Consider the following 57,671-nt stretch of genomic DNA (forward strand, 5'->3'; position numbering starts at 1 on the left):
GTCGAGTTTATTGTGCATAGCTATCGCGATGTCAATGCCCGGCTTAAGCTTGGGCGGCCGTTTTTTCTTGATATTCTGCGCGATGGCATAGAGCTTTATGCTGAGCCGGGCTACCCGCTGGCCACCCCCGGCGCTATGACCGCAGAGCAACAGCATGAAGAGGCGGAGAAATATTTTAACCAGTGGTATACAGGTTCTTTAGCAGCTTTAAAAAATTCACAATCCTCTTTCAAGGAATCGCAAGGGGAAATGAATGCCTATATGCGCGATGCTGCCTTTCTTGCTCATCAGGCGACAGAGCGTATTTATCATTGCCTGCTGCTGACACTAACGCTTTACAGCCCCAAGCTGCATAATATCGGCAAGCTGCGGCGGGCAGCCAATGCGCTGGCGCCGGATCTGGCTTCTGTATGGCCGGAAGACAAACGCGCCTATAAGCGTTGTTTTGAGCTGTTGCGCCGCGCTTATGTTGAGGGGCGCTATTCGCCGCATTACAAGATTACCGCCTTGCAGTTACAATGGCTGTTTAGCCGTATTGAAGATCTGCAAGAGCGGGTAAAGCAAATTTGTGAAGCGCATTTGCGCGAAATGGCGCGCACTGCCGGAAAATAACAGCAGAGAAAAGCAGAAAAACGCCGGCATAACCGGCCATAATATAAAAATGACCCAGTGCCCGGGTCGGGTGCGCCGGCGGGGGATACAGCCTTAGAAAGAGCGCTGCAAGCGGCGGAACCAAGCCGCCCAATCTACCAGACGCGCCGGCCGGCAGCGGCGGGAATAGCGGGAATCAGGCGGAAATTTTTGTTGTCAGGCGGGTCTTAAAGCCGGGAAAGGCGGCAGCCGGTAAACTTGCTCCGGCATGAACCAGGCTGTATCAGAAAGAGCGCTGCAGGCGCACCGCGCCCTGAAGCGCCTCCTTATCCTTGAGCGAGAGGCGATATTCATCGCCATCAGCCTGGCGGCGGCCATATTTATTATGCCATGTTTTATAGGTCACCTCACAGACCAAAGTCAGCCCGTCGACAATATCTTTGGTAATATTGGTAGAATGGGCAAAGCTGCGGTCTTCGCCATAAGCATTCTGGAAATTGAGGCTGGTTTTATGCGAAAATTTATAAGTGCCGCCCAGCCAGTAAATGCCGTGTCCGCCCCAATCGCCAAAATTCGAATTGACCTGCCGGTAAAGGCCGTAGCGCTTAATGGCCGAGCCGTCAGCGCGATAGCCGATAATACGTGCGCCGTCATCGCCGTAACTTGTATCCAGATTATAATAATCTTCCATCGATTTATAGCCGCCCATGGCAAAGAGCGACAGGCGATTGGTGAGATTGGCGTCCAGCCGTATTTTACCTTCCCACTCTGAATAATAAGGCTCATAACCGATTACACCGGCAATAGAGCCCCAGTTTTTCTCATATTTCAGGCCGCCAACTATATTGGGCGTGTAATCATGCGTTTGCGAGCTAAGCTCTTTATAATGTTTGCTGCCGTCTGAGCGGAAGCGATAGCCGCCGTTTTTGCTGCCGTCAAGCGTATTATCAGCGCCGTCACTAATGCTGCGGCCCAGATCGCCGGGAATAGTGCCGTTGCCGTCATAAGTATTGCCCTGTTCAAAGCCGAGAATAGCTGAAAAGCCGGTTTCATGGTTAAAAGTATAGGCGATAACATTGGTGCGCTTATCGGTTGGGTTCATAATATCATCGCTGATCATATTGCCGTAATAGCCGGTCCAATAAGCAAAAATTGTTTCATCAATGCCGACACGCAGGCCGCCCAGCTCAATATAGCCAAAGCGCAAATCACCGCCGGAATTATCGTCCGGCGTATTGCCTTCCGAGCCATTATGCCAGTCTGAGCGCAATTCCATAAATGTGCGCAGCGGCCCCCATTCGGTTTGCGAAGCTGTGTGGACGCGCAAAGTAGCGCGCATCAGCCAATCATAGCTTTTGCCGCGGCGGTCACCATAGGTCATGGCGTAAACGCCGTCACCGCCTTTATTATCGGCGCGCAAATAGCCGGAAATGCGCAGGCAGCTATTCGTGCCGGGAATATAAAAATATCCTTGGCCAAAAGCATCACAAGCGCGGACAAGGCCTGTCTCTTCAGGCTCAGGCTGAGGCGCATAATCATTTGCCCGCGCCGGCAAGGCCGCGGCGGCGGCAAAAAAAACAAACAGCAGAGTTTTAATTTTCATAATGTCCTTGACTGAGACTTTGCTTACCGGCAATAAAACAGCGCTGTTAAGGTATAGTTAACTATAATAGCATGCTTTGCTCTGTATAACGAGATACGGTATAGAGAATACACAATCAATAAAACAACAGCCGCCCATTAGCTGTACTATATAACCAAACCGGGCGCTGCCAAAACGCCCGGAAAAACGGATAATTGCCCTGATAAATTGTCACATTGCTAGAAAGAGCGTTGCAGGCGAAGCTGCCCCTGAAGCGCCTCCCTGTTCTTGAGCGAGACACGTGTCTCATCACCATTGGCATATTTACGGCCGTAGCGATTATCCCAGTTAACATAGGCTATTTCAGGGGTGAGATTTAAACCGGGGAAAAGCTCATGCGAGACATTGGCCGCCGTAGCAAAAGTGCGGTCATCGCTGTAAGCGGCCTGGAGGTTGAAGCTGGTTGCCGGGGTGAATTTGTAAGTGGCGCCTGTCCACATAGCCCAGTCACCGCCCCAGTCACCATACATAGAGTTAATCTGACGGTAAATGCCGCGGTGCCTGATGGCCGTGCCGTCAGCGCGATAGCCGACAATCCGCGTGCCGTTTGTGCCGTAACTTGTGTCGAGATTATAATAATCACTCATGGATTTATAACCGCCCATCAGGAAGACGGAAAATTTATCGGTCATATTAAGATCGGCGCGCAATTTTGTCGCCCATTCGGAATAATAGGAATCATAGCCGAATACAGCGGAAACAGCGCCCCAGTTTTTCTCATATTTCAGGCCGCCGACAAGATAAGGCATATAATTATGTGTCTGCTGGCTTAATTTCCGGAAACGGCGGCTGCCGTCCGAGCGGAAGCGATAACCGCCATTATCCTGTGTGCTCAATATGGCGTCAATATTATCTTCATCAATATACATGGGGCTGCCGTCACCGCCAAAATTATTGCCCTGCTCAGCACCCAGAATAGCAGAAAAGCCGTTGCCCGCATTATAAGTATAGGAGATTGTATTGGTGCGGGTCTCGGCCGGGTTCAGCACATCATCATTTAAAACATTGCCGTAATAGCCTGTCCAATAGGCAAAAATAGTTTCATCAAGGCCAACGCGCAGGCCGCCCAGCTCAATATAGCCATAGCGCAGGGAGCCGCCGGTATTGTCATTGGCCGAACCGAATTCTGCGCCGGCCTTCCAGTCAGAACGCAATTCCATAAATGTGCGCAGCGGCCCCCATTCTGTCTCGGAAGCGGTGTGGAAGCGCAATACGCCGCGCGTCAGCCAGGCATAAGTATTACGGTGGCGCTCTTCACGGCGGCGGGCATAGACCTGATCGCCGCCCTGAATCTCAGAACGGACATAGCCGGAAATACGCAGGCAGGTCTCGGTGCCGGGAATATAAAAATAGCCTTCGCCAAAAGCATCGCAGGCGCGGACAAATTGTGTTTGATCAGGTTCCGGCTCAGGCGCGGGAGCAGCACCGGCCATTGGCGGCGCCAGCAGCAGAACAGCAGCAGAACCCAGAAACAGGTCTTTGATTTTCATGTTCATTCTCCAGCAAATGGACATTATATGTAACGGGAGAAATACCCCGGATAAAGCAAATATGGCGGCTTTCTCTCGCCAGATCTGCGCTCACAAAAGACTGATTTAAAGAACCGAACTTCCCGCAGGTCAGGTTAATAGCATTTTTTTGATACACAACCCAAAAGGCCGGAATTTACAGCACCTTTCATATTATTACTTGCCCCTGTTGCGTAAAGGACACAAATCGGCAAGGGCTCGCCTGTGTTCCTGGCTTTTTATCGCGATTTGTAACAAAAAGCCGTAAATCAGCCTGGCCTTGCAGCCAGCCTATATCAAAGTAGATTTTTCTAGTCAAGTTTATGTCCGGTATAATCGACAGCGAATCGGGAGGTAAAAATTGCCGGGCGCGGGCCGGCGCGGTTATGGGGAGACAGCCTTAAAGCCCGGGATAGATTCGGATAAGCCGGCTTGGGATAATTTCAGAAAGAGCGCTGCACGCGCAACATGCCCTGCACGGCATTATGGCCTTTGAGGGTATTTTTTTCTTCATAGGATTCGCTATATTGATAGCCGTGTGATTCATTCCACGCATTATAGCTGATTTCCGGGATAAGGTTCAGCCCCGGAACAAGCATATGATTTAAATTGGCGGCGGAGGCGAAATTTTTATTGCTGCTATAGGCCAGTTGCAGGTTAAAATCGGTTCGCTGTGTCAGGCTGTAAGTGCCGCCGCCGAAAAATATCCAATGGCCGCCCCAATCGCCGTAAAGCGAGTTTATCTGCCGGTAAATGCCCTGTTTTACCCGCCTGCTGCCGTCTTTATTATAGCTGTAATTTATATGGCCGGCATCTATGGCATAATAATCATCGGCTGATTTATAGCCGATCATTGTCCAGAGAGAAAACCTGTCTGTCGGGTAAAGATCGAGCCGCGTTTGTGTTGCCCATTCGGAATAATAGGCATCATAGGCGGCAACAGCCGAAATTGTGCTTTTGGCGCCGGCCCATTTCAGGCCGCCGACAATATTTGGCGTATAATCATGCGTTTGCTGGCTGAGAGTGTAATTATGGTGGCTGCCATCGGCCCGGTAGCGGAAGCCGGCGTTGTCTCCTTCCTGATCGCCTTGCTCCACCCCCAAAACGGCTGAAAAGCCGTTGCGCGCTTTATAAGTATAGGAAATAGCATTGGTGCGGGCATTTTGCATTGGCGTTATAACATCATCATTGACAACATTGCCGTGATAGCCGGTCCAATGGCTGAAAATACTGTCGTCCATGCCCATACGCAGCCCGCCCAGCTCAAAATAGGCAAAACGCAAATACTGGGCGCTGTTTCTCACCTCACCATATTCTGCCCCGGCGCTCCATTGCGAGCGGAATTCAACAAAACTGCGCAAAGTGCCGTAATCCGTTGCTGTCGCTGTGTGCCAGCGCAATGCTGCGCGTGTGCGTGAGGCATAAGTGTGACGGTGCAGAGTTTTCCTTGTGCGGGTATAAGTATTGTCACCGCCTTTAGTATCATTGCGGAGATAGCCGGAAATACGGAAGCAGGTTTGTGTGCCCGGCAGATAAAAATAGCCGTCACCCTCAGCCGGGCAGGTCTGCACATAATGCGGCTCATCAGGTTCTGCCGCCGGCGCTATATCGGCAGCAAAAGCCGGCAGGAGCAGCAAAGCAAAAAAAGTAAGGAAAAAACAGAGCAAGCGAACCAAATGCCGGCAGGCTTTGCGCCAGAGCATGAAACAGCAAGAGGCGGGGAGCGCTGTAGGCGCGACAGGGACAAGGGATAAAGAGGCGGGGAGGGGCGCAGCCCTGACAGGGACAAGGGATAAAGAGGCGGGGAGGGACGCCGCCCTGACAGGGACAAGGGATAAAGAAATGGGGAGGGGCGGAGCGGGTTTTGCCGGCATGAATCTTCCATAGAATTTCATCAAATTTGCATTGGGGTGGCGCGTGATAATACTGCTTTTGGCACTTTGCCGCAGTGCTTTGTCGGCAAGTGGCATAATTTGCAGCAAGGCGCCGGAGCAAAAGCAGGATAAGCGCGTTTTGTTAAGCCCTTGTCAGGAATTTAGGGCAGTTGACAAAAAGTTAAGGGTGGGGCGGCGAATAAAGCTGTTTTACGGCTGATTGTGCACAGAAAGCTGCCGGCAAATGAAAAAACGCCGTGACAGATCTTGCCTTTGCCGGCAAGAAAGGCTATTGCAAAGCAAAGACAGGTGGAATTTCTGCGCGGTGGAATGTGCCGATTCTGTGCTTCTGCTATGTTTGACAGGCGGGAGCAAAGTGAGCCGCAGCGGTTTTTGCCAATGGCTGCATTGGGGGCTGCTTTTGGGCCGGCAAAAATGAGGAGAGATGGCCGAGTGGTCGAAGGCGCTCCCCTGCTAAGGGAGTAGGGCTCAAAAGGCTCTCATGGGTTCGAATCCCATTCTCTCCGCCATTTATTTTCCTTCGTTTTATGATTATGGAGAATTATTGCGCAGCTCAGAATTTGCAGGAACAGGAGCTATGCAGCCATGGGGATTCTGCGAATAATGCTGTTTGCTATGTTTGAGGGGAGATTATGGCTGAAGGCAAAGCGGATTGGCGGGGTAATCTCCCCCTGATAGCAGAATTTCCGCTATTTTTACCAGCCATGCCTCATATAAATTATAGTATTACCCGTGGGGTGAAATTATGTTCGTCTCTTCTCTTAATGTAGGAGTGCTGTCTCCTCCCTCTTTATTTGGAGGAAGCTTTATGCCTGGACAGCTTTGGGGTAAGAGCTCAATTCAATCAGATTGCCGTCCGGGTCGCGACAATAGACTGAGCAAATAGCGCCGCGCGCTCCGGTTTTGGTAACCGGGCCTTCCTCTATTGCGATATTATTGGTTTTTAAATATTGTATAATTTCTTCAGGCGGCAGATTAACCAAAAAACATAAATCGGCACTGCCGATTTGCGGATTTTGCGCGGTGAACCAGTTTGTGGCGCTTGCCTCTATCGGCCGTAAATTGATTTTTTGCCAACCGAATTTCAGGCTTATGCGTTGCGCCGGCGTAATTTTCTTATCTGCGACCGTATTTTCATTATCTGTGCCGGTGGCGTTATTGCTATGTTGAGCGGCATAATTTTCCCGCCTGGCGCCCAGCACTTTTTCATACCATATAGCCGATTGTTCTGTATCCCGGACAGTGAGCACAATATGGTCAATCGCCTGAATATGCAAAACTTCCCTTTGTCCGGACATAGGCCGTCTCTCGATTTTGGGCTTTTTCCATGGGCGCAAAATGCCGGTAATAGTAGAAAAAGTAGAATTTTCCTGAAAATTATGACAGGAGTGCCTACATAGACAGGGAGCACAAAACGCAGCGGAGAAACCACTGCACCTGATAATCATGCTTCGGCTAATATTGCTCAATCACAGCAGCAAACCCTAAAGCAGGCCTCTCTGCTTTAGCTCTTTGCTGTCAGCACCTGACGGCCGCGATACATGCCGGTTTTCAGGTCAATATGATGCGGGCGGCGCAATTCGCCCGAATTTTTATCTTCAACATAAGTCGGAGCCTTTAGCGCATCGGCCGAGCGGCGCATGCCGCGTTTGGAAGGAGAGGTTTTTCGTTTAGGGACAGCCATGGCCGCATACTCCGCTTGTTAAACGCATTGCACCGGCAAAACCGGCGCAGAAACTGCAAAATTCTTCAAAAATGCCTGCCGGAAAGCAAATCAACCCCGCAGCGCGAAAGCCCGGCTTTATAGGGGAAGAAAGCGCATTCAACCAGTCTTCCTCCTCTTTTTGCAGAATTTTTTGCGAAAATCAACAATTTCTTATCAAAGATTCCGCATTTTCGCGGCTTTCCGCCGGCGATAATCTGTTATAGCCCTGCTTTACCGGCTTTTAACGCAGGCAGCCAATATAAGCGCCGGCAGCCAGCACGCGCCTTTCAATAATAGCGGCGCGGTCAAGCAGCGTATAATCCAGGCGAAAAGGATTACGTTTCAAGGGCGAGGGCAGGGCAATCGCCAGAAGCGCGCTTTGCCGCGGGGTCAAATTGCGGGCGGAAATGCCGAAATAATAGCGTGAGGCGGCCTCAACCCCGTAAATGCCTTTACCCCATTGGGCGATATTGAGATAAATTTCCATAATCCGTTTTTTCGGCAGCAGCATATCCACCCATAAAGCAATGGGGATTTCTGTTGCCTTGCGCAGATAAGAACGGCTTTTCCAGAAAAACAGGTTTTTTACCACTTGCATGGTGATAGTGGACGCGCCGCGCGGTTTATCATCATCTTCACTCGCTGCCTGCTGCAAAGCCTGCCAGTCAACGCCGTCATGTTCGCAAAAGCGCCCGTCTTCCGCCATCATGACCGAATAAACAAGGCTTGGCGCTATATGGCGCAGGGGAACCCATTGCCTTTTATAAGAGGTGTGGGTGACAGTGTCGCGCAGCATAAGAGTGGAAACCGGGTGGATAAAACTGAAGCGATATAAAACCGCCAAAACAGTGATACAAAGCAGGAAAAGGCCGATAATGATCAGCGCCAGCCGCGCGGCGCGGCGTAAAAAACCGTGTGGAGGGAAAATGCGTTTGGGCGCCACAATTTATCCTGTGTCTCTGCCTGGCCGGTTTTACACTGCCGGGCTGAAATTGCCTGTTTTTTCCTGCCTGTATGTATCAAACAGGCCGGCAACCAGACGAACAAAAGGCCGGCCTGCCTCGGTAATGGTGATTATATCCTGCGATTGCTCGGCAATATTGTCGGCCAGCAGTGGCTGCAAGCGCGCCAGCTCAGCCTGATAATGCCGGGCGCCGCCGTAAACAGCCAGATCAACGCGGAAACGGCACATTAAATCGCGGATAAGGGCCGCGCGTTTTTTATCTTCGGCATTAAGCGCAACCCCGCGCGCCGTGCCCAGCCGCCCTTGCGCTATTGCCTGTTTATATTGGCCAATATCGGCAATGGTCTGGGCATAAAGATTGGGGAATTCTGAAATGCTTGACGCGCCGAAGCCCAGCAAAACTGCCGCATCATCATCGGTATAACCCTGGAAATTACGGTGCAATCTGCCGTTTTTTGCCGCTTGTGCCAGCGGGTCTGCGGGCAGGGCAAAATGGTCAAGCCCAATCGGCACATAGCCCAGCCGGGTTAAAATTTTGCCGACAAGGGCTGCCTGAAAAAAACGCGCATGCGCATCAGGTAGAATAGCGCTGTCAATCAGCCTTTGATTGGCGCGTCTTTGCGGCAAATGGGCATAGCCGTAACAGGCAATGCGATCAGGCACTAATTGCGCGGTTTTTTCACATGTTTCCTGCAGGCTGGCCTCGGTCTGGTGCGGCAGGCCGTAAATAAGGTCAAAATTTATGTGCTTTATCCCGGCCCGGCGCAAGGCGCTCACAGTGCGTTCAATAGCGCTGAGCGGCTGAATACGGCCGATAGCCTGCTGTACTTTGGCGTCAATATCCTGCACGCCGAGGCTGGCGCGGTTAACGCCTTGCTCAGCCAGCAAAGCGCAAAGCTCCGCATCAACATAGCGCGGGTCAAGCTCGATAGCGTGTTCTGCCTCCGCTTCAAAGGTGAAAGCTTCTTTCAAAGCGGCCATGATAGCGCGGAAAGCGGCGGGTGAAATAATGGCAGGTGTGCCGCCGCCCCAGTGCAGATGAGCAAGTCGGGGCCGCCCGTTAAAACAGGCGGCCTGCAGTTTTATGTCCTGCACAATATAGCGGGTATAGTCCGCCACACTATCGGCGCGGCGCGTTACTTTGGTAAAACAGCCGCAATAATGGCACATGGCGCTGCAATAAGGAATATGAATATAAACGGAAACACGGTCTTGTGCGCTGAGGCGGCGCAAGGCGGCAAGACGCGGTGCATCTTCCAGCCGGTGAAAATCTGCCGCAGTCGGATAAGATGTATAGCGGGGAACGGCAGCATCGGCATAATGTAATATTTTTTCATTATTCGGCATAATAATCGCTATCCTTGGCGCTCCTGCTTTTATTTTTGCCGCCGGCGAGTATAGATTGCCGCCGGCCTTTGCTCTCTTGACATGATAGAGCCAGATTACAGCCTGCGGGCGGGCAAAGCAAGAAGGCCTCTTTTTTGGCCTGCCGCTACCGCACTCAGTTGCTTGAGGCCGGCCTGCTGCCCGGTTTGACCGCAGGCATGGCTGCCAGCGCCGGCGGCAGATTATCCGCGGCATAGGAAGGCACGGCGTAATCGGCCAGGCTTATGAGCGGCACGCCGATTTCTGCCTTGCCGCCGGAGCGGTTCAAAATACAGGCGGCGGCCACTATTTTGGCCCCGGCCTCTTGCATGGCTTCCACCGTTTCACGCACAGAAAGGCCGGTGGTCACAATATCTTCAACAATCAAAACACGCGCTCCCTGTTTAATGGGGAAGCGGCGCAGCCTGAAGCGGCCTTGCTCGCGCTCTACCCAAATAGCGGGTAAATGCAGCTGGCGGGCGGTTTCATAAGCGGGGATAAGGCCGCCAATAGCCGGGCCGACAAGATAATCAGGCAAATCCTCCTGCCGCCCGGCCAGAAATTCGCGGATTTTTTCGGCCAAAGCGCGGCATAATTTTTCTGTCAGCTCCGCATACATGAAAACATGCGCCTTTTGCAGATAAACAGCGCTATGCCGCCCGGAAGTGAGAATGAAATGGCCGTGCAAAATCGCCCCTGCCTGGTTAAAAATATCCAGAACCTCTTGTGTTTTCATGACATTAACTTTCTCTGTTTTATTCAGAATTTTATGGCTTTAAATCCGCTCCGGCTTTTGCTGCCTTTGGCAGTTTCCGCTTTTTCTTTTGCCGCCACTGCCGCACATCTTTTCTGCCCTCAAAGAGCGCTGCGCTCTTTGCCGCTGTCAATGAGCGGGCAGCTCATGCACTATTTATTGCCGGTTTGTCTACCCCATTTCGCGCAAATGCGCTTCACAGATTTGCTTCACAAATCTTTTTCACCCGCTGCTGCAAATCTTTAATACGGGTAAACAGCCATTGTAACTGCAAAGCAGTGATTTTATAATGCGGTGAATAACGCGCCTCAACATAAGCGCGGCGCAACAGCTCAAAACAGCGTTTATAGACGCGTTTATCTTGCGGCCATACCGAGATAAGCTCCGGCGCATGGAAATTGGCCATTGAGCGCAATTTGCGTAAATTATGCAGTTTGGGGCTATAGAGCATAAGCGTTAACAACAGGCAGTGATAAATGCGCTCGGTTGCCTGATGGGCCTCAAAAGCCGCTTTTCTCAGGAAAGTATCGTCTGCTTCATTGTGCGCTTTGGTGAGGCAAATTTGCGCGATTTCCAGGTTTGCCAGAGAGTCTTTATACCATTTCTTAAAATATTTTTGCGCTTCTTCATGCTGCTGTTTTTCTGTCATAGCGCCGGCGTCAGCCAGCGGGTAGCCCGGCTCGGCATAAAGGGGGATACCGTCATAGAGAATATCAATGAAGAAGGGGCGGCCGATTTTAAGCTGGGCATTCACATCATGATAGCTGTGGACAATAATTTCCACCGGGACTCTTATCCGCTTGAGCACCAGCTCTTCATGCAGCAAAACCCCTTCGACATGATACCAGTTTTCCGGCTCGGCCGCTTCCTTATTATTGACGACAATCAGCAAATCATAATCGGAATTATAGCCGCTTTTGCGATCCATTACCTGCTTGCCGCGCGCATAAGAGCCAAACAGAATAATTTTGAGAATACGGCCGCGGCGCAGAGCCTCATTGGCCTGCGGCAGTTTTGCCGGCTGGAAATTCTCAAGCAGAAGGTTGACAATATAGGCCAGCTCGCGCCGCCGGCGCGGCGGCAAATGCCGTAAACGCTCTTCCAGTGCATTTTCATCAATAAGCATAATCTCTTGTAAAACCGGCAGGAGATACAGGCAAGACTTTGTGCTGATTTATGCAAAACTATTTATTTTTGGCACCGGCAATTATGGTCTTGGGCAGAGGCGTGAGCGATCCTGTGCATTGCCGGATTGGCCAAATTTTTCAAAACCGGGATTGCCGGGAAAATTTCTGCCGAACCGGCGGATATTCCGCCCGGCCAAATAGCAGGCACCGGTAACATACGCTTCAGGGATATTTTTCTTTTTTGCGTGCGCTTTAACCATTGACCCGCCAGGCCTGGCTGACACTCTCCAGCCGCCGCAACTGGCTGAGAATTGTATTCAGATGTTTTAAATCCCATACTTCCAGATCCAGCAGCATTTCGCTGAAATCCGGTGCCGTGCGCGGCAGTGACAAATTGTGAATATTGGCATCATTACGCGCAATAATCGCTGCTGTTTCAGCCAGTGAGCCGGGGCTGTTGCCGGCAATAACGGCGATACGGGCGGGAAAGCGGGCGCTCATTTGCGCATCAATATCCCAGCGCACGTCCAGCCACCAGTCGGGCTTGTCATCATAAGCGGCCAAAGCCGGTGATTGTATGGGATAAATAATAATGCCTTTTTGCGGTTGAAATATGCCGACAATACGGTCGCCCGGCACGGCGCCTTCCGGCGCAAACTGCACGGCTATATTGCGGTTAATGCCGCGAATGGGCAGGGCATTATCCCCCGGCTGCGGCAGCGTGGCCAGGGCTGCTCCGCTTTCCGACATTATGCTGCCGGGCGCGGTTTTATCTTTTATCCCGGTTTCATCAGGCGCCGGTTTTGGCCGCTCCTGCGGCATTTTAAAAATCATGCCGGCCACATTGCGAATATTAAACCAGCCTTTTTCCTGCTCTGCTTTGGCAGTTTTGGGGGTGGCGCGCTTATCCTGATAATCGGGATAGAGGGCGCGGATAACATCATTGGGCAGCAATTCGCCGCGGCCGACAGAGGCCAGAACATCATCACTATCCTTCCGCCCCAGCCGCGGCAAAAACTGCTCCAGATTTTCTTTTGAAAAGGTTTTGCCCGCTTTTTCAAAACTGCGCTCCAGAATGCGCCGGCCAAGGCCGGAATATTGCTTGCGCACAGCGGCGCGGGTGGCGCGCCTGATAGCCATGCGCGCTTTGCCGGTCGCCACCAGCTCTTCCCATGCCGCCGGCGGCACTTGTTTGGCCGAGCAGATAATCTCTACCTCATCGCCATTGGTCAAACCGGTGGTCAGCGGCCGGCTCAGGCCGTTTATCTTGACCCCAATGCAGGAATCGCCAATATCGGAATGAATCATATAGGCAAAATCAATCGGTGTGGCACCGCGCGGCAAAGCAATAAGCCGGCCTTTGGGGGTAAAGCAGAAAACCTGATCCTGAAACAGCTCTAATTTGGTATTTTCCAGAAATTCTTCCGGTGTTCCGCCTTCCGACAAAGTCTGAATAGTTTGCCGCAGCCAGGCATAAGCGGCGGTTTCCTGCTTATTGTCTCTGGCATTTTTGCCGCCCGGCCCTGAGCCTTTTTCTTTATAAACAGCATGAGCGGCCACGCCATATTCGGCGATTTCGTCCATTGCATGCGTGCGGATTTGCAGCTCCACCCGCTGGCGGGAAGGGCCGACAACTGTGGTGTGCAGCGAGCGATAGCCGTTTTGCTTGGGCATGGAAATATAATCTTTAAACCGGCCGGGAACCATAGTCCAGCTCGTGTGGATAACACCTAAAGCGCGGTAGCAGTTTTCCAATGTGTTAACAATAATGCGAAAACCGTAAATATCGGATAATTGCTCAAAAGACAGAGCCTGATGCTCCATTTTGCTGAAAATGGACCAGGCCTTTTTTTGCCGGCTTTTAATCTGCGCTTTAATGCCGTATTCGGCAAAAATTTTGGTTATATCCTGTTCAATAACACTGAGCACATTACTATTGCGCTGCGACAAATCGGTAAGTTTGTCTTTTACCGCTTTCCAGCCTTGCGGGTTAATATAGCGGAAAGACAGCTCTTCCAATTCTTCGCGCACATCTTGCATGCCCATGCGCCCGGCCAGCGGCGCATAAATATCCATCGTTTCCTGGGCAATGCGGCGCTGTTTATCATCACGCATAACCTGCAAAGTGCGCATATTATGCAGCCTGTCGGCCAATTTCACCAGCAGCACCCGCACATCTTTGGAAATGGCGATCAGCAATTTGCGCAGATTTTCCGCCTGAATGGCTTTTTGCGATACTAAATCCAGCTTTTTCAGCTTGGTCAGGCCTTCCACCAGCGCACCGATTTCCGTGCCGAATAATTTGTCAATTTCAGCCCGCGTGGCATCTGTATCTTCTATTGTGTCATGCAGCAGGGCAACGGCAATGGTCGCTTCGTCCAGATGCATATCGGTCAGAATTGTGGCAACTTCCAAAGGGTGGGAAAAATAAGGATCGCCTGAGGCTCGCTTTTGCGAACCGTGCTTTTGCATGGCATAAATATAGGCTTTATTTAACAGATTTTCATCGGCATTGGGCTTATAACGCCGAACCCGTTCGACAAGCTCATATTGCCGTATCATGCGCGTTAATCCTTACTCGTGCTCGTTTTAGCAACGCATATCGTTTTCAAAGCCCTTTTAAAGCATCGCCTTCCACTCCCAATGGCGGCACTTTATTGGCTTTCATTGGCGGTATTACATCATGAAAGGACAAAAAACACGTTTTATTAATGCCCGAAAAACTCATATGGCAGTGCTCTAGAATATCCATGCCCAAAAGACCGTCAATATTTTGACCGGTGAAATCTGTTTCCACTAAAAGCACGGAAACTTCAATATGCGGTTCAATATTTATATGCCCGCCGACCAATAAACCCATTTCATAGCTGTCTCTTTGTGCAGAATTTGTCCCGGTTGAGGGTGTCAGTATGGATATTGTCTCTCTGGGCAGCAAACCCAAATCTTTAAAGGGCTGTAATTGACTTTTGCAAATACAAGAGCAGCTTGCTCCCGTATCCAATAAGAGACGGGCAGGAAGAGGCAAAAATTTCTTTATTTTCTTTTTATCCTCTTCTTTCAGTTTGCTCCAATCTTCATGGGCATAATATAATCCGGCATTCAAAATAATCTGACCATTTTCAATAGAGCAGGACGCGTAAGTGCTCATCGAACAAAACTCCGTCTGATATAAAAGACAGGTTCCATGCCCGGGGCAAATATTTCTTTTACCAGAAAGGAATCTGTGCCGAATTTTTCATAGCCTTTGGCCATTGCCATTGCCCGGTCAGGGTAAATACCTTGCAACTCGCTGCCTTTAATCAGCACAAAACCACCCCGAAATTTCTCCCATAATTTAGTTTGCAGCTTTTTGTAGGCCTCATATTCCTGCGCCAATACTGAGGGCAATTTTAATTCTGTTTCTGCCATTGCCTTGCTCCTTGCCTGCCATGACGGATATTTCCATAGTATAACGGCAATAATAAGAGGGCAAGAAAAAAGCGGCACCAAATGGCGCCGCCTGCAAAGCCCGTCCGGCTACTGGTGTCTGTGTCAAAAATCTTCATTTTTCTCAGGCGCAACCAGGCTTTCAATGCCTGCCAGCAAATCTTCTTCCGACATTTGGTCAAAAGCTATAGTATCGCTTTCTTCCTTGGCAGCCCCCTCAGTAAGCGGTATTTCACCGCCGGCTTCCATTATGGCAATATCGGAAGTCAGCAAAGCGCGTGCTTCTTCCGGTTCATCTACCTCGACATGTTTCTGCAGGGAATGGATAAGATTTTCCTTCAAATCAGCGGGAGAAAGTGTCTCATCAGCGATCTCGCGCAAGGCGACAACCGGGTTTTTATCATTATCGCGGTCAATAGTAATGGGCATGCCCTGCGAAATTTGCCGGGCGCGATGGCCGGCCAGAAGCACCAGTTCAAAACGGTTTTCTACTTTGTCAATACAATCTTCCACAGTGACGCGCGCCATGGCTCAAGCCTCTTTCCTCAAATATGGGCAAATAACGAATATATGCCCGATAAACTATTTTTGCCTGAAAAACAAGAAAAACAAGGATAAATCCGCAAATTTCGTCTTTTTGCCTTGGCAAATTATATAGGCTGTTTTAGATTGAGGGCGAATTTTTCGGGGTTGCAGCTGCTTTTGGGGTGGTTTTCCGGCATATAGGCGGCTGTTTTGTTTCATAAGGATATGTTTGAGATAAATGGCTGATATTTTTGATTCGCGTGAAAAAATCGTTTTGCTGATAGACGGTGCCAATCTCTACGCTGCTTCCAAGGCTTTGGGTTTTGATATAGATTACAACAAGCTGCTGGATTATTTTCAGGCCGGGGGCTATTTGCTGCGCGCCTATTATTATACGGCTCTGGTGGAAGATCAGGAATATTCTTCTATCCGGCCGCTGATTGACTGGCTGGATTATAATGGTTACCGCGTTATTACCAAAGCCGCCAAGGAATTTACCGATGCCAGCGGCCGGCGCAAAATTAAAGGCAATATGGATATTGAGCTGACCATTGATGCCATGGAGCTTTCAGATTCCGTTGATCATTTTGTTATTTTTTCAGGTGACGGTGATTTCCGCTCGCTGGTGGAGGCCCTGCAACGCAAGGGGCGCAAGGTCAGTGTGGTGTCGACATTAAAGAGCCAGCCGGTGATGATGTCGGACGATTTGCGCCGCCAGGCCGACCATTTTATTGACCTGTTCCGCCTGAAAAAGCATATTGAGCGCGCGCCCAATGCGCGCCCTCAGCCGGCGCAGGAAGGGTATTATGACGATGATGAAGGTGATGAGGATTATTGACGCAGCACGTTTTGCATGATTTTTATCGGCTGATTTTGCCTGAGGGGAGGCGGGTGACACTGTAGAGATTATAGAGAGGCGGGGGCGGCAGAATGCAGTCGCGAAGGTTGTGGGGCGTTATGCGTTTTCTGTCGGTTCTTCCTTCTTTTCCGGCTCTGCTTTATGGGAGTGAATTTGTTCTTCTGTCGCAGCTTGAGAAATAACAGGCTGCGCCGGCATTGCCCGGGAGAGCGGGTAGGGGTGTGGAGGTGCGGCGTAAATATGCGGCTGCTGACAGGCGCAGTGACAGAGCTGTGCCCTGCGGCTTGTTGTGCGGTTATATAGTGGCATGTGATGATGATAAACCGGGCGATTTGCGGCTTTATTCCCGGGAGCTGTGATGAGCAAAGGCGGCAAAGCGGGTATTGGCGGGAGCGGGTAATTGCGTAATGCTTTGTGCGCGTGCGGCAGAGAGGCCGGAAGTGACAGGCAATATAATTTGCTGCCGCCCAATAGGGAGCTTTTTCCTAACCCGCCACATAATTGCGCTTTGTGCCCGCGTCTGCATGATTTTTTGCAGCAATGGCGGCAAAGGCAGCCGGGCTGGTATAATGCCCCTGTTCAGCCGTTTTTGCCGCAAGGCGGGGTGGCGGCGGTGCGCTTGCTGCTGGTCGGCCTTGCTCCCGGCCTGCAAGGGGCCAACCGCACCGGGCGGCCTTTTACCGGAGACGGCTGCGGCCCGCTGCTTTATAACACTCTGAAAAAATACGGTTTCGCGCGGGGAAGCTATCAGGCACGGCCTGATGACGGCCTGCAACTGGTAGAAATGGCGATTGCCAATGCCGTGCGCTGTGTGCCGCCGGAAAATAAGCCGCTGGGGGCGGAAATCAGTACCTGTCGCCGCTATCTCGCCCCTTATTTGCAGGGTTTACCCCGGCTGCACGTGGTGGTTACCTTGGGTAAGGTGGCGCATGAATCAACCTTGCGGGCGCTGGGCGTGCCGCTGAAAGCGGCGCCCTTTATTCATGGCCGCATGGTGGAAATCCGCCGTGCCGGCGTGACGCAAGCCGATAGTAATGGTGGCGTGGTGCAAGTCGATAGCGGAGAAATGAGGCAAATTGACAAGGATAAAGCACAGTTTGACAGGCCCATGATACAGGCCGGCCATAATGGGAGCGCTGCGCCGGTTAAGCGCGGCAGCGGCAGCATGGTGGAAGGCAGCGATAGCGGCAGTTCGATAGGAAGTGGCGGCGGCATGGTAAGGGAGAGCGGCAGGGGTGAATCAACGGCAATCAGCGACAGCAGATTGGCACCAATCGGCAGCTTGCGGCTTATTTCCAGCTACCATTGCTCACGTTACAATACCAGCACCGGCCGGCTGACAGAAGCCATGTTTCATGAGATTTTCGCCACCGCCCGCCAATATCTGGATTCGATGAAAGCGTAATTCCTGAGCGCTGTGCTACATGCTCTGTTCGGTCGTGAGCCGAGTTAGGCTGAGTATTTGACGGCGCGGTTGAAAAGCGGGCCAGGAAATTATGAAAGGCCGATAAAATAGCGTTGCGGGGAAGCGGGGCTATGATTATTTGAGAAATATGGGGGGATTGATAAGGTCTTGGCCTATGCAAACACACTATAGCGTGCCGGAATTTAACAAAACCGCCTTTAATTGCCCGCATTGCGGCGCCTTTGCAGAACAGAAATGGTCGGAGCTTCGATGCGATATTTTTGCGCACCAGAATGACTGGGAATTAGGCAGAACTTTAGAGCTTCTTAAGAATAAAGGATATAGCGAACTGGACGCGGCACATATGCGTTATGAACAGGCGGGCGGAATATTTGCCGCTATTTGTGCGCATTGCAAGAAATATTCCTATTGGCTTGAGAGAAAAATGCTGTGGCCGGCGGCGAGCACAATAGAAATGCCCAATCCCGATATGCCGGAGGAATGTCAGAAGCTTTACATGGAAGCACGCATTATTGCCGGTCAGTCGCCGCGCGCCGCCGCTGCTTTATTGCGCTTATGTGTAGAAAAATTTATACTCGCCCTAGGCGGAACAGAGAAAAAACTTGCTGATGGCATTCAGGCTCTTATTGATAACGGTAAAATTTCTCAAGCTGAGCAGGAATATTTGCATATATGCCGCTTAATCGGCAATGATGCTGTTCACCCGCGGGAAATTTCTTTAAGCGATAGCCCGGAAATTGTTTTGCCGCTTTTCAGATTTTTGAATATTTTAGTGCAGAGAACTATTTCGGCGGAGAAAGAACGCAGCAATTTTATCGCAGGATTGCCATCTAACATACAGCAGAAAATAACGGCTCATAAAGAAGCCGGCGCAGCAGATTGGGATAAATGAGGATAAAGTCAGAACAAAAATTCTCTTATTTTTCCGGTGATTTTGGGCGGTTCGCCCTTACACTGAGGGGTGCGGGTTTGTGCCAAATCGCCGGCAGATTCTCCGCGCCTGCTTTGGCAAATAACCGTGCTTCAGGTGCCTTCCTGGGTGATTCTCGCTCCCCTTTTGGCAAAACAGCAATATCCCAAGACACAGCTCGAACGATTCTTGCGGCTCTTTGTGGCAGCCGCATTGGCAGGCGGCACAGCAATAGCCGCTCCGGGCGGCATTATGGTGCAGTATCCGGCAGGCCTGCCGCCGGCATAAATACTGCCTTCTGCCATTTTTGGCCTTTAGGCGGGCTTGTGCCAATATTGCCGGCAGATTCTCCGCACCTGCTTTGGCAAATAACCATGCTTCAGGTGCCTTCCTGGGTGATTCTCGCTCCCCTTTTGGCAAAACAGCAATATCCCAAGACACAGCTCGAACGATTCTTGCGGCTTTTGTGGCGGCGGCATTGGCAGGCGGCACAGCAATGGCCGTTCCGGGCGGTATTATGGTGCGGTATTTGGCAGGCCTGCCGCCGGCATAAATACTGCCTTCTGCCATTGCCGGCCGGCTCACTGGGCGCTGCCCGCAAGCTATTTATTATTTTGCCGCAGCAGGCGGGCTTTTTCCCGCCCCCAGTCACGCTTTTTTTCAGTCTGGCGTTTGTCATGCAGCTTTTTGCCGCGCGCCAGTGCAATCTCTATTTTAGCGCGGCCGCGCGGGTTAAAATAAAGCCGCAGCGGCACAATGGTCATGCCTTCGCGCTCAACAGCTTTGGCCAGCCTGTCCATCTCCTTGCTGTGCAGCAATAATTTGCGCAGGCGGCGCGGCTCGTGGTTAAACCGATTGCCGGCAGTATATTCCGGAATATGCGCATTGATAAGCCATAGCCCGTCTTGCTCAAAAGAGGCGTAGCTCTCGGCAATATTGGCGTGATTGGCGCGCAGCGATTTCACCTCTGTGCCCACCAGCACCAGGCCGGCTTCCATATTGTCCAGAATTTCATAATTAAAGCGTGCTTTGCGGTTTTCGGCCAGAATTTTGCGCTTTATTGTCGGTTTTTTCACTATTATTCCTGCTTTCTGCCCGAGCCGGGTGCCTTAAATACAGGCCGCAGCGGCCGGAAAGACCAATAAATCTTGCGCGGCCGCGGCGCATCATATCATGCCGCGCCGGCTGCTATTATTGCAGCCAGAGGTCGGTGCCGCTTTAAACCGGCAAAACTTTGGCCGGACAAAAGCAGCCAAAGCGTCAAATCCGCCCTGTGCCACACTGGCAAAATCGCCCCGGCAGCCCAAGCGTGGCTTGATCAAGCCTCACTGCTTCTTTATTCAAATATAGGCCGCAACAGCCGGAAATTCAAACGAGCCCTGCCTGTGCCAGCGCCGCATCAATTTTCTCTGCGGTTGCCGGCGCAATTTCTACCAGCGGCAGACGCAGATCGGGGCGGCAAAGCCCCAGCCGCGCCGCAGCATATTTCACTCCGGCCGGATTAGGCTCAATAAACAGAGCCTGGTGCAGCGGCAGCAGCTTTTTATGCAAAGCCTCTGCCGTTTTGACATTGCCCGCCAGACTGGCCTGCTGAAAAGCAGCGCTTAAGGCCGGAGCAATATTAGAGGTAACGGAAATACAGCCGCGCCCGCCCTGGGCGTTAAAAGCCAGAGCCGTGGTATCCTCCCCCGATAGCTGGATAAAGCCGCTGCCGCAGGCGCGCCGCTGCTCACCGACACGCTCAATCTTCCCCGTGGCGTCTTTGACCCCGATAATATTGCTAAAATCATGTGCCAGCCTGCCCATTGTTTCCGGCAGCATATCAATAATAGAACGGCCGGGAATATTATAAATAATAATCGGCAGGCGGACTGCTTTGGCAATAGCGGCAAAATGAGCATAAAGCCCGGCCTGATTGGGCTTGTTATAATAAGGCGTGACCACCAGCGCCGCATCTGCCCCCGCCGCTTGCGCATATTGAGCCAGCTCTATTGCCTCGGCCGTGCTGTTGGAGCCGGCGCCGGCAATAACCGGCACCCGGCCTTTGGTCTGCTGCACACAGAGCTCAATAACGCGCTTATGCTCATTATGGCTCAAAGTCGGCGACTCACCCGTCGTGCCGACAGCAACAAGCCCGCTAATCCCCTCTTTTATTTGCCATTCAACCAAATGGCGAAACGCTTTTTCATCAACCTTATCCTCTGCTGAAAAGGGGGTGATGAGGGCGGTTAAAGCTCCCTCTATCATATCGATACCTCAAAATTGCAGCCTGTCGCCGGCAAAGGCCGCGCCTTTTCACTATTAAAAGCGCAGTCTGGCTGCCGCCTGTTGTGAGCAGCCGCCACGCGCGACCATAAAGCAATTTTCGCCATCTGCAAACAGCTTTTTTGCGGCAAGGCTGTTGGGGCAGCCGGCTTTGCGCTGCCGGGTACGACAAAATATTAAGAAGGGCTTTACCCTTGCTCTTTATTTTGCCCGGCCTGACGGTAGCAGGCTCATGGCATTAAAACGCTCAATGGCAGGCAGATTGGGGCATTATGGCGCGAAACTGGCATAAAAATTTTATAATATACAGCACGGCGCTGGGGCTGTTTTTTGCCCAGATTGCCGCAGCTCAGACTAAGGCCGGCGGCAATAAAATGCCGCACCCGGCCGCCCGGCCGGCGGCACAGGCGACAGCGGCAAAAAAAGCGCGCAGTCATAAGGGCAAGGCTTCTGCCCCGGCGGCCAGAACAGCGGCCAAAGCGCGGCCTCAAACCAAAGCTGCGCCTGTATTGACCGGCGCGGCCGCGGCGGTCGGGCTTGATAATAATCCTGTTTCGGCTATTCCGCCGGGGCGTTCGGCTGTTTTGCCCGGGCTGTCGCCGCGTTTGCGCGCCGGGTTTGACGCTGCCTATAATAATCGCGGGGCAGAGGCTCTGGCCGCCAAAAACGCCTTTGCCGCCGGCACGGCAGAGCGGCAGAGCCTGGCCTGGGCCATTGCTACTGCCGGCCCGAGCGGCGTTTCGGCCGCGCAATTATGGCAAAACAAGGCAGAGCTGGCCGGCTGGCCCGGGCAGGCGCAGTTGCAGGGCAGTTTTGAGCGCGCCTTGGCGCGGGAAGGGGCGGCACCCGCCAAAATTATCGCTTATTTTACCGGGCAGCAGCCGCAAACGGCGGCGGGGCGGGCAGTATTGGCCAGGGCCTATATTGCGGGCGGGCAAAAAGCGCAGGCGCGGGCGGTGCTTTTCCCCTGGTGGTATCAGGCGCGTTTAAGCAATTCTGAAGAAACATTGCTGGCAGCAAGCGCCGCAGGCCTGTTGACGCAGGAGGATTATCGCCGGCGCCTCTCTGCGCAGCTTTTTGCCGGGCAGAAAGCTGCGGCAGCGCGTATTGCCGCGCGCGCCGGCGGCACTGATTTATATCAGGCCTATATGGCAGCCCTGCAGCCGGCAATGGCAACCGAGTCGCTGCTGGCCGGGCTCTCTGCCTATTGGAAAAAGCAGGCTGTCAGCCGTTTTATCTATATACAATATTTGCGCCGGACAAAACATTATGAAAAAGCGGCGCAGCTTGTTTCGGCTACTCCGGCGGCAAGCGGGGCAATGGGCAATAATGAGGCCTGGTGGGCGGAAAGACGGGTATTGTCACGCGAAATGCTGGATATAGGCCGTGCCGATATTGCCTATAGGCTGGTGACGGCCTGGCGCCCCGGTGATAAAATACAGGCGGCCGATGCCGAATTTCATGCCGGCTGGTATGCTTTGCGGTTTCTGGGCAGGCCGCAGCCGGCGCGGGAGCATTTTGCCCGCCTTGCCGCTTTATCGGCCGGCACCATTACCAAAGCCCGGGGCTATTATTGGCAGGGACGCACGGCCGAGGCGCTGCATGAGCCGCGCGCGGCACAAAATTTTTATGCGCAGGCGGCGCATTATTCCACCACATTTTACGGCCAGCTTGCCGCGCAAAATATTGGCAGAGCTTTGCCGCCGCCGCCAATGCCGCGGCCAAGCCCTGCCGAGCGCCGGAATTTTGCCGCGCGCCACCCGGTGCAGGCGCTGATATTGCTGGAAAAGGCCGGTTATAATGCGGCAGCGCGCGGTCTTTACACGGCTTTATCGCAAGATTTGCATAATATCGGCGAATTGGCGCTGCTGGCAGCGCTGGCAGAGAAAAACAATAATTATTACAGCAGCCTGAAAATCGGCAAAAACGGGGCTCAGCGCGCTTTTGAGGTTGGCGCCCTGGCGCACCCTTTGGGGGCTATCCCGGCAGTGGCCGGTATTTCTCCCAGCCGGCTGGCTTTGGCCTATGCTGTTGCCCGGCAGGAGAGCGAGTTTAACCCGCAGGCTTTATCGCCCGCTGATGCGCGCGGCCTGTTGCAGCTTTTGCCGAAAACGGCCAAGGCCGTGGCCGGGCGGCAGAACCTCCCTTATTCGCTGGATAAATTATCCGGCGATGCCGGTTATAATGCGCGGCTGGGCGTACATTATCTGGAAGAGCAGCTGCAAAAATTCAACGGCTCCTATATTTTGACCTTTATCGCCTATAATGCCGGTGCCGGGCGCGCGCTTGACTGGATAGGCCGCTATGGCGATCCGCGCGGGCAAAAGAGCGATTTTGTGGTGGATTGGCTGGAGCGTATTCCCTTTACTGAGACGCGCAATTATGTGCAAAGGGTAATGGAAAATTATGAAATTTACAAAATGCGGCTGGGCGGCCGCGCCGATATTGACGCTGATATAGCAGCGGGCAGACCGGGTTGAAATCTGCCGGCACCAGGTGCAGCTTTTCATGCCGGCCGCCGGTGCCGTTCTTCGCTGGGCAATCTGGGCAAAAACAGGGCAATAATACCAAGCAGCGGCAAAAAAGCGCAGAGGTCAAACAAAGCCTGATTGCCGATTTTGTCGCCCAGTGCGCCGAGCAGAGCAGAAGACAGCGCGCCAATACCGAAAGACAGGCCGTAAAACAGGCCGGCTATTGTGCCGATTTTACCCGGCATCAGCTCCTGGGCAAAAACCACAATAGCCGGAAAGGCAGAAGCCAGAATAAGGCCGATAATCACAGATAAAACGGCCATTAGCGGCAGCGAGGCATGCGGCAGCGCCAGGGTGAAAGGCAAAACGCCCAAAATAGAAAACCAGATAACCCGGCGCGCGCCGATTTTATCGCCTATCGGGCCGCCGAAAATAGTGCCGGCGGCAATCCCGCCCAAATATAAAAACAGCAAATATTGCGCCTGATGCACGGTTAAGCCATATTTTTCCATAGCGAAAAAAGTATAAAAATTGCTCATGGAAGAAAGATAAATATATTTGGCTGTCATCAGGGCAACAAGCATAAAAATCGTGCGGCGAATATGCGTTTTGCTTAAATCAGGCAGAGCGGGCGGCGCTCCTTTGGCCAGAATGCGGCGCAAACGGGCGGCATACCAGCGGGCAATAATAGTCAGCAATAAAAAACCGGCAAAGGCAATAAGGGCAAAATAGCCGACATCATATTGCCGGTTGATAAATAAAGCGGCCAGCAGCGGGCCCAGGGCTGTGCCGCTATTGCCGCCGACCTGAAAGACAGACTGGGCAAAGCCGAAACGACCGCCGCTGGCAAAACGCGCCACGCGCGCCGCCTCGGGGTGAAATATGGAAGAACCGAAGCCAACCAGGCAGGCGCCGGCCAGCAAACCCCAATAATGCCCGGCGAAAGCCAGCGCCAAAAGCCCCGCCATGGTAAACAAGGCAGAAAAAGGCAGGGAATAAGGCAGCGGTTTTTTATCGGTGTAAAAACCGATTAAAGGCTGCAAAACAGAGCCGGTTATTTGAAAGCCGGCCGTAATCAGGCCGATCTGCAATAGCGACAAGTGATAATTAGCCCGCAAAAGCGGGTAAACAGCCGGCAGCATGGATTGCATGACATCATTGAATAAATGGCCGAAACTGATAGCCAGCAAAACGGCAATTACCGTATCACCGCCGGCAACAGCCGCGGCTTTTGCTTTACCCGGCAGCGGGCTGCTGCCGGCAGCCGGCACTGTTTTATCACGAATTGGCGGCCTTGACGGCATAATTGCACCTTTTGACTATTTAAGGGGTCTGATATAAAAAGCGTTCTCTTACAGCTTCCCCCGGCTCAAAGCGAAAGGCCGATAATCGCGCATTTATACAGGCAATGACACAGATGAGAAATTTTTTTGCACAAATTTTATTAAAAATGATGGAAATATTTACCATAAAGCGATAAAAGGAGTGCCTCAAGGCGCAAAAGCTGCCATAATTGCGGTTATTCGGGGCGGTATTTGCATCTGACAATAATCAAGGGAAATATGCTTTTTCGCCAAAAAAAACAACCGAATTTGTGGGGGAAGATTCGTCTCTATCTGTGGCCGCGGCGTTCTTTTTCACGCTCATTGCGCTATTTGGGCAAGCGTTTGCTGCGTATCCCGGCCAGGCCGCATATTGTGGCGCTGGGGCTGGCTATTGGCGTGTTTTTTGCGGTAACGCCGCTTTACGGTTTTCATATTCTGCTTGCTGTTTTTTGTGCCTGGATTTGTTCTGCCAATATTGCGGCAGCGGCTCTTGGCACTGTTTTGGCCAATCCGTTGACTATCCCGTTTCTCTTTGGTGCTGCTTATGAAACCGGGCGGCTGATTTTGCCGATTGCGCATAAAGCGGCGCCTATACCGGTTTTGTGGGTTGAGCTGCAAAAACTGAATTTCAGCAATCTATCCGGTGTTTTGTTTCAGATTTCAGTCGGTTCGCTGCTCTTGGGTATTATATTGGCGGCTTTGGCCTATATTGGCACCTATACGGCGACTAGACATTTTCGCCGGCAGCGGCAAAAGCGTATTCATGCCCGTTATTTGCGCCGCAGCGCTGCCGGGGCGGTTTGCCGGAATGGCGGGGCGCTTGCAGATTTCTCGCCGGCGGCGGAGATTTTTGCCGATAAACCGGTAATTTGTGCGATTGAAGGGCGCGGCGGCGCAGCTCCGGGTGAATATGGGCCATGATTATCGGTATCGGTAATGATATAATTACTATTGCGCGGGTGGAGAAAGTGTTGCAGCGGCATGGCACCCGCTTTACGCAGCGCGTTTTTACCGCTGTGGAGCGGCAGAAATCGGAAGGGCGCCGCCAGAAAGCGGCCTCTTATGCCAAGCGTTTTGCTGCCAAAGAGGCTTGCGCCAAAGCTTTGGGGACAGGTATTGGCCGCGGTGTCTATTGGCGCAATTTGGGGGTTGTCAATTTGCCTTCAGGGGCGCCGACCATGGAAATTACCGGGCAGGCTTTGAACGTGCTGGCCTCAAAGCTGCCGCCGCGGCATAAAGCGCATGTGCATGTGACGCTTAGCGATGATGAGCCTTTTGCCCAGGCTTTTGTGCTGATTGAGGCGGTGCCGCTGTAATTATGGCAGTGCTCCTCTTAAGGGGCAGCCTGTTGCCGCTTTTGCCGCAGTTACTGGTAAAATAGCAAGCAGGTAGGGATAATGAAGAGTATTGCAACAGCTCCGCAAGGGCAAAAAGGCAGCATAAAAGAAACATTTATTGTGTTGATTGAGGCTTTGTTACTGGCTTTTATTATTCGCAGTTTTTTGTTCCAGCCTTTTAGTATTCCTTCCGGCTCAATGCGGCCGACACTTTATGTCGGCGATTATTTGCTGACAGCGAAATATGCTTATGGCTATTCGCATTTTTCGCTGCCTTTTTCGCCGCCTTTGTTTTCAGGCCGGTTATGGTCGGCCGAGCCGCAGCGCGGCGATATTGTCGTTTTCCGCAATCCGGGTGATACAAATACGGATTTTATTAAACGCGTTATCGGCCTGCCGGGCGATAAAGTGCAAATGCAAAGCGGGGTGCTTTATCTTAACGGCGTGGCAGTGCCGCGGGTAAAAATCGGCGAGACAGTCAATATTGATGCTGTCGGCTGCATTCCGCCGGATCCCAATGGGCGGCTTGTCCCGCCGCCTGCGGTGCCCGGCAGCCGGGGAGAAATTTGCGATACTAATCACGGCCAGCATTTATTCAACCCGCAAGCTGACCGGCCTGTCGGCATTTACCGGGAAACTTTGCCCAATGGCGTATCTTATAATACATTTGACATTTATCCTTTCGGCTATCTGGATAATACGCGACTGTTTGAAGTGCCGCAGGGCTATTATTTTATGATGGGCGATAATCGCGATAATTCTGATGACAGCCGGGAATCTGTGGGCTATGTGCCGTTTGAGAATCTGATTGGCCGCGCCAATCTGATTTTCTTTTCTATTAGTGATGAGACCAGCGCCTGGAAAATCTGGGACTGGCCGGCGCATTTGCGCTGGCAGCGGCTTTTCAGTTTTGTCTGGACAATAAAAGCGGTGCCGGCAAAATAATATTATATTCTGCCGCGCAAGGGTGGAAACAGAGAGGGTGAAGATAAAGGTGCTGTTGACAGTGCCGATAAAAGTGAGTTGGCAGGTGACAGAGGCGAAAGATAAAGCAAAATTTGGCAAAATTACCGGTTATATGTTTAAAGACAGTGCGCTTGTAAAGCGCGCTTTGACTCATTCCAGTGTTGAGAACTCCAGCCGCGGCAATTATGAGCGGCTGGAATTTTTGGGTGACAGGGTTTTGGGGCTGGTAGTGGCTGAGCTTTTATGCGACCTGTTTCCCGATGCGCCGGAGGGCATATTGTCGGCGCGGCTGAATATGCTGGTTAATGCTGAAATTTGCGCCGAAATTGCTGTTGAAACCGGGCTTGCCGCTTTTATTGTAATGAGCGCGGATATGAAGCACGGCTCGGCGCGCCGCATGGTGAATATTTATGCCGATGTGATGGAAGCGCTGATTGCCGCTTTATATTTGGAAGGCGGGCTGATCGTGGCGCGCCGTTTTATTATCCGCTATTGGACAAAAAGGGCACAGGATTCTGCCTTGCGGCGGCGCGATGCCAAGACTGAATTGCAGGAATGGGCGCATAAGCAAAAAGCGGGAGAACTGCCGCATTATCGGCTGGTCAAGCGCAAAGGGCCGGATCATGACCCTGTTTTTGAAATGGAGGTGCTGGTTTCCGGTTTTGCGCCGGCCAGCGGCGAGGGGGCTTCCAAGCGCCAGGCGGAGCAGGCGGCGGCTGAAATTATGCTGCGGCGCGAAAATATCTGGGCATAAGACGGTACGCGGCCGGTTGCGGCACAGATGAATAAAGGCAAGGATTATGGCAGTGGCACCGGAAAAAGAGCAGAATGCTGTCGCAAAAGTGGAAAAAGCCGCCAGGCCGCAGAATAATGCTCCTGAACAGCGGCAAAGCCGGGGCAACCGTGGCGGGCAGGGCGAAGAGGAGCCGCCGGGGGAGAAGCTGAGCCGCTCAGGTTTTGTTGCCCTGATTGGCGCGCCTAATGCCGGCAAATCCACTTTTATCAACCGCCTTGTCGGGGCAAAAATTTCTATTGTGACCCATAAAGCGCAGACAACACGCGCTTTGGTGCGCGGTATTATCCGGCAGGGTAATACGCAAATTGTTTTTGTTGATAGTCCGGGGATTTTCGTCCCCAAAAAACCGCTGGATAAAGCTATGGTGGCGGCGGCGTGGAGCGGCGCGCGCGAGGCCGATATTGTACTGCTGGTTGTTGACGCCAAAGAAGGTTTTTCTACCAGGCTGGAGCCGCTTGTCGCTTATATGCAGCAATGTCGCCAGCCGAAAATTCTGGTATTGAACAAAATTGACAAGGTTCGGCCGGAAGATTTGCTGGCTTTGGCGGCGCAATTTAATGCCGCTGTGCCTTTTGACCGGGTTTTTATGGTTTCGGCGCTTAACGGCTCCGGCTGCGCTGATGTGACATTATGGTTAAGCGCTCATCTGCCGCCTGGGCCGTTTTATTATCCCGAGGATCAGCTTTCAGATATGCCTTTGCGCCGTCTGGCGGCCGAAATTACCCGGGAAAAGCTGATTTTGCGCCTGCATGATGAGTTGCCTTATGCTGCTACGGTAGAGACGGAAAAATGGCAGGAACGGCAAGACGGTTCGGTTAAAATTGACCAGATTTGTTATGTTGAGCGTGAGAGCCATCGGAAAATTTTATTGGGTGCCAAAGGTGCGACCATTAAAGCAATAGGTCAGGCGGCGCGCAAGGAGATAGCGGCTGTTCTGGAACAAAAAGTGCATTTATTCCTGTTTGTCAAAGTGCGGCCGAATTGGAGCAAAAAAGCCGGGCATTACCGCGAAATGGGGCTGGACAGCACGGATTAAGGCTGGAGAAGCCGATGGAATGGCAAGATGAAGGATTTATTATCGGGCTGAAACAGCATGGGGAAACCGGCCTGATTGTTGAATTGATAACGCCTGAGCACGGCCGCCATAAAGGGCTGGTCAGAGGCGGGCAGGGGCGCCGCTTATCGCCGCTTATGCAGGCAGGTAACCGGGTAAAGGCGCAATGGCGGGCACGGTTGAGTGAGCATATGGGGCAATACAGGCTGGAAGCGGTGGATTTCGCCGCTGCCAGGCTGATGCAAAAGCCGCTTTCCCTTTATGTCCTGCAAAATGTCACCAGCCATTTGCGTCTGCTGCCGGAGCGTGATCCCCACCCGGCGCTTTATCGGCTTATACCGCTATTATTTGAGCATTTTGACAGACCGCTGCTGGCGGGTGAGATTTTTGTGCGCTTTGAAATGCGGCTGCTGGAAGAATTGGGCTTTGGCCTGGATTTAAGCCGTTGCGCTGCTACTGGGAAAAAAGCTAAAATAATGCCTGTGCAGGCAGGGCAGAATAATGAGGCTTTGCCGCGGCCCGGCCGGGAAGCGGAGCTATTGGCGGGGCATATAAGCACGGCAGAGCCGGTCGCAAAAGCAGGGAGCAGACGGCCTGTTGCCGCTGCGGCTTCGCCAAAGCCGGGTGACAGGGAGGAAGAGGTAGAGCTTGCCTATGTTTCGCCAAAATCAGGCCGGGCAGTGAGCTTTGCTGCCGGGGCGCCATGGCGGGACAAATTGCTGTCGCTGCCGCCGTTTTTGCTGGCAGCAGGGCAACGCGCCGCCGATTTTGCCGCACTGCAGCAGGCTTTTCAGCTAACCGGCTTTTTTCTGGCGCGCCATGTGTGGGAGCCGCGCGGCCTGGCAGTGCCGCTTTTTCGTGCGGCCTTTTTGCAGAGTTTGCAGGCGGCTCTGGCAGAAGATAAAAGACAGGCTGTGTAAAAGAGCCGGGCTTGCAGCGCAAAATCGGCCAGGCCATTTGCAAAGGTTCCGGCTGCACTATTTTTGAATGTGTATTATCTTGATTTTCATGTCTTCGAGGTTTAATTGTAGCAAAATAAAACAGGAAGGGGACGAGATAATGACTGCTGATTTTGGTAAAGCGCAGAAAAAAGCCGCAGAAATCCTGAAAGAATATCGGATAACCAAGCCGCCGATTGACCCGGAAGCGATTGCCGAAGAAATGGGAGTTGATGTCCGCTATGCCGATTTCAGCCCGGATATAAGTAAAAAAATATCGGGCTTTATTCGCTTTAATCGTGATTCGGGCAATGCGCCGCAAATTATTGTCAATAAGGCTGTCAGCCCCAGACGTAAAATTTTTACTATTGCGCATGAATTGGGGCATTATCTCCTGCATCGGGATTATGCCGAGGACGATAACCGTTATCAGGTTATGCCGCGCAGCAATTTTTATCCGGAAGGCAAGCCGCCGGAAGAACAGGAGGCCGATTGTTTTGCTGCCAATCTGCTGGTGCCGGAGGATATGCTGAGGAAATATAGCGCCTATGCCAGCATAGAAACTATCGAGAAACTGGCTGGAATATTTGCTGTTTCCAAAGAGGTGATTCTCGATAGAATGAGGTTTTTGGGGGTATGAGTGTTTTACGTAAAGCAGCGGAAGAGCAGGAGACAGCGCAGGAATTTTCTTATGATGTCGATAAAAAGAAAGAGCTGGAGAGAGCGCGAGAGCTTGGCTATGACGCCGATAAAGAGGAAAAGCGGATTCATAATAAAGGATTGGGAGAATATTACGGCCATCGCAAATGGTGGTCGTGGTTTATTTTGGGCTGGATAAGCATTTTGATAAGTTTCAATATGGGACTTGCATTATTGGTCGGCTTTCACACTTATGATTTTAATTTTGATAAGCTGCCGTGGTTTGCAGCCTCTATAACTACAGAGACTTTTATTCAGATTGTCGGGCTTGGCTATGTTGCTGCACATTATCTGTTTTCAGACGAACAAAAGCAGGATAAGCGGTTGCGGGCGGCGCTTTTGCGCTAGATCGGGCTGCGATTCTCAAGAGCAGAGCCTGCCTCGCCTTAAACAGTCGAAACAGGGCGCTTTCCTATCGCAGTTTTTCTGTCGTTTCCGGTTTTAAGCGGGTTGCGCCGTCTCATTCCGGGCGGCTTATTGCCTGCGGCAAATAAGGAGGTGCGATGAAATGCAGCGCTACCTCGTTTGCCTGAGCGGCCGGGCTGCCTGCCGGCGGTATTTTATCAAGGCGGATAAGGGCAAGCCCCTTTTGGTCACAGACAGTGCCCAGCCTGCCGATAATTTTGCCATTGAGCAGAATTTCCGTGCCCGATGGCGGCAAGGCCTGTTGTGCTTCCACCTGCACCAGACGCTTGCGAATAATGGTTTTATGCTGCATGCGTGCGACAATTTCCTGCCCGATATAACAGCCTTTTTGTCGCGCAACAGCGCCGAGACAGTCATAATTGACATTATGGGGGAAAATATCGTCCGGAATAAAATCGCTGCCGCTTTCCGGCACAGCATGGGCAATACGCAGCCTGTCCCAGTTTTGCGCTGTTGCTGCTTTGTCTATGGCGGCAAAAGCGGCATTATCCGTTTGATAATAGACGCGGCAGACAGAAGCTGCGGGCGGAAAGCGCGCATCATGCAGAGCGAAACAAGGCGCCGGCAGTGCCGCTGCCGGCAGTGCTGTTTGAGCAGTAATCGGCGCTTGGGTGATAATGCCGATAAGGCAGTTTTGCGGCGGGGCGATCTGCACATTGGCGCGCAATTTATAAAGGCTGAGCCGCCTGACAAAATCCTCTGCCAGGGGCGCGGCAATATCCAGCAAAAAGCCGGCCTCTCCGCCTGGCTCTGCTCCTGCCGGCATGGGAGCAATGAGGAAATCAAACATAATTTTGCCTTGCGGTGACAGCAAGGCGGCGGGGGCCATAATGCCCGGGGCGAGCGCGGCAATATCCGCAGTTATAATAGTGTTTAAAAATTGTGCCGCGTCACTGCCGCCAATATGTACCAGCCTGTGCCCTGTCAACAGGGCGCATAAATTGTCGGGGGAGGGAGACTGGGTCATATAAGGCTCGTAAATTTGTGCTTCACCGCTGCTGCGGCTTGCTTTTGCCCCGGTTTTTACGATAATTCAAGCATAAAGAGCGGGCAGGCACAAAATTTGCTTAATCCGGCCGCTGTTTATAATGCCGGGCGGCATAAATTGGTGCATTTGGCAAAGAGGCAGTTCTAAATGCGTGGCAAAACAAATTTTGATGTGATTTTTAAAAATGCTGTTGTGGTTAATCATGATGGCCGGGGCGCGCGCGATATTGGCATTATTAAAGGGCGCATTGCCGCTTTGGGCGATTTAAGCCGGGCCCATGCCGGTGAGGAGGTGGATTGCACCGGTTTGCATATTCTGCCCGGTATGATTGACAGCCAGGTGCATTTCCGTGAGCCGGGACTGGAGCATAAGGAAGATTTGCAAAGCGGCTCGCTTTCTGCCGTATTGGGCGGGGTGACTGCCGTTTTTGAAATGCCCAATACCAGGCCGGCAACCGACACGCCGGAGCGTCTTGCCGATAAATTGCGCCGCGCGCATCACCATATGCACTGCGATTTTGCCTTTTGGGTGGGAGCAACGCGCGCTAATGCCCATTTGGCGGCCGAGCTGGAACGCCTGCCAGGCAGCGCCGGCATGAAAGTGTTTATGGGGTCTTCTACCGGTGATTTGCTGCTTGATGATGATGCCGGCGTGGCCGCAGTGCTGCGCCAGGCAAAGCGGCGGGTGGCTTTTCATTCAGAAGATGAGGCCAGACTGGCCGCGCGGAAAAGGCAGCAAATAGCGGGCGATCCAGGCAGCCACCCTGTCTGGCGTGATGAAAAAGCGGCCCTTTTCAGCACACAGCGTTTGCTGCGGCTGGCGCGCAAGACCGGTGCCCGTATTCATATATTGCATCTTTCTACAGCGGAAGAAGCGGAGTTTTTGCGTGATTATAAAAATATTGCCACTATTGAGGTAACGCCGCATCATTTAACCCTGACCGCAGCAGATTATGCCAGGCTTGGCACATTGATGCAGATGAATCCGCCAATCCGTGCCGAACGCCACCGGCAGGCGCTGTGGCAGGCGCTGCAACAGGGGCTGATTGATGTGCTGGGCTCAGACCATGCGCCGCATTTATTGAGCGAAAAACAACAGGCCTATCCGGCCTCGCCTTCCGGCATGACCGGCGTGCAGACCATTGCGCCGCTTATGCTGGATTATGTCAATAAAGGCCTGTTATCGCTGGAGCGTTTTGTTGATTTGACAGCCCACGGCCCCAATCGTATTTTCGGCATTAGCCGCAAAGGGCGGATTGCGCTGGGCTATGATGCCGATTTCACTATTATTGATCTGAAGCGCCAGGGCGTAATTACGAATGCCGGCACAGCTTCAAAAGCCGGCTGGACTCCTTATGACGGCAAAAAAGTGCAAGGCTGGCCGGTCGGCACTATTATTCGCGGCCGCCGGGTGATGTGGGAGGGAGAGCTGGTAAGCGCGCATGGCGGAGAAGCGGTGGAATTTATCGAAGCTCTGCCGCATAGGCGATAAACGGGCAAATGACGGCCTTTGCCTTATCACCTTACCCGGCCTGGCCTTGTTATTCTGCTCTCGCTCTTGACCGGCCAAATACGGTCTTTTATTCATCAGGCGGCAAATCGCCGGAATCATCAGGCAAAGCAATATTATCGCCGCGTTTTGGCATTGCCGGCGCGCTGTTTTCTGTTGCATTATTACCCGCTTTATCGGAGCTGTCATCACCGGTCAGAAAAAAGCGCCATTGACCGTCCGGCGCCAGCCCCAGGCGAAAATAAATATAATGGCCGATTTCTTTGATCGTGTCCAAATCATCGACACTCATAATTTCATAAGCTTCTACGATTTGTGCCCGGGAGAGATTTTGCGGTGATAGAGCCACAAAATAAGGCCAGACATAGGCATCTTCCTTGCCGCCGCTGTTTAAATGCACGGCGCCGGTTTGCAGGATTTGCACCAGGCTGGCCAAAATTTCCAAACCCTGGCCATCGGCAGAAATTGTTTTAAGATAGGCAATCGGATCTTGCCCGGATTCTTCCGACATCAGGCGCGTTGCGCCGTTTTTATGGGTAAAAAGCGGCCGCAAAGCCTCAATATCGCCGCTTTTGGCAGCGCTCAAAATAGTGTCACGCATGAGCCGCACCGGCGCCGGCAAGGCGTTTGAGTTATAAATAACGGGCGGGGCCGCCGCTTTTACCGCGGCCGGCTTTGCCACTGCCGCCTGTGGCGCATAAGCGGCAAAATTCAGACAAAAGGCGATAAAAGCGGCTGACAATAAACAGGTTTTAGACATTCTTCCCCGCGGAGCATAGAAGCAAACAAAAGGCTCACTGTTTATACATAGCTCTTTTTGGCAGCGCGTATAGGCGGCCGGAGCTAAAATTATCGGCCGCCCGGCCTGGAATTTCAGGGGGCATGCCTTTGCCGGCCGGCTTAAGGCGCCGCAGAATCACTGCTGAAATGTTCCAGCAAATGGCGGCTTAAAGTGAGCCCCTCCAGCCGGTAACGTTCACTTGCCTCTTTTGCCGCTGTGGTGCAGGCGCTGTAATTATCGGCAAAAGCCTCATAAGAGCGGTTGAAAGCGGCATAAAGCCGGAGCTGTTGTTTATCATCGGCATGAAGAGCGGCAATAAGCTTTTGCATATAAGCGCGCCATTCACTGTCTTGCGCGCCGCAAATCCTGTATAAATAATGCAGCGATCCCAGAATTTCGGCCATACGATTTAATTTTTCATCATAATTGCTTAAAGAGCGGTTTTGCGTGGCCGGGTCGGGCATGCTGTTTAACGGCGCAGTTATGGCCTCTGCCCCGGCAGAAGGCGGTAAAAAAGTGCCGCCGGCCGCCAGCATGAGCGCAAAAACCCGCTGCCGGCCGGCGGCAAAAGCCGGTAAGGACGGGGAATGTCGATAATGCGGTGCTGTTGGGCGCTGCGGGTGACGTGGCATGGGAAACCGTTTTTTTGATAAGTGAGAATTTGCTGTTATAATTAGGCTGATTGCCGCTTTAACAAAGATAAAAGCGGATAAAAATTGCGTGAATCGCCAAAATGGCTTATGGGAAACAAAAACGGCCTGAGCCGGCCGGCACTTTACAGGGGCAGGGTGTTTCATGACGGATTTATATTTTTATAATACGGCTTCGCGGCGAAAAGAGCAATTTGCGCCGATAAATGCCGCTTGTGTCCGTATATATGTATGTGGCCCGACAGTCTATGATTATGCCCATATCGGCAATGCCCGCCCGGTTATTGTTTTTGATATTTTATATAGGCTGCTGCGGCATGTTTATGGGGCGCAAGCCGTGCATTATGTGCGCAATATTACCGATGTTGATGATAAAATAAATGCCCGCGCCGCGCGAGATTACCCCGATTTGCCGTTGAATCAGGCGATCGCCCGGCTGACACAGAAAACGGAAGCGCAATTTCATGCCGATGTGGCGGCGCTTGTCTGCCTGCCCCCAAATGCCGAGCCGAAAGCAACCGATCATATAGACGCGATGAAACGGCTGATAGAGCGGTTATTGGCAAAAAAATATGCCTATGTGGCGGCAAATAATGTGCTGTTTTCTGTCTCCGCTATGAATGAGAGCGGTCGGCAGCACAAAACGCCGTTTTACGGCCGACTGTCGCGGCGGCCGCAGGCAGAAATGCTGGCCGGGGCGCGGGTGGAAGTGGCAGATTACAAGCGCGATGAGCAGGATTTTGTGCTGTGGAAACCTTCTGCCGCGGGCGAGCCGGGCTGGCCTTCGCCGGCGGGGATAGCGGTTTTGGGGCGGCCGGGCTGGCATATTGAATGTTCGGCCATGAGCATGGTGGAATTGCTGGAGCCTTATGGCGGCGGGCTGGAATGCGATAATCCGCAGCAAAACTGTTTTGATATTCACGGCGGCGGGCTGGATTTAATCTTTCCCCATCATGAAAATGAAATAGCGCAAAGCTGTTGTGCTTTGGGGGCGCCGCATATGGCTAATTTCTGGCTGCATAATGGTTTTGTGCAGGTGGAAGGGAATAAAATGTCCAAAACTCTGGGCAATTTTATCACTATTCGCCAGATTTTAGAGACAGAATTGCCGGAATTTAACGGGCATATGGCAGTGACAGACAAACAGCGCTGGGCCGGGCTTTCAGCGCGCTTTGCCATGCTGCAAAGCCATTATCGCCAGCCATTGGACTGGACACAAACGCGTTTTGAAGCAGCAAGTGCCGAGCTTTATAAATGGTATGCGGCACTGCAAAAATCTGCCGGGAAATATGGCCTGGCTGTTGCCGGTGATGATAATCTTCCTCAGGCTGCCAGTATGGGAAAAAATGCTTCTGCTCGCTTTAAGCCGGAGTTGAGGACAGAGGCTCTTCCGCCGGAATTTTTAAAGATTCTGGCCGATGATATGAATATGCCGCAGGCAATCGCCCTTTTGCGGCATTATTACAAGCAGGCTGCGTTTAAAAATTTAATCGCCGGTCTCGCCTTTATCGGGCTTTTGGATATTGAATTTTTGCGCCCCTTGCATGCGCTTTTTGAAAAACGGGCCGATATTTCTAACCGGGAGATAGAAGCCGTCATAAAGCAGCGGCTGGAGAGCCTTGAAAAGGGGGATTATACGACTGCGGACAGACTCCGCGCTGATTTGGCGCAGCATGGTGTCAGGCTGATAGACAGTAAAGACAAAGACGGCAGGCGCCTGACGAAATGGGAAATCGGCTGAAACATGATTGCCGGCAGCAAAAGCCTGTGGATAAAGCCGTAAAGACTCGCTAAAAAACTGGGAAATTGTGCCGATTCGGCATAATAATCCTGTGTCTGCTCCATTATGGGGCGGTGCGGTTCTTTGACAAGCGGCGCAAATTGCGCGGCATAATCAGTAAAAAAAGAAAAAGGCAAGCGCTTTCCGGGATTCGGTCTGGTTTTATTCATTCTTGCAGAAAGTGAAAAAAATCATTAGCCGAAACTTTTTATAAACTCCTTTCCTTTAAATTTGTGGATAAGCGATTGGCAGTCTGTCTTTTTGGCAAGAGGTCAGACAAAGCCAAAAGCTGAAACACAAAGCGCCGCGATCAAGCGCTTGCCTGTTATTGCCGCCGCCAGGGTGTAAGGCCAAAGCGGCGGCGAAGGGGTTAGAATTTGCCGATAAAGTTGACAAACATGCCGCGATCATCGTAAGTCTGGTCACGCAAATCATCGGAGAAGCGGCCGAAATTATAGCCGACACCGAATTTGAAATTATTGCCCAAATGGCGGTAAACTGCGGCCAGGGCGCCGTAATCGGTCGTATCGGCTTCAGGCATATTCATAATGCGTCCTTCCATAAGAATATCCCAGTTTTTAATCCAGTGCAGGTCAGCGCGGACGACACCGAGATGCGCAGTGGATTTTTGCCAGTGATGGCTGAACTCAGCGCTTTTATTATAATTTTCCCGGTATTTGACCTCGCCCAGGCGCAGGCCGTATTTCCCGCCTATTGACAGCCAGGAAAAAAGATCATAGGTGAAATCGGCCGAGACAATATGCGTCTTCTGCGCCGGGGCGTAGTAGCCGCCATATTTTTGCTCTATTTCCGCATCGCCGCCAACGCGCTGATGGGTGCCGGGCATATCATAAAGCCAGGTATATTTGAACAGGCCGTTCAGGCGGTCATTTTCAATCGGCCGGTAAGCATAGCCGGCAGAGGCCTCTATATAAGTCGTGTCGATAAAAGCCGTTTCGGCCTGGGCGCGGGAATCGGCAATGACAGCGTCGACATTGGCAATTATGCGCCAGTCTTTAGAGGTTTTCATGCCCAGTCCGCCGGAAAACAGGTAGCTTATCTGATTGCGGCTTCTATCCTTGCTTTTTTCCAGGCGCATTTCCGTGCGCCCGGCTGCTGTCAGGCCTCTTTCCTCATTTTTATAATTAAAGCCGATACTGGGCGCATAGCGGTCAAAATCCGTTTGATTGCTTTGGGTGATAGCAGCGCCGGTTACCCGCCCCATTTCCAGCCCGCCATTGAAGCTCCACAAATTATCAGGCGTATAATTGACGCCGTAAGTTTGAGTCAGTGAATGGCGGCGGCCGAATAAATCATAATTATTTTCGGCATAAGCAGAAACAACATCATTGATGCGGCGCTTCATGCCGGCGACAATGGCGCCCATATCTGTGCCATAGAGATTATAGCTGCGTTCAAGGCTGAAAGCGCGGTCGGGATCAAGCCGGTAGCCAATATAATAATGATCATCGGCTGTCTGGCTATAATCCAGCGAGGCCAGGCCGCCAAGGCCGTGTGTGCCGTAAGAGGCTTCGGCATTCAGGCCGATTTTATCGGTCAGCCGCAATTCAGTGCCGATACCGCCGCGATCATTGCGGTGAATATCGCCGGAGCGGTGCAGGCTGCCCTGGCCGAAAACATAGATTTTTGCATCATCATTGGGGCGGTAGGCTAATTGGCCGCCGCCGTCCAGCCTTTCGCCATTATAGCCTTTTTGTTGCGTGTTGGGATTATGCAGCCTGCTGTAGCGCAGGCCGAGTTCGGCGCTCCAAAAATCGTTAAAGCGTGCGGTCACAGTGCCGGCACCGTCTTTCCTCTTGCGCTCATCGTCCGTGCTGAAATCGTCATAATTGAGTTTCAGGCCAATATTTTTGCTTAAAGTGAGCGCCGTATCTGCCCCCCAAATAGTCTGGTCGCGGGTGATTTCTTCTGTCAGAGAAGAATAGCCGGCTTTTTTCTTTTCATAATAGCCGCCAAGCGCGCTGTCGCCGGCTTTTTCGCCCATAATATCGGCCAGGCCCAACCGGCCGCGCGCGCGCCAGGAAAGAGCGCCTTTATAATCGCGTTTGCGGTCATTGGGCGACCATGAGGTCAGCCCGCCATCAGTGGAGCGCAGCACATTAAAGCCGGGGCCTTTGGAATGGGCAATTTCCGCTTCCAATGAAGTCTTTTCCGACTGGCGCAACTGAATATCGGCGCCATAGGCTTTTTGATCGGCCGGGCCGGTGGTTTCCGACATGCCGGTTACGCCGACACGAATTTTTTCGCCCAGCCATTGCTGGACACGGCCGCCATAAGAATAGCCGTCGACATCGCGCGCTGTGGGCACATAATCATAATTGGTCAGCACATAAATTTTCTGGCCGCCCAAAGCACCTTCGCGCACAGCGCCATTAACCCCGGTGGTGGAGTTAAGCGGCCTTTGCAGCAGCAACACGCCCTGCATATAATCAAAGCTGTAATCTTCACCATAACGCAAAGTGCGCCGCTCAATTACCCGGCCGGTGGTTTCATCGCGCGTTTCCACGCTTACAGTTTCTGAGCCGCGGACAATATCCTGCCGCTTCATAAAATAGGCAGAGCCGCCGGTTGCCAGAAATTCCTGCCGCTCAGACAGGGCTTCCGGCTGAGAGCCATAGGCTGTCGCTTCAGTAATACGCTCGCCGAAAGACGTCATTTTCTGCGAGCGGTAAAGAGCATTGCCGCCGTAAATTTCGCGCTCGGAGCGCAAAAGCTCAGTGCCGGTTATGCGCGTATTGCTGGTGCCCCATAAAATATGGCTGTCACCGCGCTCCAGGCGCACATAAAAGCGGCCTTTGGTCGGCGCATCTTCAGAAAAGGCGGAATCATCGCCGTAAATGGGGTAATAATCGTCCGGATCAAGGCGGCGCAGCAGCCGGCGCGCGTCTTTTTTGTCGATATTTTTGAAAATATTTTTCAGTTTGTCTTCGGTCGTATCGGCAGCGGCTGTCAACAAATATTTGCCCTTTATCTTGCCTTTTAAATAAAAGGCCAGCCTTCCTTTTCTGTAGACTCTTTCATATTCGCCCGGGCGCACTTCTTCTATATTTTCATCACCCATGCGCTTGCCGAGAGAAATATCGGCCAGGCCGACATAGAACCAGTCATTATCCGGGATATTGACCGGCCGCTGCACATGCAGGCCGCTCTCAATATCCCCCGGGCCGCCCGTCAGGCTGACATCAATAATATGATCGCCTGGCGGTAAAATGCGCTGCACCACAAATTGCCGCTCATTATCAATGGGTATAGTGCGGCCGAAAGCATGAGCCGTATAGCCCGGCGGCACATTGCGGCCAAAAACCGTAATGGCGCCGCCCTGAATAGGAATATTGCGCCGGGCCGTGTGATCATCACCGACACCGGGGGCAATTTCCGGCTTGTCTTCTGCCGCCGGGGCAAATCCCTGGCTGGTGCGCACCAGGCTTCTCGGCGCGGTTTCATCATAGCGGCCTTTTTCATCATAAACCCGCAAAATATAGATAAAATCATTCGGGTGTTTGATAAGCGGGTCTTTATCGCCGGGCAGTGTGCCTGAGGCCGGCATTATCCATGTTGCCTCATTATTTATCGCCACGGGCAGCACCGCCAGCGGTTGCTCGATATCCTGTCTGCCGCGCCGGTAAATGCGGATTTCCGAACGGCTGATAAAATCAGGATAATTGGAGCTTGTTAAAAATTTTATCTGCTCATTGGCGCGGTAAGAGCGCCTTATCGGCACAGTAGAAATATTCAGTTCCGTATCCACATTGCCGCCGTCAAATTTTACCTGAATATCGGCGGCATGCAGGTCTAAATCGGCCTGGCGCTGCCTGTCTACCTGCGGGGCTGCGCTGTCAATGCCCAGCCGTCCGCTTTTATAGGGAATAATGCCCTTCGGATCGCGATTTTCAGGCAGATTTTCACCGTCAATAGTAATGCTGAACGGGTTGGCGCGCCGGTCGGCCGGGCTTTCCTTTTCCGTGCTTTTGGCTCTGCCGCTATTGCGGATAAGCGGGGTAAATCCGGCCGCAGAATTATCCAGCGCCTTGCCGCGTGTTTGTATTTTGCAGCCGGGTTCACGGCAAATGCCTTCGGTCACCGTATTTTGGGTGAAGGTTGGATTATATTGAGCCGAGGCATTCGTTGTTATAACCCATAAGGCTGCCGGCAGCAAAGCTGTGGTGGATAAAAGCGAGGCAACAGGCCTTGCCGGCAGCAGATTGCCCATTATATTGGTGCCGCCGCGCCGGCCTGGCCGGAAACCGGCATCATATTTGCGGCGTGCGGGCACTTGAATGCTGTCCGGTGCGGTGTTGTGCCGAACCGACCGGCCTTTGGGCATGGTGCGGCGATAAAGATTCTGTGTCATCCGCCAACCTCCACACGTGTTTCAATTTCCAGCCGGTAACGCCCGGCTTTTTGCCCCCAGATTCTCCGGATAAGCTGCTGCACATGGTTAATGCGGGATTGAGCGGCGCCGGCACCGACATTGCTGTCTATGTAGCTCAGACGCAGGACAGACTGTTCCCGTTCCAGCACTTCTATCAATTCGGCTATGCCGCTGTTCCACTCCGCTTTCAGATTTGTTGTGCCGGCTTCAAAAGCATCGCTGCGCAGGTCAAGCCGCACAACACGGGAAACAGAGGCGCCGAAATTGATTTTGGTGAGCTTGCCGGCTGTCAGGCGCACAACACGCGGATTTTCAGTTGTCAGGCGATAGCCTGAGGGCAGGCTGCGCGTATCCAGCTTGAGGATAAAATTGGAGCCGATACGACTCTCCGGCAGCGCCGCACAAGGGATATGATAGCGGCCGAAAGTATCTGTGGTGATAATCCAGCCTTTGGCTGTAGCGAGGCGTATATCAGGCAGGCCGATTTCCCCTTCGTCCTGGTAGCCGTTGCGATTATAATCATCAAATACCGTGCCGATAACATCGCTGCAGTCAAAGACATGTTCGACCAGTATTTCCACTGTGGCTTTGGCATCATCGGTCAGGCGATTGCCGGCTTCATCTTCCGCATGGGCGCGGTTGGTATATTTATCCGGCGTAGCGCTGCTCAAGGCCAGCATATTGAGGTGAATTTCCACCGCCGCGCCGGGGGCCAGAGTAATATTTTCAAAAATAACATTGCGGCCTTCCACCAGCGGGTCTACCGCCTGCGCATCAACACCGGCCGAATGTTCAACAAAGCGGAAGCCGGAAGGTGCCCGGTCAACGACCCGAACATTATTGACCGCTCTTGTGCCGTTATTGGTCAGGCGGATTGTATAGGGCACCTGCTCACCGCGGCGAATGGCGCGGATTCCGGCGACTTTGCTGATTGTGAGTTCCTGTCTCGGCGCCGCCAGTGTCAGTTTGGCCTGATCTTCGGTTGAAGCCACACTTGTCAGCGGGTCATCTTCTCCGCCGGCGGCATTTGTAAGCCGACCCCTGGCGCTGGCTGTATTGACAACGGCATCAATAAGGCCAAGGCTGTTTTCCACATCGGCATCGGTCAGGATATAATCGGCCTTGATGGTGGCCTTTTCTCCCACTGCCAGCTTGACATTTGCCGGTGTCATGGCGCCCAGGCTGCCATTTGCCGCAAAATTGTTAAATTTCGGCCCGTTATCTTCTATGGTAACATTCTCAAGCGGCACGCTGCCATCATTGGAAACTTCAAAGCTGTAATGCAGTATATCCCCGGCATTGGCGCTGCCGCTGCCGTCACTATCTTCATAAGAGACGGTTTTGTTCAGGCTGAGCCTGGGTTTGCCCAGCGGTATAGTAACGCATTGCCTGTCTGTTGTTGCTTCCGTATTGAGGCCGTCATCAGCGGCAGTTGTTTTGCGCTTGCCGGAGCAATCGGGATCGGCCGCGCCTTTTTCCTTCACCATATTGAAGACAGAGAGCGCCTGTTCATCAACCGGGGCAATGACTTTTGTCTTGACGGTGAGCTTCAGCACACCGTTTGCACCGTCCTGCCGCGCCGGCAGGGTCAGCCCTGTCCATTCCACCGTGCCGCCTTTGGCGCTGCCGTCATGTGCGGCGGCAGGATCGGATTCCAGATAAGTGACATTAGTGTCCAATATATCCTGGGCAGCATAATCAGTGATTGCACCGCCGCGATTGGTGATGGTGATTTCATAGGTCAGGGTTTCGCCGGGTTCGGCGACACCGGCAACAGCGCCGTCTTCGGCAATAAGGTTCTTTTCCAGTGATACGCCGAAATCTATCGGTGCCGTGGTGGCACAGGGATTGCAGGGAACCCCGGGCATTTGGGAATCGAGAATCGGCTGGCCGTCTTTGTCGACAGCCTGTCCCGCGGCTATGACCTGATTATCGGCAGTGCCGACAGCATCACTTTTGACCCGTGCTGTATAGGAGACGCTATAAATACCCGGCTGAAGCCCGTGATAAGCGCTAAAGCTCAAAACCGGCGGCACACTGGCGGCATCATACATGATGGCGCCATCTCCCGGCACATCTTCAACAAATTCCAGATTGTCGCCCAATGTGTCGGTAAGCACGACATTTTGTGTAGTATTGCCGCCTTTTACCTCTAATTGCAGCGTATAGGTGATAATATCGCCCCGCTGTACGCTTTCTCCGGCCGGGACACTGGATCTTTTGGAGACCAATACATCAACAAGCGGGTTTTGAGTGGTGCACGGATCGCAGGGGATAGCGGGTAAATTGCTGTCATTGACGGGCCTGCCCTGACTATCCGTATATTGCGGTTTGACAGAGTTTTGGGCAGTAAGCGTGGCCGTTTCAAGCACCAGAGCCTGATAACAGACAGAACTTTGCCCTGCGGCCGTGCCGGCGGGGATAGTGGCTGTGTAAATCTGACCGGCAGCGGCGGTAAATTCTGCTCCCGCTGCCGTAGCTGCCATGGTTTCCGCGGCCTTTTTGCCGGCGGTTGGAAAGGCAGTGCCGCAATCAACCTGGGCCATATATTCCAGGCTGCTGTTCATTGTGTCGGTCAGCAGGATATTTCTGGTGGTTTTGCCGCCGGTTACATCGACTTTCAGCCTATAGGTAATAATATCGCCGCGCTGGACATAAGTGCCGTCACCAATAGTGGAATCTTTGGCCACACTTACGCCGACCAGCGGATTTTGCGTGGTGCACGGATCACAGGAGATTTGCGGCGCATCTTCACCGGTCAGCGGATTGCCGTCATCATCGGCCCCTTGCGCGGTGACAGTATTTTGCGCCGCCGCTGTCGCATCGGTTTTTGCCCGGGCCTGATAAATAATGGGATAAAAGCCTTCCGGCGTGCCTTTCGGCAAAGTGAAACTGAGCACCGGGGCGGCCGAAACATCGGTTTTAAAACTGCCGGCATTGACGATTTTGACAAAATCCAGGCTGCTGTTCAGCGTATCGGTGAGCAAGGTATTGCGCGTTGTGGCGCCGCCGGTCACAGAAACATTGATTGTATAAGTGATAAGATCGCCGCGGCCGACAGCATTGCCGTCACCAATATTGGAGGTTTTATTGGCCATAATGCTAATGAGCGGGTTTTGCGTAGTGCAAGGATCACAGGGGATAAGCGGAGCATCAGGGCCGGTTATCGGTTTGCCGCTATTATCGGCAGCCTGTGCGGTGATGGCGTTTTGCGCTGCTATTGTGGCATCGGCTTTAACGCGTGCCGTATAGGAAACTGTGTAAATGCCGGGTGCCTGGCCGGGAGGCAGCAGGAATTTAGGCTGTTTTTTATCGCTTAAATCAGCGGTGAAGCGGCCGCCGTCTTTAACGGCGATAAAGTCAAGACTTTCGCCCAATGTATCGGTCAGCAGGATATTTTGCGTGGACTGGCCGTTTGCCACTACTGCCTGTAGCGTATAAGTGATAATGTCGCCGGTCTGCACCGCCGTGCCGTCACCGACATCAGAGCTTTTTTGCGCCCGCACGCCAATAAGCGGGTTTTGTGTGGTGCAGGGGTCGCAAGAGCCGTTATCGGTCGTAACATTATTGACGGCGTCCGCTGTGGCTTGCCCTTTGACCTTGACCTTGTAAGAGACCTGATATGTGCCGGCGGCCATGCCGGCAGGCAAAGTGAAAGCGAGTTTGGGAGCAGCAGAAGTATCGGCGGTAAACCTGCCGGCGGCAACAAGGCCGGAGAAATCCAGACTGCTGCCCAATGTGTCGGTCAAAGTGACGGCTTTGGTAGAAACGCCGCCGGCAACCGTGGTAGTGAGCGTATAGGTAATAGTGTCGCCCGGCTGAACCGGTGTGCCGGTGCCAATATCAGAGGTTTTGACAGTAGAAATCACCACTATCGGATTTTGGGTGGCGCAGGGGGCGCAACTGCCCTGATTAGTGGTGACAGAATTTTCTGCCACGCCGCTTTTAATGCCGTCTTTGGCCTTGGCCTGATAGGTTATGACATAGGTTCCGGCGGGTGTTCCTTTAGGCAGGGTAAAATTCAGCACCGGTGCGGCTTTTGTATCGGCGGTAAAACTGCCGGCCGCCTTGATGCTGACAAACTGGACATTTTCGCCCAATGTATCGGTCAGGACAATATCATTAGTGCTGGTGCCGCCGGAAATAATAGTTGTCAGGCGATAAGTAATGATTTCTCCCGATTGCATGGGATTGCCGGTGCCGATATCCGAAGTTTTGGAGGTGTTGATAATCACCAGCGGATTTTGTGTCTCGCAGGGGATACAGGGGATTGCCGGTATATTGGGATCATCAATCGGCTGGCCGCTATCATCGGCCGGCTGCGCGGTAACACTGTTGCGCGCCAGGTCAACGGCATTTTCTTTAACCCGGGCTTTATAGGTAATTATGTGGCTGCCGGCTTTTGTGCCTTTGGGCAGGATAAATTTAAGCGCGGGCAGGGCGGAACTGTCGGCAGTAAAATCACCGGCATCGCCAAATTCCACAAAATCCAGACTGTCGCCCAGCGTGTCGGTGAGCAAGGTGGCCCTGGTAGTGGCGCCGCCGGTCACATTTACCGTCAGGCTATAAGTGATAAGATCGCCCTGCTGCACGGCATTGCCGGTGCCGACATCAGAGGTTTTGGCAGTGGCAATCTCGACCAGCGGATTAGTGGTGGTGCAGGGGTCGCAGGGGATTTGCGGCACATCAGTGCCGGTTAGCGGATTACCGTTTGCATCGGCCGGTTGGGCGGTTACATTATTGAGCGCGTCAGCCTGGGCATCGCTCTTGACCCGCGCTTTATAGGTTATTATGTGGCTGCCGGCTTTTGTGCCTGCGGGCAGGATAAATTTCAATGCGGGCAGGGCGGAACTGTCGGTGGTAAAATCACCGGCATCGCCAAATTCCACAAAATCCAGGCTGTCGCCCAGCGTGTCGGTGAGCAAAGTGGTTTGCGTGGTTGCGCCGCCGGTTACATTTACCGTCAGACTGTAAGTGATAATATCGCCCTGCTGCACGCCTGTGCCGTCACCTATATCGGAAGTTTTGGCGGTAGACAGGGTAATAAGCGGGTTTTGAGTGGTGCAGGGGTCGCAAGTGCCGCTGTCGCTTACGACATTATTTTGCGCTGCCTTTGTGGCGGTGCCGGTAATGCGCGCCGTGTAGGAAATAGTGTAAGTGCCGGCCGGCGTGCCTTGCGGCAGGCTGAATTTTAATGCCGGCTGGGCGCCGGTATCAGTGGTAAAGGCACCGGCATCAACAATTTTGTCAAAAGCCAGACTATCGCCCAATGTATCGGTCAGATTTACTGTCTGAGTGGTGGCGCCGCCTTTAACCGTGGTAGTGAGCGTATAAGTGATAATATCGCCCTTTTGTGCCGGCGTGCCGTCACCAATATCGGAAGTTTTGGCGGTAGACAGGGTAACAAGCGGGTTTTGCGTGGCGCAAGGGTTGCAAGGAATTGTAACATTTTCAACCGGTGTGCCGCTATTATCCAGCGGGCTGGCTGTAACCGAATTATCAGCGGCAGCGATAGCATCTTCCTTGACGCGCGCCGTATAAGAAATCGTATATGTGCCGGCCGGCGTGCCTTTTGGCAGAGTGAATTTCAGGTTTTTTGTATCGCCCGTATCGGCGGTAAAGGAGCCGGCATTGGTGACTGCGACAAATTCCAGGCTGTCGCCCAGCGTGTCGGTGAGCAGCGTTGCCTGCGTGCTGGTGCCGCCGGTTACATGGGCTGTCAGTGTATAAGTAATGAGCTGGCCGGTTTGCACCGAGACGCCATTGCCAATATCGGAGCTTTTGGCGGCATCAATAGTCGCCAGCGGGTTTTGGGTGGTGCAGGGGTTGCAGGTGATCTGGCTGTTGGGATCTGTTATCGGATCGCCATTATCATCAGTCGGCTGTGCGGTGACACTGTTTTGCGCTGCCGATTGTGCATCAGTCTTGACCCGCGCCGTATAGGAGACGGTATAAGTGCCGGCCGGCGTGCCTTTCGGCAAGGTAAATTGCAGTTGCGGTGCTTTGCTGGTATCGGCGGTAAAGGAACCGGCATTGGTGACCGCGACAAATTCCAGATTACTGTTTAAAGTGTCGGTGAGCAGAGTGTTGTTGGCGGTGGCGCCGCCTGTCACCGTAACTGTGAGATTATAAGTGACAATATCGCCTTTTTGCACAGCCACGCCGTCACCTATATCGGAGGTTTTGGCTGCGGTTGCGCCGATAATCGGGCTTTCTGTGCTGCAAGGGTCGCAGGGAATATCAATATCACTCACCGGTGTGCCGGAATCATCGGCCGGTTTGACCAGAATTTCGTTTTTGGCCGTGGTCTCCCCGCTTTGCTTGACCCGCGCTGTGTAGGAGACAGTATAAGTGCCCGGCGCCGTGCCTTTCGGCAAAGTAAATTTTGGATTTTGCGCCGCACCGGTATCGGCAGTGAAACTGCCGCTATCGCTTACAGCAACAAATTCCAGGCTGTCGCTCAGCGTATCGGAAACCAGCATATTTTGTGTGCTGGTGCCGCCGGTAATTGTGACTGTCAGCGTGTAAGTGATAATATCGCCTTTACGCACGGCGGTGCCGGTGCCGACATCAGAGCTTTTGGCCGAGCTGACATCAATAAGCGGATTTTGGGTCGAGCATGGATCGCAGGGAATATCAATACCGGTTATTGGTGTGCCCGTATCGTCCAGAATTTGCGGGGTAACAGCATTTTGCGCGCTGCCTGTCGCCGCATTTTTGACCCGCGCCGTATAAGAGACAGTATAAGTGCCGGCCGTTGCGCCTTTCGGCAAAGTGAATTTCAGGTTTTTGGTATCGCCGGTATCGGCGGTAAAGGAGCCGGCAGAGGTGACCGCGACAAAATCCAGGCTGTCGCCCAGCGTGTCGGTGAGCAAAGTGTCGCGTGCCGTAGCGCCGCCTATCACGGTCACTGTCAGGCTGTAAGTGATAATATCGCCTTTTTGCACGGCAGTGCCGCTGCCAATATCAGAGCTTTTGGCAATGCTTATATCGCCCAGCGGGTTTTGGGTAGAGCAAGGCTCACAGGGAACTTCAACACCGTCAACCGGTGTGCCGCTATCATCAAGCGCCTGGGGCGCAATGCTGTTATCAGCGCCGATCTGGGCGTCCTGCTTGACACGAACCGTATAAGAGACTTTGTAAAGGCCGGGTTGCGTGCCTTTAGGCAAAGTGAATTTCAGATTGCCTGGATCAGACACATCGGCACTATAGGAGCCGCTATCGGTTACCGCGATAAATTCCAGCTCAGCTCCCAGTGTATCTGTCAGCAATGTCGCCTGTGTTGTGGCAATGCCGGCAACCGTGCTGGTTAAGGTATAAGTGAGAATCTCACCTTTGCGCACGGCGGCGCCATCGGCAATATTGGCGGTTTTGGCAATGGAAATGCCGAAAAGCGGATTATTGGTGGTGCAGGGATTGCAGGGGATTTCGCCGGCATTCGGATCTTTTGTCGGATTGCCGCTCTCATCGGCAGGTTGCGCAATAACCGTATTTTTGGCGCCGGTTTTGGCATCTGTTTTCACCTGCGCTGTGTAGGAGACAATATATGTGCCCGGCGCCGTGCCCTTTGGCAAAGTGAATTTAAGCTGCGGCGCGGCGCCGGTATCGGCAGTAAAGCCGCCATTAGCGCTGATAGCGACAAAATCCAGGCTGCTGCTGAGCGTGTCGGTCAGCAGGGTGTTTTGTGTTGTCGCACCGCCTGAGACTATCGCCGTGACGCTATAGGTGATAATATCGCCCTTTTGCACGGGACTGCCCTCAGCAATATTGGCACTTTTAGTCGCTGTCACGGTAACAAGCGGGTTTTGCGTGGTGCACGGGTCGCAAGGCAGCTCAACCCCGTCTACCGGATTGCCGTTATTATCCAGCGGCTGGGCGGTAACAGAGTTTTGCGCTGCGGTTGTAGCGGTTTTCTTGACCCGCGCCGTATAGGAAACCGTGTAAGATCCGGCGGCAGTGCCGGCCGGCAGAGTGAATTTCAGGTTTTTGGTATCGCCGGTATTGGCGGTAAAGGCGCCGGCATTGGTGACACTGACAAATTCCAGGCTGTCGCCCAGCGTGTCGGTGAGCAGCGTTGCCTGTGTCGTGGTGCCGCCTGCCACATCAACTTTCAGCGTATAGGTGATAATATCGCCGGTCTGCACCGGTGCGCCGGCGCCGACATCAGAGCTTTTGGCCGTTGTAATTGTGGTGAGCGGATTAGTGGAGGTGCACGGGTTGCAAGGCAGCTCAACCCCGTCTACCGGATTGCCGCTATTATCCAGCGGCTTTGAGGTAACAGAGTTTTGCACGCTTGAGACAGCATCGCTGTTGACGCGCGCCGTATAGGAAACTTTATAAGTGCCTTCGGCTGTCCCCGCCGGCAAAGTGAATTTTAAAACCGGCCGGGCATTTGTATCGGGGGTGAACTGCCCGGCATTGGCAACGGCAACAAAATCCAGGCCGCTGCCCAGCGTGTCGGTGAGCTGCACCGCCTGCATTGCCGGGCTGCCGGCAACCGTCATAGTGAGGGTATAAGTAATAATATCGCCTTTTTGCACCGGTTTGCCGGCGCCAATATCAGAGCTTTTGGCGGTAGAAATAATCATAAGCGGATTGGTGGTGGTGCAGGGGGAGCAACTGCCGTAATCGCTCGTTGCGGCATTATTGGCGGCAAGCGTGGCATCATCTTTGACTTTTGCCCGATAAGAGACTTTGTAAGTGCCGGCTGCCGTGCCTGCCGGCAGGACAAATTTTAGCTGCGGCGCGGCGCCGGTGTCGCTGGTAAAAGCGCCGCTATCGGCAATGCTGTCAAAACTCAGCGAATCGCCCAAACTGTCTGCCAGGTTTAAATCGCGCGTTGTCGGCGCATTTTTGACTGTGACTGTCAAACTATAGGTCAGTATATCGCCCGGCCGAACCGGCGTGCCGCTGGCAACATCTACTGTCTTTTCGGTGACAATATCGGTTAAAGGCGTGGTGGTTGAGCAGGAGGAGCAACTGCCGCCCGAGCCGGGCGTTATCGCATTATTCAGCGCGCCGGTGGCGGTGTCCTCAACCTTGACTCTGTAAGAAGCGGTATAAGTTCCGGCCTCTGTGCCGGCCGGCAGGGTGAAGGTCAGAGTCGGCGCGGCGCCGGTATCATTTGTAAAGCTGCCGCTATCGGTAATGCTGTCAAAACTCAGCCCGGTGCCGAGCTTGTCGGTAAAGACTGTGTCTTTGGTGGTCGTGCCGCCGCTCACTGTGGTGGTGAGGGTATAAGTGATAAAATCACCGGTCTGCACCCCGGTGCCGGCGGGAATATCAGAGCTTTTGACTGTGTCTACATGAATAAGCGGGGTGGTCACTGTGCAGCTTGTGCACGTGCCGGGCGTAGAGACAATATTATTAGCCTGGTCAGTTGTGGCATCATCTTTAATTCTGGCACTATAGCTTACCTGATAGTCGCCGGCCGGCATGCCCTTCGGCAGAGTGAATTTCAGCTGCGGTGCCTTGCCGGTATCGGCGGTAAAGGAGCCGGCAGAAGTGACAGACTGAAAGGCCAGCCCGCCGCCCAGAGTATCGTTAAGCGTAATGGGGGTGGTTGAAGTGCCGCCGGTAATATGCGTGGTCAAGGTATAGGTAATAATATCGCCGGGCTGTAGCGGTGTGCCGGGCGCCGGCATTGAGGTTTTTTCAGAGGCAATAGTAATAACCGGGTTTTCGGTAGCGCAGGTCTCGCATGTGCCGTCACTTGTGGTCACATTATTGGCGACAGTGCCGGAAGCATCATTTTTCACCTGCGCGGTATAGGATATAGTATAGGTGCCGGCCGGCGTGCCTTTGGGCAGAGTGAAAGCCAGTACCGGCGCCTTGCCGGTATCACTGCGGAACCGCCCGGCACTGCTGACTTTCTGGAAGGTCAGCCCGTCTCCCAATGTATCGGTTAATACTGTATCGCGCAGGGTAAAGCCGCCGGTCACAGTGACACTGAGCCTGTAAGTTATAATATCGCCATTTTGCACCAGAGTGCCGGTGCCGACATCGGAGCTTTTATTGACACGCAGGGAGACAACCGGGCTGCTGGTGCTGCATTGATCGCAAGTGCCGGGAATACTGGTGACAGAATTGCTGGCTGCGCTTGTTGTATCTGCGTTTACCTTGACCTGATAGGTGATTTGATAAATACCGGCCGGCGTGCCCTCCGGTAAAGTAAATTGCGGCCTCGTTGGGTCGCTAATATCCGTGGTAAAGGAGCCGGCATTGGTCACGCCGACAAATTCCAGATTATCGCTGGGTGCATCGGTTAAGACAACCGGGCTGGTGGTGGCACCGCCGGTCACCGTGGTGGTCAGCGTATAAGTGATAATATCGCCGGCGCCGACCGGATTGCCATTGCCGCTGCTGGATTTTTTGGTGGTAGAAACCTGCACCAGCGGGTTTTGCGTTTCACAGGCATCGCAATAACCATTATCGGAGGTGACGCTATTTTTGACGGCATCGGCAGCCGTGCCTTTTACCCTGACGCGATAAGAAATACTATAGGAGCCGACAGCAGTGCCGGAAGGCAAAGTGAAACTCAGCGCCGGCGCATTTGATGTATCGGCCTGAAAATCGCCGGCATCTTCAATATCAACAAATTCAACACTATCGTCCAGTATATCGGTCAACACCGTATCTTTTATGGTGGCATTACCGATAACATCAGTTGTCAGCGTATAGACAATTTCATCGCCGTTTTGCACCGGCGTATTATTACCGAGATCAGAGCTTTTGGCGGTGCGCGTGGTGGCAAGCTGATTGGTAACTGTGCAGTTGATTTCGGCATTATAATTGGTTGCCGATTGATCCAGGGTAAAGGAATTGCCATCTACCGTATAGCTGCCGTCTTCGCCCAGCCCGGTGCAGTCAAGATTTGCTATTGTCCAGTTAAAGGCCGGGTTTGTGCCTTGCGGCGGCGTTTCTGTTATAGTGGTAGGAGCAAGCGGCGTGGTCAGCACTTGCTGCTTGCCGGTTTTGGCCGTGCCGGCAACATCTGTAGCGAGGGTCTGGCTCTGCCAGCCATTATCGCCGGAAAAGGTAAATTGCCCGGTGCCGCCCAGGCTGATTTTGGTAAGAGTGATCGCCGGCCTTTTGTCAAAACTTATCTGGGTTGTGGCCTTGTCATTATCCGTATTATAGTCACTATCCAATATATTGCCGCCGGCATCGGGCCTGGATCGGCCGAGAGAGGCGGCAATATCAAACTGCCCTAATTGCGCATTGGCATTGACCGTAATGGGGAAGGTAAAGCTGGCAGTGCCGCCTTCTTCGCCAAAATCGGCAGCCTCTGCCAGATTAGTGGCAATAGCGCAACTGACATGCTGGCCGGAAACCGTGCAGCCGGGCACGGCTTGCGGCGTCCAGCCGGCGGGAATATCAACCTCAAGGCTGAAACCGGCTGTGCCCCTGGCCTGTGTCGGCCCGAGGCTGACACCTGCAACGGTTACGTTTTTCTGATTATCCGTATCGGTAAAATGCTCTCCCGAAACGCTGACAGAAACGCCAATATCCGGCCTGCCGGTTACCAGAAGATCGCAGGTCGCGTCCTGGTGATCGGCCAGAGCGACTGTAGAAATACAGTTGCTGGTGGCAGAATAGCTGGCTTCCGGTATATCGCCCGGCCTTTGGCTTAAGGTAGCGCCGTAACCTGTCCCCGGCAGCACAAAAATTTCATAATCATACTGGAATTGGGCAGGGTCATTATCCGTGCCCTCAAAATTGGAATAGGGCATTTTATCACGCCCGGAAACAGTGCTGATTTCTCCGGTTGCCGGATCAACTATCTGCGATTCCAGCGGGACGCCGTTTTTGGTCAGGTCGGTCAGCCAGCCGTCCGGGCCCAGAGTCTTTTTCCAGGCAAAATTTTGAAACTGAATGCGAGAAGAAAATCGCGCCTGCCGCACTGTCGCGCAATAAATATTAAAGCCGTCCCAGCCCTCACCGCCATTTTGCCGGTAAATGCCGTTAACAGCGCGGTTTTGCGCCGGGGCGCAAATCCAGCCGCTGAAATTATGCGTCCACAAATTGTTTTCAATATTGCCGGCGCGGTAATTGGGGGTTGTCCCTATATCCTGCACCGCTACCCAGTCACCGGTCAGGACTGTGAGCTTGGCACAGGTAAATGTTATATCCGAGGCCCAGGCCGGGTAAATACTGGTTGATTTACGGGAATCGCCGCCGGTGCGGTTGACAACCTGGTCGGCCGGGCAATAGGCACTCTGCACCGCACCTGCGCCTGCATAACCGCTAGTACCGTCAACTGCCGGCTCATCGTCCGGCGTAGTAGGGTAGGCGCGTGCGACCTTGTCTTTATCCATAGTAACAAGATTGCAATAAATATCTATGCGGATTGTCATGCCGGCGGTCGCACCCATTGGCGGGTAAGGCACGGATTTGTCTGTATGACGATAACCGCGAATAACGCCGCCATTCGGGCAGCGAAAGCCCGCTACCGCGCCTTTATTGGCACCGACCGTGCCTGTATATGTGCCGTTATCGGTAAAGCCGACGCCGATTTGCGCCTGTGCCGTTTGCAGGCTGCCGCCCAGCATAAAGCTGAGTAACAGCAGTGCCGCCCATAGCCGGGCTTTAATCTGGCAATATAATTTGCGGGGGGCAGGCTTTTGTGCTGTGACGATATTTTGCTTCTGCCCAGCCAAAGCAAAATTATGCCGGTTTACAAAACGCGTACAAAACCAACTATACCAAACCATTATACTCACTCTCTGCATTGTGAGTGATTTGGCGCGCTATGGAAAAATGTCTATATTGCCGCAAGGCGGAAAAAACTGTTAAATATTATTGTGGTTAACAATTTCTTAACCCGATTTGTCCACAAGCGGGGCAAACAAAAACAGAGTGAAGACAAGAGCCGGAAGCTGAAAAAAGCCAATAAGCAGCTCGATCAGCACCATAAAGCAGCTTTGATCCTGCCGCTTTATGGTGCCGGGACTTTTTTGCGCCTTGTTCTTCTGTTAAAATGAGTGGAGAGGCGGTCTGTGTGCCACAGGCAAATAAACGGGCGGGGCCGGATAAAGTGAGAATAAATGATGAAGGATAGCGAGCAGTATTGCCCGTTTCACGGGGAGACAGGCACCGCCGCCGGCGGGGAGCCGCCGGCCGCAGCCGATAATGCCGGGACGCAGGCGGCAGAACAGGCGCGCGGGTTGGCCGGCGGCGCTGCGCAGGGAGGAAAACATGGCGCGCGCTTTGCCGATGATACGCGCAAAACTCTGGTTTTGACCGGTGCCAGCCGCGGTATCGGCCATGCCACAGTCAAGCGTTTTTCAAGCGAAGGCTGGCGGGTTATTACCTGTTCGCGGCAGAGTTTTTCACCGCAAACCTGCCCTTGGGCGGAAGGGGCAGAGGATCATATTGGCGTTAATCTGGCCGATGCCGAAGATGTCGGCCGCGCTATTGCCGAAATTCGCCGCCGGCTGGAGGCAAATGGCGGGCGCCTGCATGCTTTGGTCAATAATGCCGGCATTTCTCCTAAAAGCGAAAGCGGCAGGCGGCTGAATTCGCTTGAGACCAATATGCAAATCTGGCGCGCTGTGTTTCAGGTGAATTTTTATGCGCCGATAATGCTGGCGCGCGGCCTGTTTGCCGAGTTAAAGGCGGCGCATGGCGCTATTGTCAATGTCACTTCTATTGCCGGCGGCCGTGTTCACCCTTTTGCCGGCACAGCCTATGCGACTTCCAAGGCGGCGCTGGCGGCCTTAACGCGGGAAATGGCCTCTGATTTCGGCCCGCATAATGTGCGCGTCAATGCTATTGCTCCGGGAGAAATTGCGACCGGCATTCTTTCTCCCGGTACGGAGAAAATGGCTGAGCATTTGCCGCTGCGCCGTTTGGGCCGGCCGGAAGAAGTGGCCGACACAATTTATTATTTATGCGGTGAGGGGGCCTCTTATGTAACCGGCTCGGAAATTCATATTAATGGCGGCCAGCATGTATAAAGGCCGCCGCGCGGTGCCGGGCGGTAAAATTTGCAGAAAGTGCGGTTTTGCATTACAAAGGCGGGGGAAGGGTGAGGTTACGCGTTAAAACCGGCTTAAGCCAAACAGGAAAGCAGTCATGGCCGCTGAAAAGACAAAATATCAGAAAAATGATGAAAGCGGCGCCTTGAAAACAATCGCCGAATTATGGCCCTATATGTGGCCGGCAGCGCGGCCTGATCTTAAAATGCGGGTGCTGTGGGCGCTGTTTTATCTGGTGCTTTCCAAAGTCATTTTGATTCTTGTCCCTTATTTTTTCAAATATGCGACAGATTCTTTAACCGAAGGCTGGGCGCCGCCAAATTGGCTGCCTTATGTGCTGGCGGCGCCGTTATTATTGGTTTTTTGCTATAATGTGGCGCGCATTGCGCAGGCCGGGCTTAACCAGTTGCGCGATGCCTTGTTTGCTTCAGTCGGTCAGTATGCCGTGCGCAAACTGGCTTATGAAACTTTTGTCCATATGCACCAGTTATCGCTGCGCTTTCATCTGGAAAAGCGCACCGGCGGCCTGTCGCGCATTATTGAGCGCGGCACCAAGGGGATAGAAGCGATTGTCCGCTTTACTATTTTAAACAGTATCCCGACAGTGCTGGAATGTGCGATGACGGCTTTTGTCGTCTGGTATTCTTACGGCTGGCTGTATTTCTTTATTGTCGTGGCGACTGTCGGCTCTTATGTCTGGTTTACCATTATTGCCAGTAATTGGCGCATCAATATTCGCCGCGCCATGAATGCTGCCGATAATGAGGCCAATAGCCGCGCCGTAGATTCTCTGCTGAATTTTGAGACGGTCAAATATTTCGGCAATGAAGAGCTGGAGGCGCACCGCTTCGATAAATCCATGGCGCAATATGAGACTGCGGCCACCAAAACCTGGGTATCTCTCGGCTGGCTTAATTTCGGTCAGGCCGTTATTTTCGGCCTTGGCATGCTGATTTTAATGCTGATTTCTGCCTGGCAGGTATTGCATGGGCGGCAAACCCTGGGCGATTTTGTCTTTATCAATGCTTTGCTTATCCAGCTTTCTTTCCCGCTCAATTTTATCGGCTCTATTTATCGTGATGTGCGCCAAGGGCTGACCGATATTGAGCAAATGTTCAATCTGTTAAATGTGCCGGAAGAAATTGCCGATAAAAGAGGAGCAAAAGCGTTGGATCTGACGGCGGAGGCAGCCTCTATCCGCTTTGATAATGTTGTTTTCGGCTATGATGCGGATCGCACAATTTTAAAGGGTATTTCCTTTGAAGTGCCGAGCGGTAAGACCGTGGCTATTGTCGGCCCTTCCGGCGCGGGGAAATCAACTATATCGCGACTATTATTCCGCTTTTATGATGTGCAGGCCGGCCAGGTGCTGGTGGGGGGGGAAGATGTGCGCAATGTAACGCAAACAAGCCTGCGCCGGGCTATTGGCATGGTGCCGCAGGATACAGTGCTGTTTAATGATACAATCGGCTATAATATTCGTTATGGCCGCAGCAAAGCCAGTGATGAAGATGTGCAAAAAGCTGCCCGGCTGGCGCAGATTGATAAATTTATCAACAGCCTGCCGCAGGCTTATGAAACTCAGGTGGGCGAGCGCGGGCTTAAACTTTCCGGCGGGGAGAAGCAGCGCGTGGCTATTGCCCGCACTTTGCTCAAAGCACCGCCTTTGCTGATACTTGATGAAGCAACCTCGGCGCTGGATACGGCGACCGAGCAGGAAATCCAGCATGCTTTGGATACAGTCAGCCGCGGCCGCACAACTCTGGTGATTGCTCATCGGCTTTCCACCATTATTCAGGCTGATGAAATTCTGGTATTAAAAGGCGGCCGTTTTGTCGAGCGCGGCACCCATAGGACATTATTGGCCAAAAAAGGGCTCTATGCTTCTATGTGGCAGCGGCAGCTGGAAGCAACGGCTTTGGGTGAAAAATTGCGCCTGATACGGCGTGAGGATAAAGCCGGTTTTTTGGACAAGCGCGATAATGAGCCGGAAACAGCTTAAAGCCCCTGTGCCGCTATTTGCCGGAAAATTGGAGAAAACTCTGCTTGCTTCGCCGCTGCGATACTATATAAAGCGAAAAGCATCATGGGGAAAGCCGGGAAATAACAGGATTCAGGGGCAGTTTGGCTTGCTGCCTGATATGGCCTGACGGCCGGCATAAAACCGGCCGGGCCGGCAGTTTGGCGTCCGGCCGGTTAAGGGGCGTAGTTCACGGGATTTTTTATGAATATTTTGCATTCTGCCCGCATAATGCTTACGCCGATACATAAAGAGGGTTACCCCTTTATCGCCCTGTTTTTTATTATTGCCGTGGTGCTGGGTTTTCTCTGGCTGCCTTTATTTTGGGCCGGGCTGGGCTTAACTCTGTGGTGTGCTTATTTCTTCCGCGATCCGCAGCGGGTGGTGCCGCTGGCGGCTAATCTTGTTCTTAGCCCGGCAGACGGCAAGGTTTCCTTTGCCGGAGTGGTTATGCCGCCGGAAAAGCTGGGCCTGCCTCAGCGGCAAATGTTCCGTATTTCTATTTTTATGGACATATTTTCCTGCCATGTGAATCGCGCTCCGGTCAGCGGTATTATCAAAGTGATAGATTATCATGAGGGGCATTTTTTTAATGCT

The 57,671-nt window shown here is 52.8% G+C and carries 40 protein-coding genes and 1 tRNA gene (1 of these 41 running past the window's edge); 20 read left to right on the forward strand and 21 right to left on the reverse strand.

The features are described from left to right. On the forward strand, positions 1-612 hold a 612-nt coding region (locus DPQ22_RS03555), incomplete at its 5' end, for a HEPN domain-containing protein (RefSeq protein WP_150213212.1). 262 nt (positions 613-874) lie between these two features. Here the strand turns inward: DPQ22_RS03555 and DPQ22_RS03560 are convergent. The 3 genes from DPQ22_RS03560 to DPQ22_RS03570 all read right to left on the reverse strand — a co-directional run bounded on the left by DPQ22_RS03560 (position 875) and on the right by DPQ22_RS03570 (position 5,417). Continuing rightward, positions 875-2,194 carry a porin gene (locus DPQ22_RS03560; protein ID WP_150213213.1) on the reverse strand — a complete coding sequence of 440 codons (1,320 nt, stop codon included), beginning with the start codon at positions 2,192-2,194 and terminating at the stop codon, positions 875-877. Between the two features lie 218 nt (positions 2,195-2,412). After that, complete coding sequence (locus DPQ22_RS03565; RefSeq protein ID WP_150213214.1) at positions 2,413-3,723, reverse strand: porin; 1,311 nt, start codon at positions 3,721-3,723, stop codon at positions 2,413-2,415. 461 nt (positions 3,724-4,184) lie between these two features. Continuing rightward, positions 4,185-5,417 carry a porin gene (locus DPQ22_RS03570; RefSeq protein ID WP_246681460.1) on the reverse strand — a complete coding sequence of 411 codons (1,233 nt, stop codon included), beginning with the start codon at positions 5,415-5,417 and terminating at the stop codon, positions 4,185-4,187. A gap of 25 nt (positions 5,418-5,442) precedes the next feature. Between DPQ22_RS03570 and DPQ22_RS03575 the strand changes: the two genes are divergently transcribed. After that, positions 5,443-5,628 (forward strand): hypothetical protein, encoded by a 186-nt coding sequence (locus tag DPQ22_RS03575; protein ID WP_150213216.1) that lies wholly within the window; start codon positions 5,443-5,445, stop codon positions 5,626-5,628. Between the two features lie 426 nt (positions 5,629-6,054). Continuing rightward, positions 6,055-6,145, forward strand: a tRNA-Ser gene (locus DPQ22_RS03580). Positions 6,146-6,442: 297 nt separating this feature from the next. Here DPQ22_RS03580 and DPQ22_RS03585 read toward each other — a convergent pair. The 10 genes from DPQ22_RS03585 to rpoZ all read right to left on the reverse strand — a co-directional run bounded on the left by DPQ22_RS03585 (position 6,443) and on the right by rpoZ (position 15,505). Beyond that, the gene (locus tag DPQ22_RS03585; RefSeq protein ID WP_150213217.1) at positions 6,443-6,934 is read right to left on the reverse strand and encodes a VOC family protein; all 492 of its coding nucleotides are present in this window, start codon (positions 6,932-6,934) and stop codon (positions 6,443-6,445) included. A 206-nt stretch (positions 6,935-7,140) separates the two neighbouring features. After that, on the reverse strand, positions 7,141-7,320 hold the full coding sequence (gene rpmF, locus DPQ22_RS03590; protein ID WP_150213218.1) for a 50S ribosomal protein L32: 180 nt from the start codon (positions 7,318-7,320) through the stop codon (positions 7,141-7,143). Positions 7,321-7,582: 262 nt separating this feature from the next. Continuing rightward, the gene (gene mtgA, locus DPQ22_RS03595; RefSeq protein WP_246681461.1) at positions 7,583-8,284 is read right to left on the reverse strand and encodes a monofunctional biosynthetic peptidoglycan transglycosylase; all 702 of its coding nucleotides are present in this window, start codon (positions 8,282-8,284) and stop codon (positions 7,583-7,585) included. Positions 8,285-8,314: 30 nt separating this feature from the next. Next, positions 8,315-9,652, reverse strand: a complete 1,338-nt coding sequence (gene hemN, locus DPQ22_RS03600) for an oxygen-independent coproporphyrinogen III oxidase (RefSeq protein WP_150213219.1) — start codon at positions 9,650-9,652, stop codon at positions 8,315-8,317. Positions 9,653-9,806: 154 nt separating this feature from the next. Continuing rightward, the gene (gene pyrE / locus DPQ22_RS03605; RefSeq protein ID WP_150213220.1) at positions 9,807-10,406 is read right to left on the reverse strand and encodes an orotate phosphoribosyltransferase; all 600 of its coding nucleotides are present in this window, start codon (positions 10,404-10,406) and stop codon (positions 9,807-9,809) included. 214 nt (positions 10,407-10,620) lie between these two features. Next, positions 10,621-11,550, reverse strand: a complete 930-nt coding sequence (locus DPQ22_RS03610) for a HEPN domain-containing protein (RefSeq protein ID WP_150213221.1) — start codon at positions 11,548-11,550, stop codon at positions 10,621-10,623. Positions 11,551-11,803: 253 nt separating this feature from the next. After that, the gene (locus tag DPQ22_RS03615; protein ID WP_150213222.1) at positions 11,804-14,113 is read right to left on the reverse strand and encodes a RelA/SpoT family protein; all 2,310 of its coding nucleotides are present in this window, start codon (positions 14,111-14,113) and stop codon (positions 11,804-11,806) included. A gap of 46 nt (positions 14,114-14,159) precedes the next feature. Next, entirely contained in the window at positions 14,160-14,699 is a 540-nt protein-coding gene (locus tag DPQ22_RS03620; protein WP_150213224.1) for a hypothetical protein, read from the reverse strand. Continuing rightward, positions 14,696-14,959, reverse strand: a complete 264-nt coding sequence (locus DPQ22_RS03625; RefSeq protein ID WP_150213226.1) for a hypothetical protein — start codon at positions 14,957-14,959, stop codon at positions 14,696-14,698. The genes DPQ22_RS03620 and DPQ22_RS03625 overlap by 4 nt, the downstream gene beginning before the upstream one ends. A gap of 123 nt (positions 14,960-15,082) precedes the next feature. Next, positions 15,083-15,505 (reverse strand): DNA-directed RNA polymerase subunit omega, encoded by a 423-nt coding sequence (gene rpoZ, locus DPQ22_RS03630; RefSeq protein ID WP_150213228.1) that lies wholly within the window; start codon positions 15,503-15,505, stop codon positions 15,083-15,085. A gap of 244 nt (positions 15,506-15,749) precedes the next feature. On the opposite strand from rpoZ, the gene DPQ22_RS03635 reads away from it, so the two are divergent. The 3 genes from DPQ22_RS03635 (at position 15,750) to DPQ22_RS03650 (ending at position 18,679) form a co-directional block, all read left to right on the forward strand. Then, positions 15,750-16,340 (forward strand): NYN domain-containing protein, encoded by a 591-nt coding sequence (locus DPQ22_RS03635; RefSeq protein ID WP_150213353.1) that lies wholly within the window; start codon positions 15,750-15,752, stop codon positions 16,338-16,340. A 634-nt stretch (positions 16,341-16,974) separates the two neighbouring features. Further along, on the forward strand, positions 16,975-17,766 hold the full coding sequence (locus DPQ22_RS09360; protein ID WP_338140465.1) for a uracil-DNA glycosylase family protein: 792 nt from the start codon (positions 16,975-16,977) through the stop codon (positions 17,764-17,766). Between the two features lie 175 nt (positions 17,767-17,941). Continuing rightward, positions 17,942-18,679, forward strand: coding sequence for a DUF4145 domain-containing protein (locus DPQ22_RS03650; RefSeq protein WP_190323130.1), 738 nt, complete (start codon positions 17,942-17,944; stop codon positions 18,677-18,679). Between the two features lie 620 nt (positions 18,680-19,299). Here the strand turns inward: DPQ22_RS03650 and smpB are convergent. Continuing rightward, on the reverse strand, positions 19,300-19,773 hold the full coding sequence (gene smpB / locus DPQ22_RS03655) for an SsrA-binding protein SmpB (RefSeq protein ID WP_246681462.1): 474 nt from the start codon (positions 19,771-19,773) through the stop codon (positions 19,300-19,302). A gap of 292 nt (positions 19,774-20,065) precedes the next feature. After that, the gene (gene dapA / locus DPQ22_RS03660) at positions 20,066-20,944 is read right to left on the reverse strand and encodes a 4-hydroxy-tetrahydrodipicolinate synthase (protein WP_150213234.1); all 879 of its coding nucleotides are present in this window, start codon (positions 20,942-20,944) and stop codon (positions 20,066-20,068) included. A 290-nt stretch (positions 20,945-21,234) separates the two neighbouring features. On the opposite strand from dapA, the gene DPQ22_RS03665 reads away from it, so the two are divergent. Next, positions 21,235-23,442: a lytic transglycosylase domain-containing protein gene (locus DPQ22_RS03665; protein WP_246681463.1), complete on the forward strand. Its 2,208-nt coding sequence runs from the start codon at positions 21,235-21,237 to the stop codon at positions 23,440-23,442. 26 nt (positions 23,443-23,468) lie between these two features. On the opposite strand, the gene DPQ22_RS03670 is transcribed toward DPQ22_RS03665, so the two are convergent. Next, complete coding sequence (locus DPQ22_RS03670) at positions 23,469-24,737, reverse strand: MFS transporter (protein WP_150213236.1); 1,269 nt, start codon at positions 24,735-24,737, stop codon at positions 23,469-23,471. A 258-nt stretch (positions 24,738-24,995) separates the two neighbouring features. Between DPQ22_RS03670 and DPQ22_RS03675 the strand changes: the two genes are divergently transcribed. From DPQ22_RS03675 to DPQ22_RS03710, 8 genes are all read left to right on the forward strand, one after another. Further along, entirely contained in the window at positions 24,996-25,679 is a 684-nt protein-coding gene (locus tag DPQ22_RS03675; RefSeq protein WP_150213238.1) for a DUF2062 domain-containing protein, read from the forward strand. Next, positions 25,676-26,074 (forward strand): holo-ACP synthase, encoded by a 399-nt coding sequence (acpS, locus tag DPQ22_RS03680; RefSeq protein ID WP_150213241.1) that lies wholly within the window; start codon positions 25,676-25,678, stop codon positions 26,072-26,074. Before DPQ22_RS03675 ends, acpS begins: the two co-directional genes overlap by 4 nt. A gap of 81 nt (positions 26,075-26,155) precedes the next feature. Further along, positions 26,156-27,040: a signal peptidase I gene (gene lepB / locus DPQ22_RS03685; protein ID WP_150213243.1), complete on the forward strand. Its 885-nt coding sequence runs from the start codon at positions 26,156-26,158 to the stop codon at positions 27,038-27,040. A gap of 67 nt (positions 27,041-27,107) precedes the next feature. Further along, positions 27,108-27,815, forward strand: a complete 708-nt coding sequence (gene rnc, locus DPQ22_RS03690) for a ribonuclease III (RefSeq protein ID WP_425305141.1) — start codon at positions 27,108-27,110, stop codon at positions 27,813-27,815. A gap of 46 nt (positions 27,816-27,861) precedes the next feature. Further along, positions 27,862-28,893 (forward strand): GTPase Era, encoded by a 1,032-nt coding sequence (gene era, locus DPQ22_RS03695; protein WP_150213245.1) that lies wholly within the window; start codon positions 27,862-27,864, stop codon positions 28,891-28,893. Between the two features lie 14 nt (positions 28,894-28,907). Then, complete coding sequence (gene recO, locus DPQ22_RS03700) at positions 28,908-29,831, forward strand: DNA repair protein RecO (protein WP_150213247.1); 924 nt, start codon at positions 28,908-28,910, stop codon at positions 29,829-29,831. Between the two features lie 139 nt (positions 29,832-29,970). After that, the gene (locus DPQ22_RS03705) at positions 29,971-30,489 is read left to right on the forward strand and encodes an ImmA/IrrE family metallo-endopeptidase (protein WP_190323131.1); all 519 of its coding nucleotides are present in this window, start codon (positions 29,971-29,973) and stop codon (positions 30,487-30,489) included. Continuing rightward, positions 30,486-30,896: a hypothetical protein gene (locus DPQ22_RS03710; protein ID WP_150213252.1), complete on the forward strand. Its 411-nt coding sequence runs from the start codon at positions 30,486-30,488 to the stop codon at positions 30,894-30,896. The genes DPQ22_RS03705 and DPQ22_RS03710 overlap by 4 nt, the downstream gene beginning before the upstream one ends. 112 nt (positions 30,897-31,008) lie before the next feature. Here DPQ22_RS03710 and DPQ22_RS03715 read toward each other — a convergent pair whose 3' ends face one another. Next, a complete protein-coding gene (locus DPQ22_RS03715) occupies positions 31,009-31,941 on the reverse strand; it encodes a YgfZ/GcvT domain-containing protein (RefSeq protein ID WP_150213254.1) in 933 nt (310 codons plus the stop codon). A 168-nt stretch (positions 31,942-32,109) separates the two neighbouring features. Between DPQ22_RS03715 and DPQ22_RS03720 the strand changes: the two genes are divergently transcribed. Beyond that, entirely contained in the window at positions 32,110-33,453 is a 1,344-nt protein-coding gene (locus tag DPQ22_RS03720) for a dihydroorotase (RefSeq protein WP_150213256.1), read from the forward strand. An 88-nt stretch (positions 33,454-33,541) separates the two neighbouring features. On the opposite strand, the gene DPQ22_RS03725 is transcribed toward DPQ22_RS03720, so the two are convergent. Together DPQ22_RS03725 and DPQ22_RS03730 are read right to left on the reverse strand one after the other, a co-directional pair. Further along, on the reverse strand, positions 33,542-34,231 hold the full coding sequence (locus DPQ22_RS03725) for a hypothetical protein (protein ID WP_150213258.1): 690 nt from the start codon (positions 34,229-34,231) through the stop codon (positions 33,542-33,544). 140 nt (positions 34,232-34,371) lie between these two features. Continuing rightward, complete coding sequence (locus tag DPQ22_RS03730) at positions 34,372-34,884, reverse strand: TIGR02301 family protein (RefSeq protein ID WP_190323132.1); 513 nt, start codon at positions 34,882-34,884, stop codon at positions 34,372-34,374. 163 nt (positions 34,885-35,047) lie between these two features. On the opposite strand from DPQ22_RS03730, the gene cysS reads away from it, so the two are divergent. After that, entirely contained in the window at positions 35,048-36,643 is a 1,596-nt protein-coding gene (gene cysS, locus DPQ22_RS03735) for a cysteine--tRNA ligase (protein WP_150213262.1), read from the forward strand. Between the two features lie 409 nt (positions 36,644-37,052). Here cysS and DPQ22_RS03740 read toward each other — a convergent pair whose 3' ends face one another. Together DPQ22_RS03740 and DPQ22_RS03745 are read right to left on the reverse strand one after the other, a co-directional pair. Further along, positions 37,053-41,054 carry a TonB-dependent receptor gene (locus DPQ22_RS03740; protein WP_150213264.1) on the reverse strand — a complete coding sequence of 1,334 codons (4,002 nt, stop codon included), beginning with the start codon at positions 41,052-41,054 and terminating at the stop codon, positions 37,053-37,055. Further along, positions 41,051-53,788, reverse strand: coding sequence for a DUF7507 domain-containing protein (locus DPQ22_RS03745; protein ID WP_190323133.1), 12,738 nt, complete (start codon positions 53,786-53,788; stop codon positions 41,051-41,053). Before DPQ22_RS03745 ends, DPQ22_RS03740 begins: the two co-directional genes overlap by 4 nt. Before the next feature lie 333 nt (positions 53,789-54,121). Between DPQ22_RS03745 and DPQ22_RS03750 the strand changes: the two genes are divergently transcribed. From DPQ22_RS03750 to DPQ22_RS03760, 3 genes are all read left to right on the forward strand, one after another. Next, the gene (locus DPQ22_RS03750) at positions 54,122-55,033 is read left to right on the forward strand and encodes an SDR family NAD(P)-dependent oxidoreductase (RefSeq protein WP_246681464.1); all 912 of its coding nucleotides are present in this window, start codon (positions 54,122-54,124) and stop codon (positions 55,031-55,033) included. 118 nt (positions 55,034-55,151) lie between these two features. Continuing rightward, on the forward strand, positions 55,152-57,056 hold the full coding sequence (locus DPQ22_RS03755) for an ABCB family ABC transporter ATP-binding protein/permease (RefSeq protein ID WP_150213269.1): 1,905 nt from the start codon (positions 55,152-55,154) through the stop codon (positions 57,054-57,056). A gap of 222 nt (positions 57,057-57,278) precedes the next feature. Then, positions 57,279-57,671: the 5' end (the start) of a phosphatidylserine decarboxylase gene (locus DPQ22_RS03760; protein ID WP_150213271.1), read on the forward strand. It continues 444 nt past the right edge of the window; only the first 393 of its 837 coding nucleotides appear in the window; it begins with the start codon at positions 57,279-57,281; its stop codon lies beyond the right edge, outside the window.

It is taken from the genome of Candidatus Tokpelaia sp., assembly GCF_008636115.1.
GTDB lineage: Bacteria > Pseudomonadota > Alphaproteobacteria > Rhizobiales > Rhizobiaceae > QLZD01.

Coding starts and splice junctions, on each gene's coding strand:
- DPQ22_RS03560 (WP_150213213.1), bottom strand. CDS start 2,194: ATGAAAATTAAAACTCTGCTGTTTGTTTTTTTTGCCGCCGCCGCGGCC.
- DPQ22_RS03565 (WP_150213214.1), bottom strand. CDS start 3,723: ATGAAAATCAAAGACCTGTTTCTGGGTTCTGCTGCTGTTCTGCTGCTG.
- DPQ22_RS03575 (WP_150213216.1), top strand. CDS start 5,443: ATGAAACAGCAAGAGGCGGGGAGCGCTGTAGGCGCGACAGGGACAAGG.
- DPQ22_RS03585 (WP_150213217.1), bottom strand. CDS start 6,934: ATGTCCGGACAAAGGGAAGTTTTGCATATTCAGGCGATTGACCATATT.
- rpmF (WP_150213218.1), bottom strand. CDS start 7,320: ATGGCTGTCCCTAAACGAAAAACCTCTCCTTCCAAACGCGGCATGCGC.
- hemN (WP_150213219.1), bottom strand. CDS start 9,652: ATGCCGAATAATGAAAAAATATTACATTATGCCGATGCTGCCGTTCCC.
- pyrE (WP_150213220.1), bottom strand. CDS start 10,406: ATGAAAACACAAGAGGTTCTGGATATTTTTAACCAGGCAGGGGCGATT.
- DPQ22_RS03610 (WP_150213221.1), bottom strand. CDS start 11,550: ATGCTTATTGATGAAAATGCACTGGAAGAGCGTTTACGGCATTTGCCG.
- DPQ22_RS03615 (WP_150213222.1), bottom strand. CDS start 14,113: ATGATACGGCAATATGAGCTTGTCGAACGGGTTCGGCGTTATAAGCCC.
- DPQ22_RS03620 (WP_150213224.1), bottom strand. CDS start 14,699: ATGAGCACTTACGCGTCCTGCTCTATTGAAAATGGTCAGATTATTTTG.
- DPQ22_RS03625 (WP_150213226.1), bottom strand. CDS start 14,959: ATGGCAGAAACAGAATTAAAATTGCCCTCAGTATTGGCGCAGGAATAT.
- rpoZ (WP_150213228.1), bottom strand. CDS start 15,505: ATGGCGCGCGTCACTGTGGAAGATTGTATTGACAAAGTAGAAAACCGT.
- DPQ22_RS03650 (WP_190323130.1), top strand. CDS start 17,942: ATGCAAACACACTATAGCGTGCCGGAATTTAACAAAACCGCCTTTAAT.
- dapA (WP_150213234.1), bottom strand. CDS start 20,944: ATGATAGAGGGAGCTTTAACCGCCCTCATCACCCCCTTTTCAGCAGAG.
- DPQ22_RS03665 (WP_246681463.1), top strand. CDS start 21,235: ATGGCGCGAAACTGGCATAAAAATTTTATAATATACAGCACGGCGCTG.
- DPQ22_RS03670 (WP_150213236.1), bottom strand. CDS start 24,737: ATGCCGTCAAGGCCGCCAATTCGTGATAAAACAGTGCCGGCTGCCGGC.
- DPQ22_RS03675 (WP_150213238.1), top strand. CDS start 24,996: ATGCTTTTTCGCCAAAAAAAACAACCGAATTTGTGGGGGAAGATTCGT.
- acpS (WP_150213241.1), top strand. CDS start 25,676: ATGATTATCGGTATCGGTAATGATATAATTACTATTGCGCGGGTGGAG.
- lepB (WP_150213243.1), top strand. CDS start 26,156: ATGAAGAGTATTGCAACAGCTCCGCAAGGGCAAAAAGGCAGCATAAAA.
- era (WP_150213245.1), top strand. CDS start 27,862: ATGGCAGTGGCACCGGAAAAAGAGCAGAATGCTGTCGCAAAAGTGGAA.
- recO (WP_150213247.1), top strand. CDS start 28,908: ATGGAATGGCAAGATGAAGGATTTATTATCGGGCTGAAACAGCATGGG.
- DPQ22_RS03705 (WP_190323131.1), top strand. CDS start 29,971: ATGACTGCTGATTTTGGTAAAGCGCAGAAAAAAGCCGCAGAAATCCTG.
- DPQ22_RS03710 (WP_150213252.1), top strand. CDS start 30,486: ATGAGTGTTTTACGTAAAGCAGCGGAAGAGCAGGAGACAGCGCAGGAA.
- DPQ22_RS03715 (WP_150213254.1), bottom strand. CDS start 31,941: ATGACCCAGTCTCCCTCCCCCGACAATTTATGCGCCCTGTTGACAGGG.
- DPQ22_RS03720 (WP_150213256.1), top strand. CDS start 32,110: ATGCGTGGCAAAACAAATTTTGATGTGATTTTTAAAAATGCTGTTGTG.
- DPQ22_RS03725 (WP_150213258.1), bottom strand. CDS start 34,231: ATGTCTAAAACCTGTTTATTGTCAGCCGCTTTTATCGCCTTTTGTCTG.
- DPQ22_RS03730 (WP_190323132.1), bottom strand. CDS start 34,884: ATGCCACGTCACCCGCAGCGCCCAACAGCACCGCATTATCGACATTCC.
- cysS (WP_150213262.1), top strand. CDS start 35,048: ATGACGGATTTATATTTTTATAATACGGCTTCGCGGCGAAAAGAGCAA.
- DPQ22_RS03740 (WP_150213264.1), bottom strand. CDS start 41,054: ATGACACAGAATCTTTATCGCCGCACCATGCCCAAAGGCCGGTCGGTT.
- DPQ22_RS03745 (WP_190323133.1), bottom strand. CDS start 53,788: ATGGTTTGGTATAGTTGGTTTTGTACGCGTTTTGTAAACCGGCATAAT.
- DPQ22_RS03750 (WP_246681464.1), top strand. CDS start 54,122: ATGATGAAGGATAGCGAGCAGTATTGCCCGTTTCACGGGGAGACAGGC.
- DPQ22_RS03755 (WP_150213269.1), top strand. CDS start 55,152: ATGGCCGCTGAAAAGACAAAATATCAGAAAAATGATGAAAGCGGCGCC.